This is a genomic window from Microvirga splendida (assembly GCF_016427565.1).
GTDB lineage: Bacteria > Pseudomonadota > Alphaproteobacteria > Rhizobiales > Beijerinckiaceae > Microvirga > Microvirga splendida.
Genome location: NZ_JAELXT010000013.1, coordinates 56,042 through 107,711, shown reverse-complemented (window position 1 = coordinate 107,711; position 51,670 = coordinate 56,042). Strand labels below are relative to the sequence as shown.

Sequence of the window (51,670 nt, the reverse complement as noted above, 5' to 3'; positions counted from 1 at the left end):
CGGTGCCGGTGACGCTCACGTCCAGATCGCCCGCAGCCAGACGACCCATCGCTCCCGTCATCCCGTTCAGAGGGCGCACGACGGCGAATACCACAATGGACCCGAGCAGAGTGATCGCAAGCAGGATGCCGCCGGCAGACGAGGCAATCAGGAGCGTGGAGGTGGAAGCAGCGAGAGCTTCAGCTTCATCACCGGCTTGGACGAGCCCCTTTTCGTTGGCATCGGTACGCTCCTTGAGGAGGTTGCGCACCTTGATGCGAAGATCGCGGCCCTCACCATTCGAGATCTGAAGTGCCGCCGCATCCTGATCCTTCACGGCGAAGGCAACGCTCTTGTCCATTACGGTGAAGTAGCCCGCGACAGTGGCCTTGACTCCCTCATTCATGGCACGACGCTCCGGGGTGCTGGGGAGTGCGATCAGTTCGTCGACGTGTTGCAGAGCCAGAGCCTTGTACTGCCCATAAACCTTTTCGGCGCTCGCCAGCTTATCGACATCGGCGGACGAATAGATGATGAGGTTCTTCTCTTGGATGCTGGCCTCGTTCACCTCCGAGTTGATCTTCAGGATCGTTGCGAGGCGAACAGCCTCGACCTCAGCCAATTCTCTCGTATCGGCTGAGAGGCTGTCCAGGCCGTTCTTCGCGATCGCAACCAACCCGATCGTGATGGCCATAATGATTACTGCAGGAATCGCCAGTTTGACGATCAGCTTAAGATTGTTGAGGAAACGCATTGTCTTTCGGTGGCCTGCCCGCATCACCACGAGAAGCGCGCGCCCCCTGACGCGCAGTATTCAGGCGAGACGAACATTCATCACATAGATGAATGATGTATTAAATTAATATAGAAACGCGATCTGAATATATTCCCTAAGTAGTTATACGTATAAATTCGTTCATGTCTGAACTTTTCTACTCGTCCAGCATTAGGGAAAGTATTCACTCTGCAAGCTCCTGATCGGAGGTGACCGACGCCCTAGCGCTTGCCGAGTGCCTGCGCGACGTCTTGGACGTGGTCGCCCACACGGCGGATCGCCTCAACCACCTGCCGGCGCGGGACGCTCCAGCGGTCGGACCAGTATTGGAGGTCCCACGACTCGTGGATGTTGATGCGGGGACAATCCTGCGGATGTCTCTTGCTGACGACCATGCCGTCCTCCCGGCTGATCTCTCGAGGCTCGTTAATGTACGCAGCAATCTTAAGTCAGATGGAGGCGCGGGGCAGGAAGTCATCCACCCGCAGCAAGAATTCTTTGCGCCGAGACCGCCTATTCGGCGGCTTCGCTCTGCTCCCGCTCTCCCGTGAACTGGAGGCGCGCGAGCCGGGCGTAGAGACCGCCTTCGGCGAGCAGCGCCTCGTGGGTGCCCTCCTCGACGATCCGGCCCTGGTCCATCACCAGGATCCGGTCGGCGGAGCGCACGGTGGCGAGGCGATGGGCGATGACGAGGGTCGTGCGGCCCTCCATCAGGCGGTCGAGAGCCCCTTGAACCTTGCGCTCGCTCTCCGCATCGAGCGCCGAGGTCGCCTCGTCGAGGAGGAGGATCGGCGCGTCCTTCAGGATCGCGCGGGCAATCGCGAGGCGCTGGCGCTGGCCGCCGGAGAGCGTCACGCCGCGCTCGCCGATCACGGTGCCGTAGCCCTGCGGCAGGGCCCGGATGAAGCCGTCGGCGGAGGCGAGTTCGGCCGCGCGGCGCACGTCGTCCTCCGTGGCCTCGGGCTTTCCGTAGCGGATGTTGTCGAGGACGCTGGCGGCGAAAATCGTCGGCTCCTGCGGCACCAGGGCCATGCGAGCGCGCACGCTGAAGGGATCGGCCTCGTGGATGGGCACCCCGTCGACCCAGATCGTGCCGTCCTGCGGATCGTAAAAGCGCAGCAGCAGCTGCAGGATCGTGCTCTTGCCGGCGCCCGACGGGCCCACGATGGCGACCCTTTCGCCGGAGCCCACGGTCAGGCTCAGGCCATGAAGGGCCCGCTGCTCTGAGCGGGTGGGATAGGCGAAATGCACATCCTTGAACGCCACCGTGCCGAGCGGCGGGTTCGGCAGGGGCTTCGGGTTGCGCGGCGCCTCGATGGCCGGCTTGGCGGCGAGGATTTCGCCCAGCCGCTCCGCCGCGCCGGCGGCCTGGGCGAGTTCCCCATAGACCTCCGAGAGCTGGCCGAGGGAGCTTGCGGCAAAGACCGCGTACAGAACGAACTGCGACAGGCGCCCGCCGGTCATGGTGCCGGCCAGCACGTCCTGCGCGCCGTACCAGAGCACGGCCACCACGCTTGCCGAGACCAGGAAGAGGCCCGCGCCCGTGAGAAAGGCCCGCATGGTGGTGGAGAGCCGAGCCGCACCGAAGGCCTCCTCGGCTGCCGCAGCGAAGCGGGACGCGGTGGCGCTTTCCATCCCGAAGGCCTGCATGGTGCGCACGGCCCCGATGGCCTCCGCCGCATAGGCGGACGCGTCGGCCAGGCGATCCTGCGCCGCCCGCGACCGCCGCCGCACGGCGCGGCCCGAGAACACGAGGGGCAGGACGATGACCGGAATGGCGAGCAGCACGAGGGCCGAGAGCTTCGGGCTCGTGATGATCATGAGCACCGTCGCGCCCAGGAACAGGAAGATGTTGCGCAGCGCGATCGAGATGCTGACCCCGAAGGCCGCCTTGACCTGGGTGGTATCGGCGGTGAGCCGCGAGACAATCTCGCCGCTCTTGGTCTGGTCGAAGAAGGCCGGGTCGAGGGAGGTCAGGTGCCGGAACACGGCGGAGCGCACGTCCGCCACCACCCGCTCGCCCAAGGTGATGACGCAGTAATAGCGAAGCGCACTGGCCAGAGCGAGCACGCCGACGACACCGATCAGAAGGACGAAATAGGCATCGATGTAGCCCCTGCCCTCGTCCGAGAAGCCGAAATCGATCACCCGGCGCACGGCGATGGGGACGATAAGCGTCGCCCCAGAGGCCAGAATGAGGGCCGCCAGGGCTGCGGCGATCCTGCCCTTGTAGGCAAGGCCGTAGGGAATGAGCGGTTTCAGAGCGCTGAGCGCGGCCTTGGAGCGGTATTGGGCAGAGGGCAAATCGGCCATGTCAGCCTTCGTTGACGAAATTCGCGGGTCGGATCTGCTTCCATTGGCACGGAATCAGGCCCTTTCTCTTGAGCTGTCTCAATTTTCGGCACCGAACCGAGCCTGTCTTGCCGAAAAGTGCTCCGGGACGGTTTAGCACCTTTGCCCCGGCTTGTTTCAACCACTTAAGTGAGGTATAGGCGCGCATTCATCAATTCAGGCTCGATCTCACATTGCGGGCTGACCAGACTTGGCTGGCCGCGAGAAGGACTATGGCAATGGCGCGCAAAGAAACCGATCACCCCGACTACCACTTCATCAAGGTGGTCATGACCAACGGCACCGAGTACACCACCCGCTCGACCTACGGCAAAGAGGGCGACACCCTCAACCTCGACATCGACCCCAGCACCCACCCGGCCTGGACCGGCGGTTCGCAGCAGCTGCTCGACCGCGGCGGCCGCGTGTCGCGCTTCAACTCGAAGTTCGCCGGCCTGGGCCTCGGCACCAAGAAGTAACCGGGCGCCCCGCGCCGGTTGTTTCAACCCGGAATGCAAAAAGCCCCGCTCAAGCGGGGCTTTTTTGTTTAACTCTGAGCATACAACCAAAGATTTACTCGACTTATGGTTGCACGCGGATATCCTCCTTGTTCCGCTATAACAGGAGGGAAAATTGGCTGTTGTACTAGTTACATATGACCTGAGACAACCAGGTCAAAACTACCAACCAGTTTACGATTACTTGAAAAAATTCACATACTGTAAAGATATGGAGTCTGTTTGGCTGCTAGACACAACTACAAGCCCATCAACCATTCGGGATAATCTTAAGGGCCTAGTAGATAAGAACGACAAATTATTTGTGGCAAAACTCTCGGGTTCCTGGGCCTCTCTAAACTATGGTTGCGGCGACTGGCTCAATAAGCCTGAGAGGAACTGGTAATTACATATAGCTAGCTGCAGCTTCCATAACGGGCGCACTTTAGTAGCTGCGCCCGTGACCCTCTCTACGCAGATGGCACACGAAACCTCAGTTGGCTTTCAGTCCATAATAAGGGATTTCATCACTCCGCCGGCCCGAAAACCCTTTGCAGCATGCCGAGCTGGTCAGCCACAGGGTTGACGGGCGCCTGGCGGGCAGCGGGTCCGGCCTCGGAGATCAGGCGCTCCAGGTGGAGGATCCTGGCGTGGAGGCGGGTTGCAAGCCCCATGAGCTCCCGCAGGCGCTCCGGCAGCGCCTCATATTCTTCGATGCTCGTATTGGTCTCCGACGAGTTCAGCCGGACCCTGTTCTTCTCGTTCTGAGCCTGATCGGGGGAGATCTCCCCTTCGGCCACGGCGCGCTGCAGCAGGAGCCACGAGGCGATCTGCATCAGGCGGGTGGTGAGCCGCATGCTCTCGCTGGCATAGACGAGGCTCGTCTGGCGCTCGAGTTGACGGGATTCCTCCCGGCCAGGGCCGTCCAGGTAGGCGGCCGTCTCCTCGATCAGCTCCATGCCCTCCTGGAACAGGGCCCTGAAGGCATCCGACCCCACGAAGCTCTGCCCGAACCGGACAGGATCGACACCAAGCTGGATCACGTCGGGCTCGTTCACGCGTCTCTCCCAAAAGACATGGTCTCCGCCGGGGCGGAGGGCTGCACCTCATCCATGAGTTATAGGACGGTCCGGGAGGATTTGCCTCGGTAACCTCTTCTTAAGGTTAAGCCGGCGGCGGGACGGCGGCGTGGCCGGCCTGAGCGATGCGCCGGCTCAAGGACCCGGCATCGCCCAAAAAAGTCGAGCCGCTCGTGGCGGCTCTTGAAGTCTAACAGGGAAGCGTCAAACAGAGTGGACGTCTAAGCCACTCGGCATCCAGAGAGAGACCTGGATATCTCCGTTTATTCCACCGAATGGTTAATACACCGTTAAGCGCCTCTAGACTTGGCCGAGCTTGAAGAAGGCGCTTGCGGCAGCCAGGGAGCTCTCCTTCTTGGCCCTCGCCTCCTTGAGGCGGGCAATCTCCCGCTCGAGCATCCCGACACGCTCGTCGAGCTCGTCGATGGAGAGCATCGACAGGTCCTGGCCGATTTCGTGTGCGCTGACGATGCGCCGCGTGTCATCGGCGAAGGGATCGAGGGCCATGGCATTCTCCTCCTCAAGGTTGATCGTGACGTTAATCCTGACTGCATTCCTTGCCAACAGAGCCTATATCCGGGGAGCTTGTTGACCAAAGGAGGGAAAAATGGGGCAGACACCGGACATGATGCGCGCCGTCATCGCGGAAGGCAGCGGCGGACCCGAGGTCCTCAAGGTGGTGCAGCGCCCCGTTCCCCGACCCGGAGACGGGGAAATCCTGGTGCGCGTGAAGGTCGCGGGCATCAACCGCCCCGACGTGATCCAGCGCCAGGGCGGCTATCCGCCGCCCCCCGGGGCGCCGGACATCCTCGGGCTCGAGATCGCCGGCGAGGTGGTGGCCGCCGGCCCCGGCGCAGGGCGCTTCTCCGTCGGCCAAGCCATCATGGCCCTGGTGCCGGGCGGGGGCTATGCGGAATATGCGGTCGCGCACGAGGGCAACGCCCTGCCGGTCCCTCCAGGCTTGTCTCTCGAGGAGGCCGGGGCGATTCCGGAAACCTACTTCACCGTCTGGACCAACGTGTTCGACCGGGGCCGCCTCCAGGCGGGAGAGACCTTCCTGGTCCATGGCGGCACCTCCGGCATCGGCACCACGGCGATCCAGCTCGCCAAGGCCTTCGGCGCCACGGTCATCGCCACGGCAGGAACCCAGGAAAAGTGCGACGCCTGCCTGCGGCTAGGCGCCGACGTGGCGGTCAATTACCGGAGCCAGGACTTCGTGGCGGCCACCAAGGACGCCACCGGCGGCCGGGGCGCTGACCTGATCCTCGACATGGTGGGCGGCGACTACATCCCGCGCAACTACGACGCCGCCGCCCAGGACGGGCGAATCGTGCAGATCGCCTTTCTCCAGAGCCCGAAGGTCGAGGTCGATTTCCGCCGCCTCATGGTCAAGCGGCTGACCCATACGGGTTCGACCCTGCGGCCCCGCTCGCCGGCGGAAAAGGCGGTCATCGCCCGCGCGCTGGAGGACAGGGTCTGGCCACTGCTCGCGGAAGGCCGCTGCCGGCCCGTGATGGATTCGACCTTTGCCTTCGAGGACGTGGTCAAGGCTCATGCCCGGATGGACGGGGGCGAGCACATCGGCAAGATCGTCCTGACCCTTTAAAATTTGCAACATCGCGGCACGATCCCTATAATCACCCCGTTTCCCTCACATCGTGAGACGAGATGCTCCGGTCCGCACCGGTTCGGAGCGCAAGAGAGTTTTGCCGTGCGGCGCCGATGATCCGGCGCCCGGCCTGAAGGAGGTTCGCTTACATGTCCCAGGGACCGCTGATGCCGAAGGCGACAGCCGTTTGGCTCGTCGAGAATACGTCGCTGTCGTTCGATCAGATCGCCGACTTCTGCAAGCTCCACCCGCTCGAGGTGAAGGGCATTGCCGACGGCGAAGTGGCCGCGGGCATCAAGGGTGCCGACCCCATCAGCATGGGCCAGCTGACCCGCGAAGAAATCGAGAAGGCGCAGGGCGACACGAACCACCGCCTGCGCCTCGCCGAGTCGCGCGTGAAGCTCCCGGAGCAGAAGCGGGTCAAGAAGGGGCCGCGCTACACGCCCGTGTCCCGCCGTCACGACCGTCCGAATGCGATCCTCTGGCTCGTGCGCAACCATCCTGAGCTCAAGGACGCGCAGATCATGCGCCTGGTGGGCACCACCAAGACCACGATCCAGCAGGTCCGCGAGCGCACCCACTGGAACTCGGCGAGCCTCACCCCCATGGACCCGGTGACGCTCGGCCTGTGCTCGCAGATCGACCTCGATTTCGAGGTGCAGCGCGCTGCCAAGGACCGTCCGCAGGTGGAAACCCAGGACCATGGCGGCACCCTGATGCCGGCCGAGGTCTCCACGGCCCCCGAGCGGCCCGCCGACCCGTTCGCGGACATGAGCCGCCCGAAGCCGGTCGAGGAAGAGGCCATCGACGTCAACTCGGTCTTCGCCAAGCTCAAGACGCTCAAGCGCGACGACGAGGACGAGGAATAAGTTTCACGCAAAAGGCCCGGATCGCTCCGGGCCTTTTTTGTTTCACGAAGTCCTCCCACCACGTCATCACCGGCCTTGTGCCGGTGATCCCGATTGCATGAAGCGCTAAGCCTCACATCATCGGGATGGCCGGGACAAGCCCGGCCATGACGGAAAGGGCTCAGCCCGCCAGCCCCCTCGCCTTCAGCACGTCCCCGATCTCCTCGAGAATGATCGGATCGTCGATGGTGGCGGGCGTGGTCCAGGAATCGCCGTCGGCGATCTTCTTCATGGTGCCGCGCAGGATCTTGCCCGAGCGGGTCTTGGGCAGACGCGGCACGGTGATGGCGAGCTTGAAGGCGGCCACGGGCCCGATCTTGTCGCGCACGAGGCCGATGAGGTCCTTCTCGATCTCCTCGGGCGTCTTCTGCACGCCGGATTTCAGCACCACGAAGCCGCAGGGCACCTCGCCCTTGAGCGCGTCCTTCACGCCGATGACGGCGCATTCGGCCACCGCCGGATGGGAGGCCAGGACCTCCTCCATGCCGCCGGTCGAGAGGCGATGGCCCGCCACGTTGATGATGTCGTCCGTGCGGCCCATCACCCAGACATAGCCGTCCTCGTCGATGTAGCCGGCATCCGAGGTGTTGTAGTAGCCCGGATAGACGGAGAGGTAAGCCTCTCTGAAGCGGTCCTCCGCCTGCCAGAGGGTCGGAAGCGCCCCCGGCGGCAGCGGCAGCTTCATGACGATGGCCCCCATGGTGCCGGGGGCGACCTGTTTGCCGCCCTCGTCCAGCACCTCCACCGTGTAGCCCGGCAGCGGCACCGTGGGTGAGCCGTGCTTGACCGGAAGCGCGCCTAAGCCCAGCGGGTTGCCGACAACCGGCCAGCCGGTCTCCGTCTGCCACCAATGGTCGATCACCGGGACCTGCAGGATGTCCTCGGCCCATTTCACCGTATCTGGATCCGCCCGCTCGCCGGCGAGGAACAGGGCGCGGAAGGCCGAGAGATCGTATTTTTTAAGGAGCTCCGCGCCGGGATCCTCCTTCTTGATCGCCCGGAAGGCGGTCGGCGCCGTGAACAGGGTCACGACCCCATGATCGGCAATGACCCGCCAATAAGCGCCGGCATCGGGCGTGCCCACGGGCTTGCCCTCGTAGAGGATCGCCGTGCAGCCATGGAGCAGCGGCCCGTAGACGATGTAGGAATGGCCGACCACCCAGCCCACGTCGGAGGCGGCCCAGAACACCTCGCCCGGCTCGACGCCGAAGAAGTTACCCATGGACCATTTGAGCGCCACCATGTAGCCGCCGTTGTCGCGCACGACCCCTTTGGGCTTGCCGGTGGTACCTGAGGTGTAGAGCACGTAGAGCGGATCGGTGGAGGCCACCGGCACGCATTCGGCCTGCTTTCCGGCCCGGCGGGCGTCTGAAACTGCCTTCTGCCAGTCGAGATCGCGGCCCTCGACCAGGGAAGCCTCGCATTGCGGCCGCTGGTAGACGAGGCAGGCATCGGGCTTGGACACGGACAGCGTGATCGCCTCGTCCATGAGCGGCTTGTAGGGGATCGTGCGGGCGCCCTCGATGCCGCAGGAGGCCGACAGGATCGCCTTCGGCTTGGCATCGTCGATGCGGGTGGCAAGCTCCTTGGCGGCAAAGCCGCCGAACACCACCGAGTGGATGGCGCCGATGCGGGCGCAGGCCAGCATGGCAAACGCCGCCTCCGGGATCATCGGCATGTAGATGACGACGCGGTCGCCCTTTTGGACACCCATATCCTGCAGGACGGCCGCGAGCGTCGCCACTTCGTCGCGCAGCTCAGTATAGGAGATGCTGCGCTTGGAATTCGTGACCGGGCTGTCGTAGATGATCGCCGCCTGCTCGCCCCGGGTCGCCGAATGCCGGTCGACGGCGTTGTAGCAGGTGTTGCAGACCGCTCCCGTGAACCACGTGCCGTAGGCGCCGACCGTGGCATCGAAGACTTTGTCGGCGGGCTTGATCCAATCGATCTCCCGCGCGGCCTCCGCCCAGAAGCCCTCGGGATCGGCTTTCCAGCGGGCATAGACCTCATGGTAGCGGCTTTGGGTCGATGACATGGCGGTTCCCCGTTGCGTTCACGGCATGAGACTTGAAGCGGCTGCTGTGGTAGCAGGCGGTTGCGTCGTGGTCAGCGGAGACTTTCGGCGATCCGACTTTCGGCGAGTTCCCGTGTGATTACCGATCCTCTCTTCTATGCCGCGGCCGTTCCGGCCGTGACGCTTCTGGGCCTCGCCAAGGGCGGCTTCTCGGGCCTCGGGATGCTCTCCCTGCCGCTCATGGCGCTGGTGGTCTCGCCCGTGCAGGCAGCGGCCATCACCCTGCCGATCCTGATCGTGCAGGACGTGGTCTCGGTCTGGGCCTACCGCTACACCTGGGACCGGCGCAACGTCGCCATTCTGGTCGCGGGCGCCATCTCGGGCATCCTCACCGGCTACCTCCTGGCCGCCCAGGTATCGGACGCAGCGATCAAGCTCGCCGTCGGGTTGATCTCCATCGCCTTCGCCATCCGACGGCTGGTGCTGGAGCGCGGAGGACGGGAGCCGAAGGCGACGCCCGCCGACGTACCGCGCGGGATCTTCTGGGGTTGGGTCACGGGCTTCACGAGCATGATCGCCCATGCGGGCGGCCCGCCCTTCCAGATCTACGTGATGCCCCAGCGCCTGCCGCGCGACGTCTTCGTCGGCACGGGCGCGGTCCTGTTCGCGCTGATCAACTGGATTAAGGTGCCGCCCTATCTGGCGCTGGGCCAATTCACGGCCGAGAACATGGCAACGGCCGGAGCCTTGTTTCCCGTGGCAATCGCCTCCACCTGGGCCGGGGTGCTGCTCGTTCGGCGCGTGTCCGGCCAGCTCTTCTATACGGCGGTCTATGTGCTGCTGGTGTTCGTGGGGGGCAAGCTCGTCTATGACGGCGCCCAGGCACTGCTGTAGAGCCGACAAGCAAAAGCCGCCGCTCCTTGGGTGAAGCGACGGCTTCTTGAGGGTGGAAAATCGAGGAAACGCGCGGCTAGTGCACCGCCGATTCGGAGCTTCTCAGTCGTGAAATCTCGTCCTTGAGCTGAAGCTTCCTTCGTTTGAGTTCTGCCAATCTCATATCATCTGCCGATGGTCTGTTCAGGGTATCCTGGATTTCGCGCTCGAGAGCCCGATGCTTACGCTCCAGTTCCGACAGGTGATTCTGCAGTGGCATGTCAGTTCCTCCTATTGTGTTGACTGACACGAACAGTGTGGCATCCAGAGTGTGGCGAGTCGAAGGCAAAATTTGCAGAATCGAGAGTAGAAGATGCCTCGACGATCTTGCTCTCCACAGGCCCTAAGAGCATACTTCCGCCCCTCTTGGCCCGGCATCCTCAGGCGGCTTGGCATCTTAGGTATTTTGAATGACCGAATTGGCTGAACTGGAAGCGGAATTGGCCCGCCTCAAGCAGGAACACCGCGATCTCGACATGGCGATCGACGCCCTGGAGAGCATGGTCGCCGGCGACCAGCTCCAGGTGCAGCGCCTGAAAAAGCGCAAGCTCTCCCTCAAGGACCAGATCATCCGGCTGGAAGATCAGCTCACCCCCGACATCATCGCCTGAGAATTCCAATCTTTAGGCCTGCATCGCCCTTGCCTGCCGGGGGTGCCTTCGCTATTCGGGCAGGATACCGAAGGCCCTAAAGCATCGGACCCAAAAGTGGATTTGCACTTTTGGGTCCGATGCTTCCTCTATAATCGAGAGCATCGTGTGGACCGGAAAACCGGGTCCACTTTTCCGCACGATGCTCTAGCCGGAGCCACGCCATGGCGGGAACCCCCATTGCCATCATCATGGGCAGCCAGTCCGACTGGTCCACCATGCGCCATGCCGCCGAAACCCTCGAGGCGCTGGGCCTTGCCTACGACGCCCGCATCGTTTCCGCCCACCGCACCCCGGACCGGCTCTATGCCTTCGCCAAGACCGCCAAGGCCGACGGCTTTCAGGTGATCATCGCGGGCGCCGGCGGCGCGGCGCACCTTCCCGGTATGACCGCCGCCATGACCCCCCTGCCCGTCTTCGGCGTTCCGGTGGAATCTAAGGCCCTGTCCGGCCAGGACAGCCTGCTCTCCATCGTCCAGATGCCGGCTGGCATCCCGGTGGGGACGCTCGCCATCGGCCGGGCCGGCGCCGTCAACGCGGCGCTCCTCGCCGCGGCCGTGCTGGCCCTCCACGATCCTGCCCTCGCCGAACGCCTCGACACATGGCGCAAGCGCCAGAGCGACAGCGTGGCCGAGCGGCCCTCCGATGAAAGCTGATACGCCCATGATCCGCCCCGGCTGCACCCTCGGCATCCTCGGCGGCGGCCAGCTCGGTCGCATGATCGCCATGGCGGCAGCCCAGCTGGGCCTGAAAACCCATATCTATGCCCCGGACGACAACAGCCCCGCCTTCGAGGTGGCGGCCGAGTGCACCATCGCCCCTTACGAGGACGAGGCGAGCCTGGTGCGCTTCGCCAAGGCCGTGGACGTGGTGACGTACGAATTCGAGAACGTGCCGAGCGAGACCGCCGCGATCTTGAGCGCCCACACCCTGCTCGCTCCCAACGCCCAGGCCCTGGCCGTGTCGCAGGACAGGTTCCTGGAGAAAAGCTTCATCGCGGGGCTCGGCATCGACGTCGCTCCCTTCGCGACCTTCTCGGACGAGGCCGAACTCGCCGAGGCGCTGGAGCGCATCGGCCGGCCCGCCGTGCTCAAGACCCGGCGCTTCGGCTATGACGGGAAGGGCCAGGTGATGATCAGGCCCGACACCGACCCAGCTGCCGCCTGGACGGAGATCGGCCGTGCCTCCTCCATTGTCGAGGGCTTCGTGCCCTTCGAGCGGGAGGTCTCGGTCGTTGCGGCCCGCACCGCCTCCGGGGCCTTTGCGGCCTACGATCTGTGCGCCAACGAGCACCGCCACCACATCCTGGACACCACCCGGGTCCCGGCCGGCGTCTCGCGGCACACGGAGGAGCAGGCCGTCCACATCGCCCGCGCCATTGCGGACGCCCTGGACTACGTGGGCGTGCTCGCCGTCGAGATGTTCCTGGTCACGGAAGGCGGGCGCGAGCGCCTCGTGGTGAACGAGATCGCCCCGCGGGTGCACAATTCCGGCCACTGGACCTCAGGCGGCGCTGTAACGTCGCAGTTCGAGCAGCATGTGCGCGCCGTCTGCGGATGGCCGCTCGGCAGCACCGCCCGTCTCGGACGGGTGGAGATGAAGAACCTGATCGGGCACGATGCCGATGCCTGGGAGGAGATCCTGGCCGAGCCGGGCGCGCATCTGCACCTTTACGGCAAGACGGAAGCCCGGGCCGGCCGCAAGATGGGGCATGTAACGCGGGTATTTCCGGAGCGGGACTGAACCTTTTTCAGACCCGGGCGTTGTTTCTCTGGCTTGGCGCTTTTATTAGACGGCAACCCTGGACAGGCAAGGCTTCTTCTGATACTGACGCCGGCCAGATAGAGGTGCGCCTGACGCGCCTCCTTTGTTTTTTATCACAATCGAAACGGTTCAAATACGAGGAATTCGCGTGCAGGTTCTTGTCCGGGATAACAACGTCGATCAGGCGCTCCGCGCTCTCAAGAAGAAGATGCAGCGTGAGGGTATCTTCCGCGAGATGAAGCTTCGCGGTCATTACGAGAAGCCGTCTGAGAAGAAGGCCCGCGAGAAGGCTGAGGCCGTTCGCCGCGCCCGCAAGCTGATCCGCAAGCGCATGCAGCGCGAAGGCCTTCTGCCTTCGAAGCCCCGCCCGACCCGCTAAGCTTTTCAGGCCCTTTAGGGCTTGGCCTATCGGTTGTGAACCAGCGCCCGTCGCGCAAGCGGGGCGCTGTTTGCATGTCTGGACCTCCCCTGCTGCGACGCGATGCTCTGGCTGAAGGGCAAATTCTCCTTCGGGATGCCTTTCTGATGCCTTGTTTCACGGCTGTTAAGGTTTTCCCGCCAGAGTGCCGCCTCCCGGTACTGAGTTAAGAAGCTGGAGACGAACGTGTTCGCCCCATCGATCCGCCGTTTTGCCCCCTTGAGCCTGACCCTTGTTGCCCTCGGCCTCTCCGCCTGCGGCACGACGAGCAGCGGCCCTGCCCAGCGCATCGCCGTGGTGGAAGAGGACACGCAGGGCACGAGCACCGTCAACATCGCCTCCCTGTCGGATGTGATCCAGCGCAACCCCAACGACCCGAGCGCCTACAACACCCGCGGCGCGGCCTATGCCCGCGTGGGCAACTACAGCAGCGCCATGGCCGACTTCACCAAGGCGGTGCAGCTCGATCCGAACTACGCGCCGGCCTATACCAACCGGGCGCTGGCCCTGCGCCAGACGAACCGCAACGACCAGGCGCTCGCCGACTTCAGCCGCGCCATCCAGGCCGATCCGAATTACGGCCCGGCCTATATCGGCCGCGCCAACCTCTACCGGGCCCAGAACCAGTTCCAGGAAGCCCTCAGCGACCTGAACATGGCCACCCGCCTCCTGCCCGAATCGGCCGAGGCCCTGCATTCCCGCGGCCTGCTCTACCAGCGCCAGGGCATGCACCAGCAGGCGATCCTCGACTTCGACGCCACCATCGACCGCAATCCCTTCGTCGGTGCGCCCTATGCCGCCCGCGGCCAGAGCCTTGTGGCGACGAACCAGTACGACAAGGCCATCGAGGACTTCAACGCCGCCCTCAACGTCGATTCCAAGGACGCTAATTCCTGGGCGTGGCGCGGCGTGGCCATGGAGCGCAAGGGCGACCGGAGCCAGGCCCTCGAGAGCTACTCGCGGGCGCTCACCATCGACAACAGCAACAGCGTCGCCCGCCAGGGTTCCTCCCGCCTGCAGGGCGGCGTCGCCGGCCTGTTCCGCTCTTAAAAGGCTTCCGGAGAGCGTGGCGGCATGAACCCCGCCCCTCCCCTTCGGACGATCTCCGACATCGAACGGCTTCTCGAAGCGCATGCAGCCTCGCATGCGCTTCTTTTGCATGTGGAGAGCCTGGAGCTTCCCGATGCCTGGATCGGCGCCGGCTTCATCCGCAACAGCGTCTGGGACGTGCTGCATGGGCGACCCATCGACGTGGCGCGGCTCGCCGATGTGGATGTGCTGTTCTTCGATTCCCGCGACACCCGCAAGGAGCCGGAAGCCGCCATCGAGTTCAGGCTCCGCAGCCTTGCCCCGGATATCCCCTGGTCGGTGAAGAACCAGGCACGCATGCACCTGCGCAACGGCGATGCGCCTTACCGCGGCACCGCCGACGCCGTGGCCCATTGGGCGGAGACCGCCACGGCGGTGGCAGCGCGATCGACGGGAGGGCGGGTGGAGGTGATGGCGCCCTACGGTGTCGACGACCTTCTGAACCTGATCGTGCGGCCGGCACCTTTCTTCGGGCACAAGATGGACATCTATCGCGAGCGGGTCACGGCGAAGGACTGGCCAGCCCGCTGGCCGGACTTGAGAATGCTGATGACGTGGGAGGAGGCCTATCCGACGCCTCACAGTTCCTTTGACAGGATCGATACGTAAGGCTCGAAACCAAAGGCGCGGTAGGTGCGCTCGGCCCGTTCGTTCGCCACGAGAGCGCCGATCACGAGGCGCTTGTGTCCGGCTTCCCGGGTCAGGCGCTCGGCCTCGTCGAGCAGCGTCTGGCCGATGCCGCGCCCACGCCAGTCGTGGTGCACGATCAGGTCCGTCACGGTGCCATGGTTGCGCACATCGTCGATCACGTAAGCCGCATCCTGATCGAGGGAGAAGCCCATCGCGGCGATGACGACTCCTTCCGCCTCCGCCAGAACGATGCGGCCGTTGCGGCGCGACAGACGCTGCATCAGCTCGTCGTAATATTCCTCGGCCGCCCGGTAATCGCGCCGCCGGTCGCCGACGAGATCGGCCTCGAACACGTTGAGCTGGTGGATCAGCTCGACCACGATGTCGCGGTCGGCAGGGAGGGCAGTGCGAAGGGTGATGGAGGACATGGAAGAACCGAACGGCGAATGAGAGGCATCAGCGTGGCCGACGGCACCAGGCTCATGGCGCAGTCCGCTCAGGCACTTCTGTCCTTTTGCGCTTTCAACCGCAAGTCCCGCCCTTTCGGCAACATTCTCTTGCGAACCGACAAGCTCCCAGCGTTTCTCGGCGTCACTGATTCCAGCCAGTCCGGTTGCTGAACGTCTCGTAGCTCACACTCGTCTCGAAGCCGCGGCATTCCTCGCCCGTCTTCAGCTCGAAGGCCGCATAGGCGAGGCTCAGAAGGGACTCGAACTCAAGGTCCTGAGGGAACTTCGCTGGATCGGACAGAACCATCTCGTAAAGCCCTCGGCCATTGGCAACCACGACGCAGCGGGCATAGAGAAAGGCGTCGGCCGAGAAGAACTCGTCATCATTGATATAGGCGTCGGTCCCGATACTCTGCGCGTGGGCTCTCGTATCGAGGGCATGGAGCTTCCGGCTCAGGATGTCCTCGAAAGCTTGGATCTCCGCAATTGACCTCTTCGATAGAGCTTCCGCAGCCGGCTGTAAGACTGCGTCGTCATCGCCCGCCTCCTCCCAGTCGAGAAGATGGATGATGCTCCAGAACTCCTGCTCGTTCACTTGTGCCCCCGTCGGCCGTGCATTGTGTCTTCGGGGAGGGTTAGCAGACGGAGATACAAGGTATCAATAACCGTACGAGGAGAACCCGGATTTCCGCTCCAGATTATGCTCCAGAAGGTGAGCACAAAGGGGGAGGATAATGCCCGGCACGGAGGCCGGGCATTGAACGCTTCTCCGATCGGACGATCAGAGGTTCTTGAGGATCTCGTCGACGACTTTCTTGGCGTCGCCGAAGAGCATCATGGTGTTGTCACGGAAGAACAGCTCGTTCTCCACGCCCGCATAGCCGGAACCCATGCCGCGCTTGATGAACAGCACCGTCTTGGCGCGCTCCACGTCGAGGATCGGCATGCCGAAGATCGGCGAGGCCGGGTCGGTCTTGGCGGCCGGGTTGGTCACGTCATTGGCGCCGATCACGAAGGCCACGTCGGCCTGGGCGAACTCGCCGTTGATGTCCTCGAGCTCGAACACCTCGTCGTAGGGAACGCTGGCTTCCGCCAGCAGCACGTTCATGTGGCCGGGCATGCGGCCTGCCACCGGGTGGATGGCGTACTTCACCTCGACACCCTCGGCCTTCAGCTCATCGGCCATTTCGCGGAGCGCATGCTGCGCCTGGGCCACCGCCATGCCGTAGCCCGGCACGATGATGACCTTGGAGGCGTTCTTCATGATGAAGGCCGCGTCGTCAGCCGACCCCTGCTTCACGGGCCGGGTCTCCACCGCGCCGCCGGCCGCTGCCGCGGTTTCGCCGCCGAAGCCGCCGAGAATCACGGAGATGAAGGAGCGGTTCATGCCCTTGCACATGATGTAGGACAGGATCGCGCCCGAGGAGCCCACCAGCGCGCCGGTGATGATGAGCGCGAGATTGCCGAGCGTGAAGCCGATGCCGGCTGCAGCCCAGCCCGAATAGGAGTTGAGCATCGACACCACCACCGGCATGTCGGCGCCGCCGATGGGGATGATCAGGGTGACGCCGAGCACGAAGGCGACCAGCACGATCAGCCAGAAGGCCGCGTGGCTCTCCGTGCCGATGAAGGCCACGAGCAGCGCCAGCAGCAGAAGGGCCAGACCGATATTGATGAGGTGCCGGCTCGGCAGCAGGATCGGCTTGCCGGACATGCGACCATCAAGCTTCAAAAACGCGATCACGGAGCCCGTGAAGGTGATGGCCCCGATGGCGACGCCGAGCGCCATCTCGAACAGCGAACCGCCATGGATGGTGCCGACCGTACCGATGCCGAAGGCCTGCGGCGCATAGAGCGCGCCCGCCGCCACCAGCACCGCCGCCAGACCCACCAGAGAGTGGAAGGCGGCCACGAGTTGGGGCATGGCCGTCATCGGCACGCGCCGGGCGATCACCGCGCCGATGCCGCCGCCGATGGCGAGACCGAGGATCACCAGCGCCCAGCCGCCGAACCCGCTTGGCGGCGACACGAACAGGGTGGTGAGGATGGCGATCCCCATGCCCACCATGCCGTAGAGGTTGCCCTGCCGGGAGGTGGTGGGATGGGACAGGCCCCGCAGGGCCAGGATGAACAGGACGCCCGAGACGAGGTAGAGGATCGAGGCTAGATTGGCCGACATCGCCTCACCCCTTCTTGCGGTACATGGCGAGCATGCGCTGGGTCACCAGGAAGCCGCCGAAGATGTTGATGGCCGCCAGGACGAGGCCGATGAAGCCGAGCGCCCGGGACCAGATCGGCCCTTCGCCGAGGGCAGGCGCCACGTCGACGCCCACCGCCAGGACGGCGCCCACCACGATCACGGACGAGATGGCATTGGTGACCGACATCAGCGGCGTGTGCAGGGCCGGCGTCACCTGCCAGACCACGTAGTAGCCGACGAAGATCGCGAGCACGAAGATGGCCAGCCGGAACACCGTGGGGTCCACGGCCCCGTAGGTGACGGCCGCGGCGGCGTGGCCTGCCGTGTCGGCCAGCTGGTCGGCGATGGACTGGGCCGACTCGGCGGCACGGCGGGCGACCTCGGCCGCCACTCGGGCCTGCTCGACAGCCTGTTCGGGCGTAAGCGTTGCCATGGTGTCCTCTCCTTGGACGGTTTAGGCGGTCGGCTGGAAGGCGGTGTGAACGATGGCGCCATCGCGGGTCAGGCAGGTGGCCTTGACCAGCTCGTCGTCCCACTTCACGGCCAGTTCCTTGGTATCCTTGTTCACCAGCGTCTCGACGAAGGCGTAGAGGTTCTTCGCGTAGAGGCTGGAGGCCGTGGCGGCGAGACGTCCGGGCACGTTGTTGTGGCCCACGATCTTCACGCCGTTATGCTCCACCACCTGCCCGGCCTGGGCCATTTCGACGTTGCCGCCGCGCTCCACCGCCAGATCGATGATGACCGAGCCGGGCTTCATGGATTCGACCATGGCGCGGGTGATGAGCTTGGGGGCCGGGCGGCCGGGGATCAGGGCCGTGGTGACGACGATGTCCTGCTTGGCGATGTGGGAGGCGACCAGTTCGGCCTGCTTGGCCCGGTACTCCGCCGACATTTCCTTGGCGTAGCCGCCGGCGGTCTCGGCCTGCTTGAACTCCTCGTCCTCCACGGCGATGAACTTGGCGCCCAGGCTTTCCACCTGCTCCTTGGCGGCGGGGCGCACGTCCGTGGCGGTCACCACCGCACCGAGGCGGCGGGCCGTGGCGACGGCCTGGAGGCCGGCGACGCCCGCGCCCATGATGAAGATGCGCGCGGCCGGCACGGTGCCGGCGGCCGTCATCATCATCGGGATGGCCCGGCCGTATTCGGCCGAGGCATCGATGACCGCGCGGTAGCCGGCGAGGTTGGCCTGGGAGGAGAGCACGTCCATCACCTGCGCGCGAGTGATGCGGGGCATCAGCTCCATGGCGAAGGCGGCGACATTAGCATCGGCGAGAGCCTTGAGAGCAGCTTCCTGGCCGTAGGGGTCCATGATGGCGATGACGAGGGCGCCCGGCTTGGCGCCGGACAGCTCGCCCTCGGCCGGGCGGCGGACCTTCAGGATGACGTCGGCATCCTTGAGAGCGTCGGAGGCGTTCGCCGCCACCGAGGCGCCTGCGGCCTCGAACTCGGCGTCCGGAATGCCGGCCTTGGCGCCGGCGCCGGCCTGGACGGTCACGTCCGCGCCGAAAGCTTTGTATTTCTTGACCGTCTCAGGGGTGGCGGAAACACGGGTCTCCGCTCCATCGGTTTCGGAGAGAACGGCGATCCGCATTGTGGCCCCCCTGCGATTTGGTCAATGGCTTGAAATCAAGCTCTTTCTATTTCTCGAAGACAGCTCCCGCGGCTCAGTAGAAGATGAGCGCCAGGAGGAGAAGAACGCCCACGGCTGCGGGAGCCCGCACACCGATGGAGGGGGCCACGGCCCCGAGCCCGCCCGCGGCGAGGGAGAGGACGACGCCGAAGATCGCCGTCAGCCAGGCGTGCTTGATGCCGCCGACGGCCAAGGCCAGCATGAAGCAGATCACGACGGCGGTGCTGATTTCAGCGAACTGGATGAACCCGTTGTAGGTCGCCTCATGGGCGCGGCCGTCCATATCCGGACTGTAGCCCCCATGCGGCGCATGTTTTGTATCGGCCATGATTCAAAGCCCTGTTTGAGCGTCACGTGTTAATTGCTGCGTTTAACGCATGCGGTGAGGAGCCGCAATCTTCCGAATGGCTCCCGGCGAAAACTTTATCAATGTTTCGTGGAATTATTTGATCCCCAGGAACTCGCGCCACTGGGGCAGACACACCGTTTCATAATCGTACTTCGCAACGGCGATTCGGCGGGCCTCCGCGGCCATGGCGGCGGACTTCTCCTTCTCGGCCAGGGTCTCGCGCACCCGCTCGGCCAGGGCCTTCTCGTCGAAGAAGGAAAAGAGCCGACCGTTGACCCCGTCCTGGATGATCTCGCGCACCGGTTCCGTGTCGGAGGCCACGATCCGGCACTCCAGGGCCATGGATTCGATGGAGGACCAGGACAGGACGAACGGATAGGTCATGTAGACATGGGCCGAGGAGACCTGGAGCACCTTCACGAATTGGTCGTAGGGCAAGTTTCCGACGAAATGGACCCGGGACCAGTCCACCGGCCGCTCGATCCGGGACTTGAACACGTCGAACCAGGACTGCCCGCCCGGTGCGGAGCCGGAATAGCTGGTGCCCTTGCCGCCGATGATCACCACCCGCAGCTCCGGGTTGATGTCGAGCAGGTAGGGCAGGCTCTTGAAGACCACATGGGCGCCCCGCATCGGCTCGATGTTGCGGGTGACATAGGTCACGACGGGGGTGTTGCGGGTCAGCGGCGGCCCGTCCTGGCCGAGCCTGATCCGGACGTTCCGGTCGGGGACGAGGCGCTTGGTGTCGATGCCGTCATGGATGATGGCGAGCCGGTCGCGCAGGTATTCCGGGAAGGTGTCGCGCTGGTAGCGTGTGGGCGCCACCGCGGCATCGGCGGCATCCAGGGCGCCGAGCTGCATGGAATTCTTCAGGCGCAGGCGCCAGATCACCTCCTCGTTGGTGACCGGGAACTCGGGATCGAAGTCGAGGTCCTGGCCCTTGGCGTGGTAATAATATTCGAAATAGGCGACGTGCTTGGCCTTCGGCCAGATGTCCTTGAGAAACAGGTTCTCGCCCCAGCCCGTATTGACCACCACCACGTCCGGCTCGAAGCCCTGCTCAGCCAGCGCCTTGGCCCGGTAAGCGACGCCGTAGGCCCTGCGCAGGCGCGGGATGACCGGGGAATAACGGTTCTGATAGGGCGCATCCTCGGGTCCCGGCACCGCATCGTAGGAGAAGTATTTCACCCCGGGAATGGAGCATTGCTTGACCATTCCGAGGCCCACGACCTCGTGCCCCTCGGCGGCGAAGGACCCGGCCAGCCGCAGGAACTGGCCCGGAAAGTTCTGGTGAACGAAAGCGATCTTCATCGGCTGCCCCTAACGCATCGTAAGCCTCTAAGGCCGGATCACGAAAGATGCAACCTCATTACACAGGACGTGGTAAACCGGAAGCTGCCAGAACTTCCCCCTGCCTCTGCTCCAGGCTCTCCAGGGAGAACCGCGCGATCTCGTTCTCGAAGAGGTGGTGGTAGTTCAGCTCGGCCTTAAGGTGCAGGAAGACGGCTCCCAAGCCCACCGCAGCCCGGTCCATGAACACGAACTCGCGCGGGACCGTGACCGGGCCCTTCTCCTTCAGGGCCTTGTGCACTTCGAAGGCCTGCCGGCGGCCGTATTCCCCGGGCTTGACCCCGTCGGCCACGGTGCGGATCCGGTCGTCGAGGAGCGGCGCGTAGATGAAGCGGGCCCAGATGTTGAGGATGTCGATGAGCTCGTTCGACAGGCTCTTGAAGCCCCAGGTCTCGTAGGCATGGACGATCCGGGCCCGGTCGTCGGTCTGCAGACCTCGGTAGAGATCGACCACCCCGCCGACGAAGCGCGGGTGGAAGATGCGGACGCAGCCGTAATCGAGAAGGTTGATGCCCCTCGCCTCCCCGTCCTCGGAGAAGACTGTGTAATTGCCGAGATGCGGATCGCCATGGATGACGGCCGCATGGCTGAACGGGTGCCACCAGGCCTTGAACATGGCCACCGCCAGGCGGTTGCGGATCTCGACCGGCGCCTCGGTGAAGCCCAGGATCTTCTCGCCCTCCAGCCATTGGAGGGACAAGAGGCGCTTGGTGGACAGCTCCGGATGGACCTGCGGCACCCTCACTTCGCCTATGTCGGACAGGGTCTGGGCATAGAGCGCCGCGTGCTTGGCCTCGCGCTCGTAATCGAGCTCCTCGCGCACCCGTTCGCCGATCTCCTTGGCAATCTCGCGGGTGTCGATGGCCGGGTCCATGCGGCGATGGACGGCGAAAACCCATTCGAGCTGCTGCAGATCCGCCTCCACGGCAGATTGCATGTCCGGATACTGGAGCTTGCAGGCGAGCGCCTCGCCGTCCTTCGTGGTCGCCCGGTGAACCTGGCCTAGGGAGGCGGCGGCCGAGGGGGTCAGCTCGAAGGAGCCGAACCGTCCCTGCCATTGCGGCCCCAGCTCCGCCTGCATGCGCCTTTTCACGAAGGCCGCTCCCATGGGCGGCGCCTCGCTCTGGAGCTTCTGCAGCTCGGCGGCATATTCCGGCGGGATGAGGTCGGGGATGGTGGCGAGAAGCTGCGCCACCTTCATGATCGGGCCTTTCAGGCCGCCCAGCGCCTGGGCCAGCACCGCCGCGTTGGAGGCATCGCGGTCATCGCCCCTGAACAGGCGCGATCCCGCCATGCGGGCCGCCACGCCGCCCATGTTGGCTCCGACGCGGGCATAACGGGCAGCACGCGCGGAGAAGCGGTTCGCTTCGCGGTCGGACTCGGACATATGACGAGATCTCTTGCTTTGAACTGGAGAGCTTTAGATATGTCGTGCAACGGCGAACGCCAGACCGCTGCGGCTTCAGGCCCTCTGACTGCCGGCAGCTGCGAAAAGCGGCATGGGCTCACTCAGCCCCTTGAGGGAGTGGGCGCCTCGATCCTCCAGGTGCAGGTTGGAACCGGCGACGAGATCGCGCACCGTTCGGGACACCAGGACTTCGCTGCCATCCGCCAGCGCGGCGATGCGGGATGCGATATGAACCGCGATGCCGCCGATATCGTGACCCTTCATCTCGATCTCGCCCGTATGGACTCCGCAGCGGACCTGCAGCCCTAGCGAACCCAGACCTGCGATGATGGCCCCCGCACACCGCACAGCGCGCGCGGGACCGTCGAAAGTTGCCAGAAACCCGTCACCGAGCGTCTTGACCTCCCGTCCCTTGAAACGAATGATCTCGTTGCGGACGATCCGGTCATGCTGGTCCAGGAGCGCATGCCAGCTGCGGTCACCCAGCTTCTCCGCCTTGCTGGTCGAATCGATGATGTCCGTGAACAGAACCGTGGCCAGCACCCGGTCGGGCTCGCTGTCGCCGTGCGTGCCGGTGAGAAACTCCTCGATCTCGTCGGCCACCGGGTCGGCATCGTTGGCCCACAGGAGATGGTCGGTGCCAGGAAATTCCACATACCTCGCATCGGGGATGTTGGCTGCGAGATAGCGGCCGCCCTCGACATTCACCCGCGTATCGCCTGCCCTGTGCAGGACCAGGGTCGGAACGCGGATCGTCCGGAGAATGTGGCGCACGTCGATCTGGCTGTTCATACGCATGAGTGCGATGACTGAGGACGGGCTGGCGCCAAGACGCTCGAATCGCGCCCACCATTGGCGGAAGCGTTCGTCCGCAACTCTCGTCGGCGCGAAGGCGGCAAGACTCTCGCCTTGCCCCCAGGACCGGTCGATCTTCTCCAAGAATCCTTCGAAACGCTCGTGGGGCAGAACCCAGGTATGAAAGTCGGCATAGGTGCCATAGAGAATCAGCGCCTGGGTCCGCTCCGGATAGGTCGCAGCGAAGAGCATGCTCATGGCACCTCCCTCGGAAATGCCGAAAAGGGCAGCCTTCGTGCTGCCCACTGCGTCCATCACCGCGCGCACGTCATCCATGCGCTCTTCGAGGGATGGCAGATTTCCGAGACGGTCCGACAGGCCAGTTCCCCGCTTGTCGAACAGAATCAGGCGGCTGAATGCGCCGAGCCGGGACAGGAAGCGAGCCATGTTCGGCTCATCCCAATAAAGGTCCAGGTTCGAGATGAAGCCCGGCACGAAGACCAGGTCCAGCGGCCCCTGACCAATGACCTGATAGGCAATCCGAAGTTCACCGCTCCTGGCGTAATGCGTGTCGACCGACATGGCCCGGCTCCCGAACAGGCATCCCGTCGCAAGCGCGGTAGCCGGTGGCGTTCAGGCGAGAAAGTCCAGCCTCATAGTGCCAGCACAATGACGCGCGGCCAAGCAGAGCGGCCCTAGGTGCCCCCCTGCTCCATGGCCTCAAGCTCGCCGATCAGCCGCTCGATCATCGACAGGCCGATCTGCCAGAAGGACGGATCGCTCGCATCGAGGCCGAAGGGCGCGAGGAGCTCCGAATAATGCTTGGTGCCGCCGGCCGAGAGGAGCGCAAAGTAGCGGTCGACGAAGCCCTCGTTGGAGCGCTCGTAGACGCCGTAGAGCGAGTTCACCAGGCAGTCGCCGAAGGCATAGGCATAGACGTAGAACGGCGAGTGGATGAAGTGCGGGATGTAGGTCCAGTAGCTCTCATAGCCCGGGCCGAGGCGGATCGCCGGGCCCAGGGACTCGTCCTGCACCGACATCCAGAGCTCGCAGAGCTTGTCGGCCGTCAGCTCGCCGTTGCGGCGCTCCAGATGGACCTTGCGCTCGAAGGAGTAGAACGCGATCTGGCGCACGACCGTGTTGATCATGTCCTCGACCTTGGCCGCCAGCATCGCCTTGCGCTGCACCGGATTGGTGGTCTGGTCGAGGAGGCGGCGGAAGGTGAGCATCTCGCCGAAGACGGAGGCCGTCTCGGCCAGCGTCAGGGGCGTGGGCGCCATGAGCGCGCCGTTGGGGCTGGCCATGACCTGATGCACCCCGTGACCAAGCTCGTGGGCCAGCGTCATCACGTCCCGCGGCTTGCCCTGGTAGTTCAGGAGCACATAGGGGTGGGCGGACGGCACCGTCGGATGGGCGAAGGCGCCGGGCGCCTTGCCGGGGCGGGTGGGCGCATCGATCCAGCCCTCGTCGAAGAAACGGCGGGCGATGTCGGCCATGCGGGGCGAGAAGGCGGAGTAGGCGGAGAGCACCGTGTCTCGGGCCTCGTTCCAGGAGATGGTGCGCTGCTCGACCTTCGGCAGAGGCGCGTTGCGGTCCCAATGGTCCAGCTTGTCCTTGCCGAACCACCGGGCCTTGAGGGCATAATAGCGGTGGGACAGGCGCGGATAGCCCTCGCGCACGGCGGACACCATGGCCTCCACCACCTCGCGCTCGACCCGGTTCGCCAGGTGGCGGGAATCGGCCACGTCCTCGAAGCCGCGCCAGCGGTCGGAGATCTCCTTGTCCTTGGCGAGCGTGTTGGTGATGAGCGTGAAGGTGCGAAGATTGGCCTTGAAGGTCTTGGCCAGCGCATCGGAGGCGTCCTTGCGCACGCTCTCGTCCGCGTCCTGCAGCTTGTTGAGCGTCGGCTCGATGGGAAGCTCCTCGCCACGCACATTGAAGCGTAAGGACGCCATGGTCTCGTCGAACAGGCGGTTCCAGGCGGAGCGGCCGGTGACGGACTTCTCATGGAACAGCTGCTCGATCCGGTCGTCGAGTTGGAACGGCTTGTCCTTGCGCAGGTCCTCGATCCAGGGCCTGTAATGCTTGAGCGGCTCCTCGCTCATGGCCCTGTCGAGGACCTCGTCCTCGATCCGATTGAGCTCGAGCCCGAAGAACAGCAGCTCGGTCGAGGCGGCGGTCAGGCGCTCCTGCATGTCGCCGTAGAACTTGGCCCGAACCGGATCGGTGGTGTCGCCGGAATAGACGAGGCCCGCATAGGACATGAGGCGGCCGAGCAGGTCCTCCAGGGCCTCGTAGCGCTTGACCACCTCGTCCAGTTTCTCCGAGGCGCGCTCGCCCCGCGCCATGTCATCGAGCTTGCCGCGGTAAGCCGCGGCGAAGGCCTTGCACTCGGCCTCGGCCCTGGAGAGATCGCCCTTGAGCTCCGCGCTGTCCATGCCGGGATAGAGGTGGGACAGGTTCCATTCGGGCAGCATGCCGAGTTCGGTCTGAGCCGCGCCGGAGGACGAGGGGTGATGCAGGGGGGAAGCGTTCTGAAGGGTCACGGGCGAAGGCCTGTCCGGAAAGCGAGGGTCGGAGATACTGCACACATATTGGCCGCCGGCCTATCGGGATCAACCCGGCTCGCCTTTTACCATTGGTTAACGATGCCGACGAAATGCGGACATGGCCCTGCCGGGACGCGCCGGCGATTCGCTTCGCAACCCTTTCATTATCAACATCATGTGCCCGTCAGCCCGCGCCTGGACGGGCATCGAGCGGGGCGGCTCTTTACAGAAAATTGAAAGAACTTGGCTTAGCGATGAAGCCGCATGGCGTTTTGCGCGTTAAGCGTAACAGACGTGTGCCCGCACACTGACGAAATTTATTGGATGGGGGATTGCTCAGATCCTCCACATTCATTGCGACGAGGAGCATGGTCATGCGTGGATTGCGCAAGACAGCCGTTTGGCTCGGTCTGATCGGATCGGTTTCTCTCCTTCCCCTCTCCGCTTCGGCGGAAGACACCAACCCTCAGGCGGATCGCTCCGAAGCGATCATAGCGGAGAGCCCGGCGCAGCCGTCCTTCCACGATGTGGCGACCCAGGGCGCTCCCGATTCGCAGGACATGGAACCGAAGGACTTGGCCTCCCAGGCGATCCCGCTTGCAGAACCGGCACCCGTGTTCATCGAAGCTGCGGATCTGAAGCCTGCTCCCGTCATCGACGTTCCCCTGAAAATCCCTCTGCCCGACACCGCTCCCGTGACGGCCCTCATGCAGGCGGACATTGTCCGCATGGCGGTGGAAGGCCTGTTCGCCGACGATGCCGCCATGCGCGAACTGCGCGTGAGCGCCAAGGACCGCGAGGAACTGGCCGCCTATTACGCGCAGGCCGAGCGCCCGCTGATCTGGTCGCAGGGCGGCGCATGGACTCCGGCGGCACAGGCCGCGATGGAACGCCTGAAGGCTGCCGACGAGGACGGCCTCGATCCTGCCGACTACGTTCTTCACGATGCGGGCCTGCGCAAGGATGCCCCTTCTGCCCAGTGGGTCAGGGCCGATGTGAAGCTCTCCCTTTCCGTGATCCGCTATGCCCGCGATGCCCGCGGCGCCCGCATCGATCTCCCGCGCCTCTCGTCTCTCGTGACGCCGACCCTCGCGATCCCGGATATCGATGACGTGCTGGGCACGGTCTCGTCGGCGAAGGAAGCCGGCGCGGCGCTCGCCGCCTACAACCCGCCGCATGCGGGCTACAAGGCCCTGAGGGAGCGGCTGGCGCAATTGCGTGAGAGTCATCCTTCGCAGCCCAGCGTGCGCCTGCCCAAGGGGCCGATCCTGCGGGTGGGCATGAAGGACCCGCGCGTGCCCCTGATCCGCGCACGGTTCAACCTTGCGGACGACAGCGACAACCGGACGGTCTACGACCGCCGCGTGGCCTCCGCGGTCGCGACCTTCCAGAAGGAACGGGGCCTGCCGGACACGGGCGTGCTGAACGCCCAGACAGTGGCGGCGCTCTCCGGCCCATCCCTCGCACAACGCGAATCCGAGATCATCGCCAACATGGAGCGCTGGCGCTGGCTGCCGGCGGATCTGGGCGAACGGCACATCGCCGTGAACGTGCCCGAATACCGCCTGCGTCTGAAGGAAGGCCGCAAGGTGGTTCACGAAACCCGCGTGATCGTCGGCAAGGAGCAGTCGCAGACGCCGATCTTTTCCGAATCCATGAAATACCTGGTGGTGAACCCCTCCTGGACGATCCCGCCGTCGATCATGAAGAAGGAGATCCTGCCGGCGCTCGCAAGCGATCCAGGCTATGCGGCGCGCAAGGGCTACAAGGTCATCCGCAAGGGAAACCGCATCACGGTGCAGCAGCCGCCGGGCGCGCGCAATGCCCTGGGCTACGTGAAGTTCATGTTCCCCAACCAGCATGCGGTCTATCTGCACGACACGCCGAACCGCAACCTGTTCTCCGCCAGCAAGCGCGCCTTCAGCCATGGCTGCGTGCGGGTCGACAAGCCCTTCGAGCTTGCAGAGGAGATTATGGGCCAGGACGGCAAATGGACCGAGCAGAAGTTGCGTGGACTGATCGGCAAGGGAGAGCGCTATGTGCATCTCGCGGATCCCCTGCCCGTGCATCTGACCTACTTTACCCTCGCGGTCGATGAGAAGGGAGACCTGAAGCGCTTCGAGGACATATACGGCCTCGACCGCAAGGTCCGCGCCGCCCTGAACCTGTCAGAATAATCCCCGCTTCCCGCCGCCTTTTCAGCCGGTTTCTTTCGCTCATTTAACGGGAATGTAACCGTCTTAGGCAAAGATCCTTTCACTATAAGGATCGCTGCATCCACGGATGCGGCCCGGTAAAGACGAGTAGCACAGTGAGAGTAATGCGTACCGACCGCCTGGCGCATCGCGTCGGCATTGGTCTTGCGGCCTTTCTGGCCGTCATGGTGGGCGGGATGCGCGGCACGCAGGATGCCGTCGCCAACGGCGATACCCGTACACTGACTTTTTACCATAACAACACCAAGGAAAGCCTCACCGTCACCTTCCGTCGCAACGGGCAGTACGACCAGGGAGCGCTGCAGCAGCTCAACTGGTTCCTGCGCGACTGGCGCCGTGCCGAGTCGACCCGCATGGACCCGCGCCTGTTCGACACGGTGTGGGAGGTCTATCGCGAGGCCGGATCCGATGCGCCCGTCCACGTGAACTCGGCCTACCGCTCGCCGCAGACCAACTCGATGCTCCGGCGGCGCTCCAGCGCGGTGGCCAAGAACAGCCAGCACATGCAGGGCAAGGCGCTGGACTTCTACCTTCCCGATGTGCCCGCCTCCCGCGTCCGGGCCATCGGCATGCGGCTCCAGAACGGCGGCGTCGGCTATTATCCCAATGCCTACACGCCCTTCATCCACCTCGATGTGGGCAGCGTGCGCGCCTGGCCGCGCATGACCCGCTCGCAGCTCGCCAGCATCTTCCCCGACGGGAAGACCGTGCACGTTCCCGCCGACGGCAGGCCCCTGCCCGGTTACGAGCTCGCCCGTGCCGAAGTGCTGGCCAAGGGCGGCACGGTGGCGGGCTACACGGCTTACGCGGATGCGGAAGAGGCCATCGCCAACCAGCCGCGCCGCAAGAGCTTCTGGGCCACCCTGTTCGGCGGCGGAGACGACGAGGACGAGGATGCGGAGGAAATCCGTGTCGCGTCGCGTCCGGGTCGGGCGCTCATCGCCTCCCGCCAGCAGCCGTCGCCGCAGGACAATTACGCAAGCGACTCCAACTCGTCGGTCTACGCGGCCCTGCAATCCTACGAGAGCCCGGCATCGGCACGCCGCGCGCCGGTGGCGATCCAGCCGCGGCCCGAGCCGCCTGCGCCCGCAGTTGTGGCGTCCATGGCTCCCGCCCTCCGTGAGGACCTGACGCCGCCTGCCCCGCCCCCGCTGCCGCCGACCCGGATCACCGGCGCGCCGAGCACGGTCCAGATCGCCTCCGGCCCGACCCTGGCCTGGCAGCAGGGCCCGGGCGCCTCGGAGATGTCCATTGCCAAAGGAGCCTTCGCGCCGATGCCGCCCCGACGGCCCGACGTGGATGATACGGGCATCGAAGCGCTCGCCGGCACCGTCGCCCTGGCCTATGCCCCGCTCCCGCCGGCGCGGCCCGGATCGCTGGCGGCCACGAACCCGATCCCGGTTCTCGCCGACCTGCGCGGCACGACCGACGTCGTCAGCATCTCATCGGCTCCCCTGCCTCCGCGCCGCCCGGACCTGCGCCCGGTCGTGGTGGCCTCCGCCGCTCCCGTCGACATTCCGGTCACAACCACCGGCTCCACGCCCAGGGACCCGAAGGTGAAGCCTGCAGCGCCGGAAGCCAAAGCCGTTCCGGCCCCTGCAAGGCCCCAGGCTGCCGCGAAGCCCCCTGCTACGGCCCTGAGCGCCCTGATGTCGGCGCAGCCAAGCCTGCACATGGGCTTCTCCAACAAGCCCGTTGGAGATCTGGCGACGAACCGCTTCACGGGACCAGCCGTCAAACCGCTGAAAACGGTGCAGTAAAAAAGGGCCCCTCGGGGCCCTTTCGTTTCAGTCCTCGTGCCTGCGGCTGTAGCCGTTGCGGGCCGGCGAGGCCCACCCGGCCGGCGGCGCCTTGGGCCTGTAGACTTCCACCAGCAGCGGATGGCAGACGGCCATGTCGCTCGAATGCTCCGAACTGCAATCGCCTCCCGGGCAAGCGGAGAGCGCCCCCAGGAGATCGATCTCGGCGAAGAACTCGAGATAGTCGCCCGGCCGCACCGGGCTCGCCTTCATGAAATACTGCCCCGTGTCGCGGGTGAAGCCCGTGCACATGAAGACGTTGAGCACGTCGTGCACGGCGGGCTCCACCTCCTCCTTCGGCCGGCTCGAGCGATCCGACAATGCGCGGGTCAGGTTCGAGTGGCAGCAATGGTGGTACTCATGGCCTGAGAGGAGCTTGTGGGTGTAGGGGTCGCAGCGCGTGCCGATCACGTCATGCACGGAGCCGCCGAATTCGTCGAAGCCGTACCAGTCCAGGGTGTCGTGAGTGATCGTCGCCATGGGGCGTAAGTAAGGCAGGCACGACCAGAGCTGGTCGCCGGTGGAGACATGCGTGCCGTGCAGCGCCCGCGTCTTGCCCGAGAAAAAGCGCTCGCCGATGTCGCCGGCCGACCAGAGATTGAGATCGCCCACCTGCGGCCCCTCGATGCTGACGATGCGAAAGAACGAGCCCGCCGGCACCCGGAAGCAACGCGCTTCGCGGGGCGGCACCACGACCTCGTCCACTTTCTCCCAGCCTTCGCGGGCCGCCTGATAGGCGGCAAGATCGGGCCGCGGTAGGGTATCGACGGGATAGCAGATGACCGGCGCAATCCTTCGGCGCGCCTCCGCGTCCTGGGGTTCCGTCACCTGGTGTGCCGCGCGCTGCATGCATCTCTCCCGCAATCGAATCTCTTAAAATCTATAGAGAACCGGCTCGCCGGGAGCGAGAGCGCGGGCTGCATGGCAGACCATCCCAGGCGAGAAAAGGCGTTGACGGCAGCCCTATCCCTTGAGCCGCACGGCATTTCATATTCTATGGCCCTGAGACCAAGGACCGGACGATGACTGAACCGAATGCCCTGCGCCCGCTGGTGGCCTATCCGAGCCGCACCTCTGCCGACATCCGCTATTCGGATCTCGACCGGCAAGGGCACGTGAACAATGCGGTCTTCGCGACCTTCTCGGAAGTCGGCCGGGTCGCCTTCATGTACGATCCGGCGAGGCCGCTCGCCTCCGAGGGCCGGAGCTTCGTCATCGCCCGGCTGCAGATCGATTTCCGGGCCGAGCTCTTCTGGCCCGGCCACGTCGAGATCGGCACGGGAGTCCTGAGGGCCGGGCGCAGCTCGTTCACCCTGGCGCAGGGCATCTTCAGCAAGGGGCAGCTCGTGGCGACCGCGGAGGGAACCATCGTCATGGTGGACAAGGAAACGCGCCGCTCGACCGCGCTGCCGCCGGCAACGGTCGATGTCCTGCAAAGCCTGATGCTGGCGGATGCCTCCCAGGAATGACAAAGGCCCCGCAGTTTACGCTGCGAGGCCTTTGATAAACTCCGGCGGATGAGCCTTAGACCATCCCGAGCGCCTGCATGTAGAGCTCGAGGATCGCCTCCTCTTCCTGGCGCTCGGCGTAGTCGCGCTTGCGCAGGGAGATGATCTTGCGCAGGACCTTGGTGTCGAAGCCGTTGCCCTTGGCCTCGGCGTAGACGTCCTTGATGTCTCCCGCGATGCCGGCCTTTTCCTCCTCGAGGCGCTCGATGCGCTCGATGAAGGCCTTCAGCTGGTCGGCGGCGACGGATTCGGTGTTGAAAGCTGCGTCATCCATGAATGAAGCCCCTGATTGATGGCGTTGGTGCCAGTGTTATGGTCATTTGGTTGAAGCCGTTTTAATGCCCCGGCTTCGATTTCTCAAAATCCGCGATCTGCGACGGGCTGGCAGCACCCTGGTGGCGCTGCTTCCACTCCTCGTAAGGCATCCCGTAGACATGGGTCCGGCTCTCCTCCTTGGAGAGGGCCACGCCCCGCTCGTCGGCAGCGTCCTTCAGCCAATTGGACAGGCAGTTGCGGCAGAAGCCCGCCAGATTCATCAGGTCGATGTTCTGAACGTCGGTGCGCTCGCGCAGATGCTCGACCAGCCTGCGGAAGGCCGCGGCCTCCAGCTCCGTGCGGGTTTTCTCGTCGATGTGCTTCATAGGCTCGATCCTCCGTGCTGGCGCAGGCGGTCCCGGGTGCGGGTGCCGAAGATCCGGGGCTCCCGGAGTTCCGGCCGGCTCGCCAGAGGCCCGATAAGCCGGGCGAAGCGCTCGGCCCATGCCTCGGCTCCTTCGTCGGAGGCGATCAGGTCCTGCCGGATCTCGATGAGCGCATTGGCAAGCCCCCGGATCGTGGCGTGACGGTCGATCGTGTCGCCGGCCAGCGCCCCATCATAGGGCTCGTTGTCGCCGACGACGAGTCCGGCCTCGGCCTGCAGCCCGTCCAGGAGCGGCCTGGCGAAGCGGTCATCCGCATCCCAGAGGATGCCCACATGCCAGGGCCGCGGCCAGCCGCGCCAGACCGGCGTGAAGCTGTGGACCGTCACGATGACCGGCGGATGGCCGGCCGCCATGGCCCGGTGGATCGCATCCGCGATGGCGTGGTCGTAGGGGTCGTAGAACCGGGCGATGCGCCGCTGCACCTCCGCCTCGTCCACACGGGCATTGCCCGGCACCACCGCGCCGTCGGACAGCCGCATGACCAAGGTCGGGTCGTCACGCCCCCGGTTCGGATCGATGATCAGCCGGGAGAACTGGGTGAGAATCGCCGGCGCGTTCAGGCGTTGGGCCAAAGAGCGGGTCACGGCCGCGGCGCCGATGTCATAGGCGATGTGGCGCTGGAACTCGGCTTCCGGCAGGCCGAGATCGCCCAAGTCGGCCGGCACCGCATTGGAGGCGTGGTCGCACAGGATCAGGATGCCCGATTCGACCGAGCCTGCAATGGTCTCGACGGGATGGGGCTCTGAAGAAGGCTCATCGAGCCTGAGTGCGGCAGAGGAGGCAGGCATGGCGGGCGATGGATTTCAAAAACGATGGATTGAACGGCGGACGAAAAGCCTTACCCTGCCCCTCCAACCCTGACAACGCGACCATCCGCGCAACACACTTTCACGTTCCACATGTCCCCGACATCCACCGCGGCCCGCCTCGAGCCGGGCTTCGCCTCCGCTTTTGCCGCCCTCTGCCTGGGCGCCGTGGCCATGGGCATCTCGCCGATCTTCGTGCGCTTCGCCTCCGCCGACATGGGCGGGGTTCCGGCCGATGTGGGCCCCTTCGCCAGCGCCTTCTGGCGCGTGTCGCTCTGCCTGCCCCTGCTCTATGCCTGGATGCGAATCGAGGAGAGGCACGCACCGGCCGACGCGCCGAGAATCCGTTTTTCCAGGGCCAGCATCCTGGGCGGCATCGTCTTTGCGGGCGATCTCTTCTTCTGGCACCTGGCGATTCTGAAGACCACCGTGGCGAACGCCACCTTCTTTGCCACCATGGCGCCGCTCTTCGTGGTGCTGACCGTGTGGCTCGTGCTCCGGCAGCGGGTGGCGCGGAGCACCTTCCTGGGCCTGGCCCTGTGCCTCTTGGGCGGAGCCGCCCTGATCGGCCAGAGCCTCCAGGCGGACCCCACCCGGATCGAAGGCGACCTCTACGGGATCGCCACGGCCTTCTTCTTCGGCATGTATTTCCTGGCGGCCAGCCGCGCGCGCAAGACGGCGGGCGCCGCGCGGGTCACGTTCGAGGCAGGGCTCATCACCTCGGCCATCCTGCTCGTCATCGCGGTTCTCTTCGACACGCGGGTGATCCCGCAGACCGGGCAAGGCATCGCGGCGCTGCTGGCCATGTCCTATGTCAGCCATGCGGGCGGCCAGGGCCTCCTCGCCGTTGCGCTAGGGCGTCTGCCGGCAACCTTCTCGTCCCTGGTGATCTTCCTGGAGGCCATCGCGGCGGCTTTATTCGGCTGGGCGGTGCTCGGCGAGGAACTGACGCTGATCCAGGCCTTGGGCGGCGCACTGATCCTCTTCGGCATCTGGGTCGCACGCCCGAAGCCGGCAGCACAGGCTGACGCCCCCTTCGAACGGAGAGGAACGGCGGCCTGAGAATCGTCGCGCTGTGTCACGCAGGCCATGCGGGCGGCAAATTCGAAAACGCCGCTGCTCGAAGGTCTTGCTCCTGGGACACTTCTGGCCGACAACGATTCGCCAAAGTTCTCACATCATCGTGCGATTTCATTCCTTTCGATTCGATCATACCGTATCCATGAAGGCCGCTTTTTTCACATCGTCCCCTCGCTGGCGGCGAAGCCTCGCACTCGCAACATTCGCTTTGAGCGGTTGCTTTCTGGCGGCCTCCCCCGCGAAGGCCGATCTGCGCCTGTGCAACATGACCTCGAGCCGGGTCGGCATTGCGCTCGGCTACCGGGACGCTCAGGGCTGGGTCACGGAAGGATGGTGGAACCTCACCGCCCGTGGCTGCGAGACCCTGCTGAAGGGCCAGCTCGCCGGTCGCTTCTATTACGTCTACGCCATCGACTACGACCGCGGCGGCGAATGGAGCGGGCGCTCCTTCATGTGCACGCGGGAGCGCGAGTTCACGATTCGCGGCACGGAGGATTGCCTCGCCAGAGGCTTCGATCGCAGCGGCTTCTTCGAAGTCGACACCGGAGAACAGAAGAGCTGGACCATTCAGCTCACCGAAACGAACCGCCCAGGGGGGCAGCCATAATGAGACGCTCACGACGCACGAAGATCCTAGCAACCTTGGGGCCGGCCTCCGAGAATCCGGAGATGATCGCCAAGCTGTTCGAGGCCGGCGCCGACGTGTTCCGCCTCAACATGAGCCACCTGCCCCGCGAGAAGCTGAAGGAGCGGGTCGCGATGATCCGCGCCGTCGAGGCCAAGTTCGGGCGCCCCATCGCCATCCTGGCGGACCTGCAGGGCCCCAAGCTGCGCGTCGGCGCCTTCGAAGGCGACGGGGCCATGCTGGTGCCGGGCCAGTCCTTCACGCTCGATGCGGATACGACTCCCGGAACGGCCAGCCGCGTGCACATGCCGCATCCGGAAATCCTCTCCTCGCTGGAGCCCGGCCACACGGTTCTCATCGACGACGGCAAGCTGCGGCTGCGGGTGAAGAGCGTGAAGCAGGGTGCCGCCACCACGTCGGTGGAGGTTGCCGGCAAGATCTCCAACCGCAAGGGCGTCAGCCTGCCCGACACAACGATCCCGGTCGCCGCGATGACCGAGAAGGACCGCTCGGACCTCGAAGCGGCCCTCGATGCGGGTGTGGACTGGATCGCCCTGTCCTTCGTGCAGCGCCCCGAGGACGTGGCGGAGGTGAAGAAGGTGGCGCGCGGCCGCGCCCTCGTCATGGCCAAGCTCGAGAAGCCCCAGGCCATCACCCGCCTCGACGAGATCATGGAGATCTCCGACGCCGTGATGGTCGCCCGCGGCGATCTCGGCGTCGAGATGCCGCTGGAAAAGGTGCCGGGCATCCAGAAGCGCATCGTTCGCACGGCGCGCCGCTACGGCAAGCCCGTGGTGGTGGCGACCCAGATGCTGGAATCCATGATCACCTCCCCGGTGCCGACCCGCGCCGAGGTCTCCGATGTGGCCACCGCCGTCTATGACGGGGCCGACGCGGTGATGCTCTCGGCGGAAAGCGCCTCGGGCGAGTACCCGATCGATGCGGTGTCGACCATGAGCCGCATCGCGGAGGAAGTGGAGCAGGACCAGAACTACTGGTCGATCGTGCGCACCCTCAATGCCGAGCCGGAAGCCACGGGATCGGACGCCATCGCGGCGGCCTCGCACCAGATCGCCGATACGCTCAACCTGAAGACCGTGGCGGCCTGGACCTTCTCGGGCTCTACCGCATTCCGCATCGCCCGCGAGCGGCCGAACTCGACGGTGATTGCGCTGACGCCCAGCATCGACACCGCCCGTCGTCTCGCCCTCGTGTGGGGCGTTCACCCGATCCGCACGAAAGACGCGAACGACATCGACGACATGGCGTTCCGCGCCTGCAAGTTCGCCGTGCGCGAAGGCTTCTCGACAGTCGGCGACCGGGTGATCATCGTGGCCGGCATGCCCTTCGGCACCCCGGGCGCCACCAACATGGTGCGCATCGCCTTCGTCAGTCAGGGGCACGCCGCTCAGGCTTGATCCATCTCTGCCCTGGCCGGCGCAACGCGTTCGGCCAGGGCCTCGATGGCGGCGAGCACCGTCTCCTTGTCGGCATATTGCGGCATGTGGCCGATGCCGGGCATCATGATCAGCTGCGCGCCCGGCACCTCACGCACGAAGGCGCGGCTGTGCAGGTCGGTCCAGACGATCTCGTCGCTGTCGCCGGCGATCACCAACGCCGGGACGCAGATGTCGCGGTAGCGCACGCACTGGCGCTGCACCGCGTGGTACATGACCGCGAAGTCCTGCATGTTGGCCTCGTAGGCTCTTGGGCGAAAGGCGAGCGGGATGAAACCCTTCGTCACGATGCCCGGCGGAGGCGGCTGGGGCCGGAAGGTCTTGCGCTTCATCCAGGGCCGCAGCACGAGCAGGACCGGCACCGCGAGGGTGCGGAACATCAGCCAGCCGAACCATGAATCGATGATGCGCCGGTACCAGCCGATATAGCCCCCGGGCCAGGGCGACGTGATGCCGGAGAGCACGACGATCGCGCCCGTCACATCGGCGTGGTCGAGGGCGAAATGCGGCATGATGGTTCCGGACCAGGAATGCCCCACGATGACGGCATTGCGGACGTCGAGCTGGCGCAGGGCCCCGGCGATCAGCGCCGCCTGGCGCGCGGGCTCGGCCTCGCCCAGGCCCTGTCGGCGGCTGGTCCAGCCGTGGCCCGGACGGTCGACGGCGATCACCCGGTAGCGTTGCGAGAGCGCCGCCCCCATTCCGAGCATCGACTCGACGAGGTTCGAGGAGGCGCCGTGCAGGAGCACGATGGTGCCGCGAGGCGCGGCGCTCGCGGGCCCCTCCTCCCGATAGTGGAGCCGGCAGCCCTCGACCTCGACGAAGCGGCCCGTCGGCGGGAAGCGCCTCTCAATGCTCCAGGCGTAGAGGTAGGTGAACAGGGCCCCCGAGAGCAGGACGAGAATCGGCACGCCGACGAGGGAAAGGAGCAGGGTCATCCCCGCAACCTGGGATCAGAGATCCTGCCCGTCAACCTCGGGGGTCAGCTTCGTCACGATGGTTTTGACGTCATCCATCTGCGGATTGATCTCAAGCACCTTCCGGTAGGCGAGAAGCGCCCGCGCCTTGTCGTCGGAGGCCATCAGGATGTGGCCGAGGCCCGTCCAGGCATTGAAGTGGCGGGGCTCGATCGTGAGGGCGCGATGGAGATCGGCCATGGCGCCCACCGGGTCGTCGAGCTGGTAGAACACGGTCGCGCGCTTGTACCAGGCCTCCGCCCAGTTGGGCTGGAGCGTCAGGACCCGGTCGATCAGCTCGATGGCGAGAGGGAAGTCCTTTTTCCCGAAGGCCTGAGCGGCCCGGCTCAGGAGGAGATCGGCGGTGTCGGAGCCGGAACGGGAGAAGCGCCGCTCGATCAGGGATGCGATGCCCTCCGCCTCCCGCTCGCTCTGGGCCTTGCCGAGGCGCTCGAACAATTCGTCGAGGCTGGAGGGGCGGGGCGGTTTGGGCCGGGCCGGCTGGGTCTGATCCTTCGGGCCACTCTGCGGACGCGCAGGCTCCTGCGCACCGAGGGGGTGGGACAGGAGGCTCAGCGATAGGATCAGGGCAGACGCGAAAAAGCGCATGCCGGGAATTTTAGGGTCCCGGCATGCGCGGTCAATTCAGATTCTCGTGTGCGGCATCGCCGCACCCGCTAACTCAGCCCTGGCGGGCCTTGTAGCGCTTCTGGGTCTTGTTGATGATGTAGACCCGGCCCTTGCGACGAACCAGCTGGTTGTCGCGGTGACGGCCGCGGATCGACTTCAACGAGTTACGGATCTTCATATCCGGTCTCCTGCGGCCCCTCGGGAAGGCCGGAAAAAAGAAAAATGGTGGGCGCGGCTGGGATCGAACCAGCGACCCCTACGATGTCAACGTAGTGCTCTCCCGCTGAGCTACGCGCCCGGGAAACGGTGATGTTTTACGTCCCGTCTCGGCTGTGGGGGCGATATACCCACAAGCAGGCGCGGGCGCAAGCCTTCGGCCGGGCCTTTTTTAGGCCGCCATCATTTTATCGACTTCGCTCACCAGATCGCGCAGGTGGAACGGCTTCGACAGCACCTTCGCATCGCGAGGGGCCTGGGAATCCGGGTTGAGCGCGACCGCGGCGAAGCCGGTGATGAACATCACCTTGATCTCCGGATCGAGCTCGGTGGCCTTGCGGGCCAGCTCGATGCCGTCCATCTCCGGCATGACGATGTCCGTCAGGAGGAGCTCGAACGGTTCCTCACGCAGCCGGTTATAGGCGGAAAGGCCGTTGTCGAACGAGGCGACGTCGTAGCCTGCGTTCTCCAGCGCCTTCACGAGGAAGCGGCGCATGTCGTTGTCGTCTTCGGCGAGAAGGATCTTCATCGGTTGCCAGCCCCGAATCATGGCGAATGGGTTCAGACCTTCATGCCGGACCGGGAGTAAACAAGCCGTGAAAGAAGGCCGCATTCCCGATACGATATTGTCATGGACAGGCGACGGCGCTGCCTTACACTAACCCGATGACCGGCTTTTCCTCCACCATAGTCAAGTTCATTTCCTGATGCGGCCAGCCATTGTCGATGAGTTCGATCCTCCCTTCACCGTCACCGAACCTGCCATGCAGACGATTCCCTTCGTCTTCAACGTGCCGCATGCAGGCGCCGTCTACCCGGCCGCCTTCCTGGCGGCGTCCCGGCTCGACGCCATTGCGCTGAGGCGCTCCGAGGACGCTTTCGTCGACGAGCTGTTCGCCTCCGTCATGAGGCTCGGTGCGCCCCTGATGACGGCGCATTTTCCCCGGGCCTTCCTCGACCTGAACCGGGAGCCCTACGAACTCGATTCCCGCATGTTCGATGGGCGTCTGCCCTCCTTCGCCAATACCCGCTCCATGCGGGTGGCCGGGGGCCTGGGGACCATCCCGCGCATCGTGGCCGACGGCCAGGAGATCTACCGCACGCGCCTGCCCGTGGACGAGGCCCTTCACCGGATCGAGTGGCTCTACAAGCCCTACCACCGCACCCTGCGGCAGCTGGTGCGCCGCACGTCCCAGCTTTTCGGCCATGCCGTCCTGATCGACTGCCATTCCATGCCCTCCTCCAGCGTCAGCCGCGAGGATGGGGTGAAGGCCGACATCGTCCTGGGAGACCGTTACGGGACGAGCTGCGCGACCCTGCTGATCGACTTGGCGGAGGCCGCCTTGCGGGGCCGCGGCTACACGGTGGTGCGCAACAAGCCCTATGCGGGCGGCTTCATCACCGAGCATTACGGCGAGCCCGCCCTCGGGCGCCACGCCCTGCAGATCGAGATCAACCGCGCCCTCTACATGGACGAGCGCAGCATGGCGAGGAAGCCGGCCTTCCCGGTGCTCGCCGACGACCTGACCCAGGCCTTCGCCCAGGTGATCGCGGATATCGAGGGTGAACTGACGACCCGGCCCATCGCGGCGGAGTAACCTCGACGCCTTGGGACCAACAGCGGGCAAAGAAAAAGGCCACTGTTGCCAGCGGCCCGAAGTTTAGGGAGGAAACGCCCAAGAAGGGCATACGATACGGCGACGCCATCGCCATATCGCAGTGCAATAATTACGCCGCAGCGCACAAAATGCAACAAGAATTTCGATTTTAGCTATGACTATGTTGCATATCTGCTCGGATGCGGATCGATGGCTCTGGCATAGAAGACAAGGCTGAGCAGGAGCACGGCCGCCAGGGTAGCGAAGACCAGTCGGTAGCCCTCTGGGCTGTAAAGGCCCTGATCCGAGCGCCCTACGAGATCGATCAGCACGCCTGTCACGCTCTGGGACAGGAATGCCCCGCCCATGGTGCCGATATTCATCAGGGTGATGCCCCGGCCGGTCAGGGCAGACGGGAACAGCGACTTTCCATGGCTGGTCAGGATCGGCGTGTAGGCGATGAAGAGGCCGAACGGCACGAACCAGAGCGTGGCCCAGGGCTGTGGCAGGGGCACCAGCACGAGGATCGCGAGAAGCAGGACCGTGGCCGTGCCGCCGATGAGAACCGGCTTCCTGTAGCTGCCCCAGAAGCGGTCCATCGCCCCCCATAGCAGCATGCCGCAGATCTGCGCCGTGGCCCCGAGGAGCAGGACGTTCCCGCGTGTGGTGAGGTCGGCCCCATGCACGTCCGAGAGCCAGGGTCCGCCCCACAGGCCGATGACCGAGACGAAGCAGCCGTAGGTCGCCAGGTGCATGAAGAAGACCGGCCAGAAGGAGGGCACCCTCAGGGCTGCGGCGACGCCCCGGAGCGCGGCGCCCCAGGTCTCCTTCGGCTTGTCCATGTCCGCATCCCGCGGCACCAGGACCACGATGACGAGTGCGATCACGATCGTCAGCACGGCAACCGCCAGGAACGAGGCTCGCCAACCGAAAGCGGCGGCCGATGCGGCCAGGGGCGCGGTCGCCGCCAGGGTGCCGATATTGGCGAGCCCCATCTGGAGGCTGGTGAGCGCGGCGAAGCGCTCCGGCGGGAAGCGCCGTGCATAGATCACGAGCGGGGCCATGAAGAAGGTGGAGCAGCCGAGCCCCATCAGCGCCCGGGCGGCGATGAGGAGGGAGGCGGAAGGAGCGAGCGCGAAAAGCACGGTGCCGAGAACCGTCAGCACGGCTGTCGCCAGCATGATGCGCTTCGGGCCATAGCGGTCCATCAGGATGCCGACCGGGATCTGGACGGCGGCGAAGGAGAAGAAGAAGGCGCTGGAGAGCAGCCCCGTCTGGGTGGCGGAAAGATCGAGTTCCCGGGCCAGATCGTTGGCGATCACCCCGATGGAGTTGCGCAGGAACTGGCTGACCGCATAGATCGAAACCAGCGCCGCGATGAGGAACAGGGCCGTCTCGGAGCGGGTCGAGCCAGGCTTGGGCGCGGAATCCATGCGATCTTGATCCTTATTCGCCGCCGCTCTCTTGCCGCGCGACAGACGCTTGATAAAAGCTCACCGCAAGCGGGCCAAGGCCGCCCGCATGATTTTTTCAGGGGATTGGGACGCCATGGGGCTCATCGACTTCACGCATTTCGTCAACGAGCTCGCAACCCAGTCAGGCCAGGCGATCCTTCCCTTCTTCCGCACCGCCATCGCGACGGAAGACAAGTCCCGCGGCGGCGCCTTCGATCCGGTCACGGAAGCCGACCGGGCGGGCGAGGCGACCATGCGCCACCTCATCAAGCGCAGCTTTCCCACCCACGGAATCATCGGCGAGGAATTCGGCGCCGAGCAGCCGGAGGCCGATTACGTCTGGGTTCTCGACCCCATCGACGGCACCCGGGCCTTCATCGCGGGCCTCCCCACCTGGGGCACCCTCATCGGCCTGACCTACAGGAAGCAGCCGGTCTTCGGCATGATGCACCAGCCCTTCACGGGCGAACGCTTCTTCGGCGACACCGGCGGCGCGACCTACCGGGGTCCGGGCGGCGAGCGCAATCTCAAGGTCCGCCCCTGCGCCTCGTTGAAGGATGCTGTCATCTCCACCACGAGCCCGCGGCTCTTCGCCGGGGACGAGCTGCGCGCCTATGACCGGGTGGAGAGCGTCGCCCGCCTCGCCCGCTACGGCTGCGACTGCTACGCCTATTGCATGCTGGCGGCAGGCCACATCGACCTCGTGGTCGAGTCGGGGCTAAAGCCTTACGACATCGCGGCCCTGATCCCCATCGTCCAGGGTGCCGGCGGCATCGTCACCGCCTGGGACGGCGGCTCCGCTGCCGACGGCGGGCGCATCGTCGCTGCCGGCGACCGCCGGGTCCACGCCGCCGCCATCGAGCTGCTCAGCCGCTAGGCCGACTTCCGCAAGGTCCCGCTGCGCAGGCGAGACCGGATCAGGCGTGCCGGGGATGAAGGCGTCGAAGGCGGCCCAGAACTGCTCCCGGATCACATCCCGCTCCATGAGGATCTCGTGCCGGGCGCCCGGGATGACGATGACGCGGCCTGCCTTGAGCCGGGAGGCGAAACGCTCGGTGGCCGGCGTCGCGCAGACGGGATCGGCTCCCGCCGCCACGATCAGCGTGGGCAGGCGGATCCTGATGGCGTAGCGCGGATCGGCGAAGCGCTTCATGAAGCGGAAGGCGCCGTCGATCCAGGCGACCGTCGGCGCCCCGATGGCGCCCGCCCCGAGGGCGTGGGCCGCCTCCGCATTGCGGGCATAGCGGACGGGATCGCCGGTAAGCCGGTTGCCCTTGAACGGCATGGTGGAGATGGAGGTCTCCCCGCCGCCCGGCACGAACATTTTGCCCATTCCGAGCAGCCGCAGGAGCCGGGCGAAGAAGGCCGACATGCCGGTGCGCTTGATGATGCACAGCGCGATCATCGGCGTGGTGGTGACGAGGCGGCGGAAGGGTAGCCAGCTCTCATAGGCCGCGTTCAGGGCGATGGCTCCGCCCATGGAATGGGCGAGGCCGAAATGCGGCTCCGGCATGTGCGGCACGAGGATCTGGTCGCGGATCGCTTCGAGGTCGTGGCGGAAGTCGGAAAAGCGCCGGACGTGGCCCTTGCGCGGGTTGCTCACCTGCCGGCCCGAAAGCCCCTGGCCGCGCCAGTCGAAGGCCACGACGGCAAAGCCGCGGTCGAGCAACTCGCCCACCACCTCGAAATACTTCTCGATGAACTCCGCCCTGCCCTGCAGGATGCAGATTGTGCCCCGGGGCTCCTCGGTCTCGGGCATCCAGGTGGCGGCCCGCAGCGCGATGCCGTCGCGGGCGGTCACGCTGACCAGCGTCGGCTCGCCGGGCACGGGATTGTCGGGGGTGGTGATGAATTCCAAAGTGGGGTCCAACTCGGGGTTCCAACTCGAAAGCGTGACCTCTTTATAGGGCATCTCGGGCTTAAGGAACGGCCCTCTTGAAAGCAACCGTATCCGCTCCCACATCGAGAGCGTGCCGGCCATGACGGCGGCACGCAACCCGGATCCAGCCTTGTGACGGTGGATCCTCAATGACTGCATGTCGCTTCAAGCGGAGGATATGCCATGCGACAATTCGATCTTGCTCCCTTGTACCGCAACACGGTCGGCTTCGACCGTCTCTTCTCGATGCTCGACCAGATGGTCGGGGTCGATGCGGCCCCAAGCTACCCGCCTTACAACATCGAGCGCACCGGCGAGAATGCCTATCGCATCTCGATTGCCGTGGCTGGCTTCACCGATAGCGACCTGACGGTCGAGGTGAAGGAAAACACCCTCTCCGTGCGCGGCGAGCGCAAGCCTTCGGAAGAGCGCAAAGTCGACGTTCTGCACCAGGGCATCGCTGCCCGCAGCTTCGACCGGCGCTTCCAGCTGGCCGATGGCGTTCAGGTGGTGGGTGCAGCCCTCGAGAACGGCCTGCTCCATCTCGACCTCGTGCGCGAGACGCCTGAGGCGAAGAAGCCGAAGCTCATCCCGATTTCCACGAACGGCCGTCAGACGATCGAGGCAAAGGCTGCCTAAGGTCCTGACCTGAGCCCAAACGAAGAGCGCCCCGGTACATGCCGGGGCGCTTTTTTATGTCTAGTCCTGGTCCTTGGTAAAATCCCGCTGGGGCTGGAGGGCTGCCCCATGGGTCAAGGGTCTCTTGCAACGACCATTCGCGCGTGAATGCGGCAGGGTTAGGGCAATCACTCCGCGGCTTGGCGCGATACCCCGGAAGAGGCAATCTCCAGAAGCTTGCGCACATCCTCTTCTTTTGTGGCCCAGGAGGCGACGAGACGGATCAGAGCCTCGTTCTCTCCAACCCGCTCGGCTTCGGGCAGGCTCAGCTCGGTCCAGGGGCTGTAGAGAATGCCGGCTGCCTTCAATGCCTGGTCCAGGGCCTGTGGGATGATCGGGAACACCTCGTTGGCTTCGGTCGGCCAGGCAAGGCGCACCCCGGGCACCTGAAGAAGCCCGTCGGACAAGAGCTTGGCCATGCGGTTGGCGTGGCGGGCATTGGCGAGCCAGTGATCCTCCGCAAAATAGCCCTCGAACTGGGCCGCGATGAGCCGGCCCTTGGAGATGATCTGCCCGGCGCGCTTGGACCGGTAGTCCAGCGCCTCCGCCAAATCCTTCTTGAAGACAACAATGGCTTCGGCCATGAGGCCGCCGTTCTTGGTGGCGCCGAAGGAGAGGATGTCGACACCCTGCTTCCAGGTCATCTCGGCCGGGGTGCAGCCGAGGGCCACGAGGGCATTGGCGAAGCGTGCGCCGTCCATATGGAAGGACAGTCCATGCTCGCGGCAGACCTGACCCAGGGCCGCCAGCTCGTCGAGGCTGTAGACGAGGCCGCCCTCGCTCACCTGCGAGATCGAGAGCGCCTTCGGCGGCATCTGCTTCACGGCCTTAGGCAAGCTCTTCACATAGGCCGCGACATCCTCGGCCCTCAGCTTGGCGCCCACGCCCGGCAGACCGGCGAGCTTGGCGCCATGCATGAAGAATTCCGGCGCGCCGCATTCGTCGTCGATGATGTGCGCTTCCCGGTGGCAGACGCAGAGCCCATAAGGCGGCACCGCCGAGGAGAGGGCGAGCGCATTGGCCGCCGTCCCCGTCGTCGCGAAGAAGACGGACACCTCACGCTCGAAGATCTCGCTGAAGCGCGCCCTGACGCGCCTGGAGATCTCGTCGTTGCCATAAGCCGCCATGGCGCCGGCATTGGCCTGCACGATGGCCTGGAGGACGGGAGCGCTGGCTCCCACGATGTTGTCGCTGGCGAAGTTCATGGATGCTCTCCTAGAACATCGAGCCCGGGAGGGAAATGCCTTTTCAGGCATGGCCCGGATGCTCCCGTGGCGGAACGGGTGCAGGCGCCTCATCGTCCCTGGCAACAAGTCAAGAACATTGACCCATCGGAGGAGACTTGCGCCGAGATAGGCCAAAAGCTGTTTTTGTTACACCCTGAGTCGCCGACTTGTAACTTTTGTCTAAAATTTTTCTAAACCCACTTGTGCCCTGCAACAAACTCTGGCAGTTTGCCCTCATTAGGACAGCCATGCTGTCCCTTTTGGGGTGCCCGCACCCTTCTCTTTGACGCCCTGGGGTTTTCTTGATGCTTCGCACCACGCGAACGAAACGAGATACCACGAAAGCCGCCCGCAAAACGTGGGCGGGACGGGCGACTCTGGGCTGAACTCAAGCCCAAAGGATGCCCGCGAGGAGCGGGCTCCCCTGCCGGACCCACCCTCGAAACCTGAAGAAGCGGCGGGCATCCGGACGATCCGATCATCCGGCAGGCCCAAAAGCCGCCTCAAAGAATCTTAAAGACCGCGTTCGGATGTGAGGATCTGCCATGAGCGACGTGCCGACCAAGAGCCTGGAAGCCCAAGTGCCAAGCCGCACGGCGACGACGGACACGGTCAAAGTCGTGCGCGATCCGGGCCTGCCCGCGGCCCAAGGCCTCTACCATCCCTCGAACGAGCAGGATTCCTGCGGCGTCGGCTTCATCGCCGACATGAAGAACCGCAAGTCGCACGAGATCGTCGAGCAGGGTCTCGCCATCCTGCACAACCTCGACCACCGTGGCGCCGTGGGTGCCGACCCGAAGATGGGCGACGGCTGCGGTATCCTGGTTCAGATCCCGCACAAGTTCTTCGCGGCCGAATGCGCCAAGGTCGGCATCTGGCTGCCGGAGGCAGGCCAGTACGGCGCCGGCCACCTGTTTATGCCGCGCGATCCGGAGGGCTTCAAGCTGGTCGAGGAGATCGTCACCAAGGCGATCACCGACGAGGGCCTGCAGGTTCTTGGCTGGCGTGACGTGCCGGTGGATTCCAGCGACCTCGGCGAGAGCGTGAAGGCCACCGAGCCCCTGCACCGCCAGATCTTCGTCGGCAAGGGCAAGGGGATGGACGATGCCGAGACCTTCGAGCGCCGCCTGTTCATCGCCCGCAAGGTCATCTCCAACGCCGTCTACGACATGAAGGACGAGCGCACGAAGGGGTATTACCCGGTCAGTCTGTCCTCGCGCACCATCGTCTACAAGGGCATGGTGCTCGTCACGCAGCTGCGCGACTACTACCTCGACCTGCAGGACCCGCGCTTCGAGAGCGCCATCGCCCTCGTACACCAGCGCTTCGCCACCAACACCTTCCCGACCTGGCAGCTCGCACACCCGTACCGCATGGTCGCCCATAACGGCGAGATCAACACGCTGCGCGGCAACGTGAACTGGATGGCGGCGCGCCAAGCCTCGGTCGATTCGGAGCTCTTCGGCAACGACATCTCGAAGCTGTGGCCGATCTCCTACGAGGGTCAGTCTGACACCGCCTGCTTCGACAACGCCCTCGAATTCCTGGTGCGTGGCGGCTATTCCCTGTCACACGCCATGATGATGCTGATCCCAGAAGCCTGGGCCGGTAACCCGCTCATGAACGACGACCGGCGCGCTTTCTACGAGTATCACGCCGCCCTCATGGAGCCGTGGGACGGCCCGGCGGCCGTGTGCTTCACCGACGGCAAGCAGATCGGCGCGACCCTCGACCGCAACGGCCTTCGCCCGGCCCGCTACCTCGTCACCGACGACGGCCTCGTGGTGCTCGCCTCCGAGATGGGCGTGCTGCCGATACCGGAGGAGAAGATCGTCGAGAAGTGGCGCCTGCAGCCGGGCAAGATGCTCCTCATCGACCTCGAGGAGGGCCGCATCGTCTCCGACGACGAGATCAAGCAGCAGCTCTCGAACGCGCACCCCTATAAGGACTGGCTGAAGCGCACGCAGATCGTGCTGGAGGACCTCAAGCCCGTGCAGGCGCGCGAGTCGCGCACCGACGTGTCGCTCCTCGATCGCCAGCAGGCCTTCGGCTACACGGCGGAAGACCTGAAGCTCCTCATGCAGCCCATGGCCGTGACCGGCCAGGAGGCGGTAGGCTCCATGGGTTCGGACACGCCGATTTCCGCGCTCTCCGACAAGGCGAAGCTGCTCTATACCTATTTCAAGCAGAACTTCGCCCAGGTGACGAATCCGCCGATCGATCCGATCCGCGAGGAGCTCGTCATGAGCCTCGTGTCGTTCATCGGGCCGCGTCCGAACATCCTCGACCTCGAGGGCACCTCGCGCCGCAAGCGCCTAGAAGTGCGCCAGCCGATCCTCACCAACGAGGACCTGGAGAAGATCCGCTGCATCGGCCATTTCGAGGACCGCTTCGACACCAAGACCCTCGACATCACCTATGATGCGGAGCTCGGTGCCGCGGCCCTCGACGGAGCCGTCGACCGCCTCTGCGACCGCGCGGAAGCGGCGGTGCATGGCGGCTACAACATCATCATCCTGTCCGACCGCATGGTCGGCCCCGACCGCATCCCGATCCCGGCGCTGCTCGCCACGGCGGCGGTGCACAATTATCTCATCCGCAAGGGCCTGCGCACCTCGGTCGGTCTCGTGGTCGAAAGCGGCGAGCCGCGCGAGATCCATCACTTCGCGTGCCTTGCCGGCTATGGCGCCGAAGCCATCAATCCCTATCTCGCCTTCGAGTCGATTGCGGCCATGCACGAGGCCGGCGAACTGCCGCAGGAGGTGGACGCGGATGAGGCGGTCAAGCGCTACATCAAGTCCATCGGCAAGGGCCTGCTCAAGGTGATGTCCAAGATGGGCATCTCCACCTATCAGTCCTATTGCGGCGCGCAGATCTTCGACGCAATCGGCCTCAAGTCCGACTTCGTGGCGCGCGATTTCTTCGGCACGGCCACCACCATCGAAGGCATCGGCATGGACGAGGTGGCGGAGGAGAACGTCCGCCGCCACCGCGACGCCTTCGGCGACGCCCCGATCTACCGCAATGCGCTCGATGTCGGTGGCGAATACGCCTACCGGACGCGCGGCGAGGTGCATGCGTGGAACCCGGACACGGTCGCCACGCTCCAGCACGCCGTGCGCCTCAACGCGCAGGAGCGCTACCGCGAGTTCGCGCGCCTCGTGAACGAGCAGGACAACGAGCTGAAAACCATCCGCGGCCTCTTCCGCATCAAGTCGGCGGAGGAAGCAGGCCGTGCGCCCGTGCCGCTGAGCGAAGTCGAGCCTGCGCAGGAGATCGTGAAGCGCTTCTCCACCGGCGCCATGTCCTTCGGGTCGATATCGAAGGAGGCGCACGAGACCCTGGCGCTCGCCATGAATGCCATCGGCGGCAAGTCCAACACCGGCGAGGGCGGCGAGGAGCCGGAGCGCTTCCGTCCGCTGCCGAACGGCCTGTCGAAGCGCTCGGCGATCAAGCAGGTGGCCTCCGGCCGCTTCGGCGTGACGACGGAATATCTCGTCAATGCCGACATGATGCAGATCAAGGTCGCGCAGGGCGCGAAGCCCGGCGAGGGCGGACAGCTGCCCGGCCACAAGGTCGATGCCAAGATCGCCCGCGTGCGCCACTCGACGCCGGGCGTCGGCCTCATCTCCCCGCCGCCGCACCACGACATCTATTCCATCGAGGATCTGGCGCAGCTGATCTTCGACCTGAAGAACGTGAACCCCTCGGCCGACGTGTCGGTGAAGCTCGTGGCGGAAGTGGGCGTCGGCACCGTGGCGGCAGGCGTCGCGAAGGCGCGCGCCGATCACATCACGATCTCGGGCTTCGAGGGCGGCACGGGTGCCTCTCCCCTCACCTCGCTCAAGCATGCGGGCTCGCCCTGGGAGATCGGCCTCGCCGAAACCCAGCAGACCCTGGTGCTTAACCGCCTGCGCGGCCGCGTGGCGCTGCAGGCCGATGGCGGCCTGCGCACGGGCCGTGACGTGGTGATTGCGGCGCTGCTCGGCGCCGATGAATACGGCTTCTCGACCGCGCCGCTGATTGCGGCCGGCTGCATCATGATGCGCAAGTGCCATCTCAACACCTGCCCGGTGGGCGTCGCCACGCAGGACCCGGTGCTGCGCAAGCGCTTCAAGGGCGTGCCGGAGCATGTCATCAACTACTTCTTCTTCGTCGCCGAGGAAGTGCGCGAGCTGATGGCCGAGATGGGCTTTACCACCATCGACGAGTTGATCGGCCAGTCCGATCTGCTCGACAAGAATGCAGCCATCGACCACTGGAAGGCGAAGGGTCTCGACTTCACGAAGCTCTTCCACAAGCCCGAAGTGCCCGCGAATGTCGCGATCCGCCATGAGGAGCGTCAGGTTCACCCGATCACGGAGGTGCTCGACCGCTCGTTCATCGCGCAGGCCGGTGCGGCTCTGGAGAGCGGCGAGGCTGTGACCATCGAGTCGACGGTGAAAAGCTCCGACCGGACGGTGGGCGCCATGCTCTCCGGCGAGGTCGCCAAGCGCTACGGCCATGAGGGCCTGCCCGACGACACGATCACCGTGAAGCTCAAGGGCACCGCAGGCCAGAGCTTCGGCGCGTGGCTGGCCGCCGGCGTGACGCTGAACCTCGAGGGCGAGGCCAACGACTATGTCGGCAAGGGCCTGTCGGGCGGCAAGATCATCATCAGCCCCTCGACCCGCTCCAAGGCGCTGCCTGAGAACTCCATCGTGGTCGGCAACACGGTGATGTACGGCGCGATTGCCGGTGAGGCCTATTTCCGCGGCGTGGCGGGCGAGCGGTTCGCCGTGCGCAACTCGGGCGCCATCGCGGTGGTCGAGGGCACGGGCGATCACGGCTGCGAATACATGACCGGCGGCCTCGTGGTGGTGCTCGGCCAGACCGGCCGCAACTTCGCGGCGGGCATGTCCGGCGGCATCGCCTATGTGCTCGACGAGGACGGCACGTTCACCAAGCGCTGCAACCTGTCCATGGTCGATCTCGAACCCGTCGAGGAGGAGGAGGACCTGATGCGCCGCCTCCACCATCACGGCGGCGACCTGGAGACCAAGGGCCGCATCGACATCATGGCCAACATGTCCGGCCCCGATGAAGAGCGCCTGATGCAGCTGATCACCAATCACCACACCTACACGGGTTCGACGCGCGCCAAGGAGATCCTCGACAACTGGACGACCTACCGCACCAAGTTCGTGAAGGTCATGCCGGTCGAGTATCGCCGCGCGCTCCAGGAGATGGATCGTCTCCGGAACCTGCAGGCGGCGGAATAAGGATTGTAAGGGGCAAACCCATGGGCAAGGTCACAGGCTTTCTCGAATACGACCGGCAGGAGCAGAAGTATCAGCTCGCCGGCGAGCGCGTGCGCCACTTCCGCGAGTTCACGCTGCCGCTCGACAACAGCGATCTGAAGAAACAGGCGGGGCGCTGCATGGATTGCGGCATCCCCTTCTGCCACGGGCCGACGGGCTGCCCGGTGCACAACCAGATCCCGGACTGGAACGATCTCGTCTGGCAGGACGATTGGGAGGAGGCTGCGCGCAACCTCCACACCACCAACAACTTCCCCGAATTCACGGGCCGCATCTGCCCGGCGCCGTGCGAGGAAGCCTGCACGCTTAACCTCGAGAACCAGCCGGTCACCATCAAGACCATCGAGCAGGCCATCGCCGACAAGGCCTGGGAGATGGGCTTCGTGAAGCCGGAGCCGGCGGAGATCCAGACCGGCAAGCGCGTGGCCGTGATCGGCTCCGGCCCTGCCGGCATGGCGGCAGCTCAGCAGCTCGCCCGCGCGGGCCATGACGTGCATGTGTTCGAGCGCCAGGCGAAGCCCGGCGGCCTGCTGCGCTACGGCATCCCGGACTTCAAGATGGAGAAGTACCACATCGACCGCCGCGTGAAGCAGATGGAAGCCGAGGGCGTTACCTTCCATTGCGGCGTCAACATCGGCGTCGACCGCAGCTTCGCCTCGCTCCACAACGAGTTCGACGCGGTTCTGTTCGCCGGCGGCGCGGAGGATCCGCGCAACCCGAACCTGCCCGGTCAGGACCTCGCCGGCGTGCACTACGCCATGCCGTATCTCACGCAGTCCAACCAACGCGTCAACGGCGAGGATGTGACCGCCGAGCCGATCCTCGCGGGCGGCAAGCACGTGGTGGTGATCGGCGGCGGCGACACGGCGTCCGACTGCGTCGGCACCGCGTTCCGCCAGGGCGCTCTCTCCGTGACGCAGCTCGACATTCGGCCCAAGCCGCCGGAGCGCGAGGACAAGCTCACCGTGTGGCCCTACTGGCCGACGAAGATGCGCACCTCCTCCAGTCAGGCGGAAGGCGCGGAGCGCGAGTTCCAGGCGGCAACGCTGGGCATCGAAGGCAAGAAGGGCCGCGTCATCGGTGTTCAATGCGCCCGCGTCGACGAAAAGCGCCAGCCGATCCCAGGCAGCGAGTTCATCCTCAAGGCCGACCTCGTGTTCATCGCCATCGGCTTTGCCGGATCGGTGAAGGAGGGACTGCTCGAGCAGTCCGGCGTCGCCATGGACCGGCGCGGCAACGTGGTGGCCGACGACCGGAGCTACAGGACATCCAACGAGAAGATCTTCGTCGCCGGCGACATGCGCCGCGGACAGTCGCTTGTCGTGTGGGCGATCCGGGAGGGCCGTCAGGCGGCACGCTCCATCGACACCTTCCTGATGGGCTCCAGCACCCTCCCGGTGTAAGCCCGCGATCGTTCGTTCGCGAAACGAGAAGTGGCGGCTCACGTGGGTGAGCCGCCACTTTGATGTTCCTGAACGCGCCTTATGGATTCGGCCAGCGGAAATCGTCCGCCCGACCGGGGCGTGAGTTGGGGGCGGCTCCGACCCGCAGGGCGCGCTGAACCGAGTAGGCATGGTCACCCGTCAGTTTCGGCGGGGCCGAGACCAGCGCTCCGCCCGGTGCCACCTCCTGGCGGGTCAGCGGCAGAACCGGGCCAACCAGCGGCTTCTGCGGCAGGGCCACAGGAGTGGCGGCATCCGGCGGGGATGGCAAGGCCACCTCGACCGTGGGTCCGGCAGACCCATCGGCCGGTGCGATTTGCGTGGGAGCGGCTGCCGTGACCGCTCCTCCGAGTCCGAGGACCCGCTTGATTTCCGTATCGGCGAAGAAGGCCACTTTCCGCGCGCCGGCCCGGGTGAAGAACACGCCTTCGTTGGTGCGTAGCTTGGTGGGATCACCATCCACGTCCGGGCCGACAGCAGTGTAGCGGTTGTCCTCGTCCACGAAGCCCGGCCAGATATCCACATAGACGCCGCCGTTGCGCTGCACGCTTTCCTTGTAGATCTCGTTCATGGCAACGAGATCGTCGGAAATCTTGCTGTTCTTCATGGGCGGCAGGCCGATCCAGACGAAGGGGACCTTGCGTTCCTTCAGAACGCCCGTGATCGCGTCGACCCGCTGACGGTAGAGTTCCC

49 protein-coding genes, 1 tRNA gene and 1 pseudogene (1 of these 51 only partly in view) are annotated in these 51,670 nt (G+C 65.2%); 21 read left to right on the top strand and 30 right to left on the bottom strand.

The window, feature by feature from the left end; genetic code table 11:
- The 3 genes from JAO75_RS14055 to JAO75_RS14045 form a co-directional block, all read right to left on the bottom strand.
- Positions 1 to 733, bottom strand: a 733-nt coding sequence (locus JAO75_RS14055; protein WP_199049767.1) for an MCP four helix bundle domain-containing protein, incomplete at its 3' end; no start/stop codon positions are given.
- Between the two features lie 242 nt (positions 734 to 975).
- Entirely contained in the window at positions 976 to 1,149 is a 174-nt protein-coding gene (locus JAO75_RS14050) for a DUF3606 domain-containing protein (RefSeq protein WP_199049766.1), read from the bottom strand.
- A gap of 118 nt (positions 1,150 to 1,267) precedes the next feature.
- The gene (locus JAO75_RS14045) at positions 1,268 to 3,067 is read right to left on the bottom strand and encodes an ABC transporter transmembrane domain-containing protein (RefSeq protein ID WP_199049765.1); all 1,800 of its coding nucleotides are present in this window, start codon (positions 3,065 to 3,067) and stop codon (positions 1,268 to 1,270) included.
- A 257-nt stretch (positions 3,068 to 3,324) separates the two neighbouring features.
- Between JAO75_RS14045 and rpmE the strand changes: the two genes are divergently transcribed.
- The gene (gene rpmE / locus JAO75_RS14040) at positions 3,325 to 3,564 is read left to right on the top strand and encodes a 50S ribosomal protein L31 (RefSeq protein WP_199049764.1); all 240 of its coding nucleotides are present in this window, start codon (positions 3,325 to 3,327) and stop codon (positions 3,562 to 3,564) included.
- Positions 3,565 to 4,109: 545 nt separating this feature from the next.
- On the opposite strand, the gene rcdA is transcribed toward rpmE, so the two are convergent.
- Positions 4,110 to 4,640, bottom strand: coding sequence for a protease adaptor protein RcdA (gene rcdA / locus JAO75_RS14035; protein ID WP_199049763.1), 531 nt, complete (start codon positions 4,638 to 4,640; stop codon positions 4,110 to 4,112).
- Between the two features lie 321 nt (positions 4,641 to 4,961).
- Entirely contained in the window at positions 4,962 to 5,168 is a 207-nt protein-coding gene (locus JAO75_RS14030; protein WP_199049762.1) for a DUF1192 domain-containing protein, read from the bottom strand.
- A gap of 100 nt (positions 5,169 to 5,268) precedes the next feature.
- On the opposite strand from JAO75_RS14030, the gene JAO75_RS14025 reads away from it, so the two are divergent.
- Both JAO75_RS14025 and JAO75_RS14020 read left to right on the top strand, forming a co-directional pair.
- On the top strand, positions 5,269 to 6,267 hold the full coding sequence (locus JAO75_RS14025) for an NAD(P)H-quinone oxidoreductase (protein ID WP_199049761.1): 999 nt from the start codon (positions 5,269 to 5,271) through the stop codon (positions 6,265 to 6,267).
- A 152-nt stretch (positions 6,268 to 6,419) separates the two neighbouring features.
- Positions 6,420 to 7,139, top strand: a complete 720-nt coding sequence (locus JAO75_RS14020; RefSeq protein WP_199049760.1) for a DUF1013 domain-containing protein — start codon at positions 6,420 to 6,422, stop codon at positions 7,137 to 7,139.
- Positions 7,140 to 7,299: 160 nt separating this feature from the next.
- On the opposite strand, the gene JAO75_RS14015 is transcribed toward JAO75_RS14020, so the two are convergent.
- Positions 7,300 to 9,213, bottom strand: a complete 1,914-nt coding sequence (locus tag JAO75_RS14015; RefSeq protein WP_199049759.1) for a propionyl-CoA synthetase — start codon at positions 9,211 to 9,213, stop codon at positions 7,300 to 7,302.
- A 114-nt stretch (positions 9,214 to 9,327) separates the two neighbouring features.
- Between JAO75_RS14015 and JAO75_RS14010 the strand changes: the two genes are divergently transcribed.
- The gene (locus tag JAO75_RS14010; RefSeq protein ID WP_199049758.1) at positions 9,328 to 10,086 is read left to right on the top strand and encodes a TSUP family transporter; all 759 of its coding nucleotides are present in this window, start codon (positions 9,328 to 9,330) and stop codon (positions 10,084 to 10,086) included.
- A gap of 76 nt (positions 10,087 to 10,162) precedes the next feature.
- Here the strand turns inward: JAO75_RS14010 and JAO75_RS14005 are convergent, their stop codons facing one another.
- Positions 10,163 to 10,345: a YdcH family protein gene (locus JAO75_RS14005; RefSeq protein ID WP_036354997.1), complete on the bottom strand. Its 183-nt coding sequence runs from the start codon at positions 10,343 to 10,345 to the stop codon at positions 10,163 to 10,165.
- A 190-nt stretch (positions 10,346 to 10,535) separates the two neighbouring features.
- Here JAO75_RS14005 and JAO75_RS14000 point away from each other — a divergent pair, with 190 nt between their 5' ends.
- The 6 genes from JAO75_RS14000 to JAO75_RS13975 all read left to right on the top strand — a co-directional run bounded on the left by JAO75_RS14000 (position 10,536) and on the right by JAO75_RS13975 (position 14,655).
- A complete protein-coding gene (locus tag JAO75_RS14000) occupies positions 10,536 to 10,736 on the top strand; it encodes a YdcH family protein (RefSeq protein WP_036355000.1) in 201 nt (66 codons plus the stop codon).
- A 203-nt stretch (positions 10,737 to 10,939) separates the two neighbouring features.
- Positions 10,940 to 11,431 (top strand): 5-(carboxyamino)imidazole ribonucleotide mutase, encoded by a 492-nt coding sequence (purE, locus tag JAO75_RS13995; protein WP_199049757.1) that lies wholly within the window; start codon positions 10,940 to 10,942, stop codon positions 11,429 to 11,431.
- The gene (locus JAO75_RS13990) at positions 11,421 to 12,518 is read left to right on the top strand and encodes a 5-(carboxyamino)imidazole ribonucleotide synthase (protein ID WP_199049756.1); all 1,098 of its coding nucleotides are present in this window, start codon (positions 11,421 to 11,423) and stop codon (positions 12,516 to 12,518) included. Before purE ends, JAO75_RS13990 begins: the two co-directional genes overlap by 11 nt.
- 169 nt (positions 12,519 to 12,687) lie before the next feature.
- The gene (gene rpsU / locus JAO75_RS24870) at positions 12,688 to 12,918 is read left to right on the top strand and encodes a 30S ribosomal protein S21 (protein ID WP_009763401.1); all 231 of its coding nucleotides are present in this window, start codon (positions 12,688 to 12,690) and stop codon (positions 12,916 to 12,918) included.
- Between the two features lie 225 nt (positions 12,919 to 13,143).
- Positions 13,144 to 14,007, top strand: coding sequence for a tetratricopeptide repeat protein (locus tag JAO75_RS13980; protein WP_199049755.1), 864 nt, complete (start codon positions 13,144 to 13,146; stop codon positions 14,005 to 14,007).
- 24 nt (positions 14,008 to 14,031) lie between these two features.
- Complete coding sequence (locus tag JAO75_RS13975; RefSeq protein WP_199049754.1) at positions 14,032 to 14,655, top strand: nucleotidyltransferase family protein; 624 nt, start codon at positions 14,032 to 14,034, stop codon at positions 14,653 to 14,655.
- On the opposite strand, the gene JAO75_RS13970 is transcribed toward JAO75_RS13975, so the two are convergent.
- The 10 genes from JAO75_RS13970 to JAO75_RS13925 form a co-directional block, all read right to left on the bottom strand.
- Positions 14,625 to 15,104 (bottom strand): GNAT family N-acetyltransferase, encoded by a 480-nt coding sequence (locus JAO75_RS13970; protein WP_199049753.1) that lies wholly within the window; start codon positions 15,102 to 15,104, stop codon positions 14,625 to 14,627. The two genes, JAO75_RS13975 and JAO75_RS13970, sit on opposite strands and share 31 nt — an antisense overlap.
- Before the next feature lie 163 nt (positions 15,105 to 15,267).
- Entirely contained in the window at positions 15,268 to 15,720 is a 453-nt protein-coding gene (locus tag JAO75_RS13965; protein WP_199049752.1) for a DUF4240 domain-containing protein, read from the bottom strand.
- A 186-nt stretch (positions 15,721 to 15,906) separates the two neighbouring features.
- Positions 15,907 to 17,304: an NAD(P)(+) transhydrogenase (Re/Si-specific) subunit beta gene (locus JAO75_RS13960; protein ID WP_199049751.1), complete on the bottom strand. Its 1,398-nt coding sequence runs from the start codon at positions 17,302 to 17,304 to the stop codon at positions 15,907 to 15,909.
- Positions 17,305 to 17,308: 4 nt separating this feature from the next.
- A complete protein-coding gene (locus JAO75_RS13955) occupies positions 17,309 to 17,758 on the bottom strand; it encodes a proton-translocating transhydrogenase family protein (protein WP_199049750.1) in 450 nt (149 codons plus the stop codon).
- Positions 17,759 to 17,779: 21 nt separating this feature from the next.
- Positions 17,780 to 18,916, bottom strand: a complete 1,137-nt coding sequence (locus tag JAO75_RS13950) for a Re/Si-specific NAD(P)(+) transhydrogenase subunit alpha (protein ID WP_199049749.1) — start codon at positions 18,914 to 18,916, stop codon at positions 17,780 to 17,782.
- 73 nt (positions 18,917 to 18,989) lie between these two features.
- Positions 18,990 to 19,283 (bottom strand): aa3-type cytochrome c oxidase subunit IV, encoded by a 294-nt coding sequence (locus JAO75_RS13945; protein WP_199049748.1) that lies wholly within the window; start codon positions 19,281 to 19,283, stop codon positions 18,990 to 18,992.
- Between the two features lie 114 nt (positions 19,284 to 19,397).
- Positions 19,398 to 20,615 (bottom strand): glycosyltransferase, encoded by a 1,218-nt coding sequence (locus JAO75_RS13940; protein ID WP_199049747.1) that lies wholly within the window; start codon positions 20,613 to 20,615, stop codon positions 19,398 to 19,400.
- A gap of 58 nt (positions 20,616 to 20,673) precedes the next feature.
- Positions 20,674 to 22,041, bottom strand: a complete 1,368-nt coding sequence (locus JAO75_RS13935) for an ABC1 kinase family protein (protein WP_199049746.1) — start codon at positions 22,039 to 22,041, stop codon at positions 20,674 to 20,676.
- A gap of 75 nt (positions 22,042 to 22,116) precedes the next feature.
- Positions 22,117 to 23,439 (bottom strand): adenylate/guanylate cyclase domain-containing protein, encoded by a 1,323-nt coding sequence (locus tag JAO75_RS13930; RefSeq protein ID WP_199049745.1) that lies wholly within the window; start codon positions 23,437 to 23,439, stop codon positions 22,117 to 22,119.
- Positions 23,440 to 23,552: 113 nt separating this feature from the next.
- A complete protein-coding gene (locus JAO75_RS13925) occupies positions 23,553 to 25,334 on the bottom strand; it encodes a M3 family oligoendopeptidase (protein WP_210340270.1) in 1,782 nt (593 codons plus the stop codon).
- 446 nt (positions 25,335 to 25,780) lie between these two features.
- Here JAO75_RS13925 and JAO75_RS13920 point away from each other — a divergent pair, with 446 nt between their 5' ends.
- Positions 25,781 to 27,583, top strand: a complete 1,803-nt coding sequence (locus tag JAO75_RS13920; protein WP_199049743.1) for a L,D-transpeptidase family protein — start codon at positions 25,781 to 25,783, stop codon at positions 27,581 to 27,583.
- Positions 27,584 to 27,726: 143 nt separating this feature from the next.
- A complete protein-coding gene (locus tag JAO75_RS13915; RefSeq protein WP_199049742.1) occupies positions 27,727 to 29,382 on the top strand; it encodes a peptidoglycan L,D-endopeptidase MepK in 1,656 nt (551 codons plus the stop codon).
- A gap of 27 nt (positions 29,383 to 29,409) precedes the next feature.
- Here the strand turns inward: JAO75_RS13915 and JAO75_RS13910 are convergent, their stop codons facing one another.
- Complete coding sequence (locus JAO75_RS13910; RefSeq protein ID WP_199049741.1) at positions 29,410 to 30,270, bottom strand: urea carboxylase-associated family protein; 861 nt, start codon at positions 30,268 to 30,270, stop codon at positions 29,410 to 29,412.
- Positions 30,271 to 30,443: 173 nt separating this feature from the next.
- On the opposite strand from JAO75_RS13910, the gene JAO75_RS13905 reads away from it, so the two are divergent.
- Positions 30,444 to 30,890, top strand: coding sequence for an acyl-CoA thioesterase (locus JAO75_RS13905; protein WP_199049740.1), 447 nt, complete (start codon positions 30,444 to 30,446; stop codon positions 30,888 to 30,890).
- Between the two features lie 55 nt (positions 30,891 to 30,945).
- On the opposite strand, the gene JAO75_RS13900 is transcribed toward JAO75_RS13905, so the two are convergent.
- The 3 genes from JAO75_RS13900 to JAO75_RS13890 all read right to left on the bottom strand — a co-directional run bounded on the left by JAO75_RS13900 (position 30,946) and on the right by JAO75_RS13890 (position 32,418).
- A complete protein-coding gene (locus JAO75_RS13900; protein WP_036361868.1) occupies positions 30,946 to 31,203 on the bottom strand; it encodes a DUF2312 domain-containing protein in 258 nt (85 codons plus the stop codon).
- Positions 31,204 to 31,264: 61 nt separating this feature from the next.
- The gene (locus tag JAO75_RS13895) at positions 31,265 to 31,570 is read right to left on the bottom strand and encodes a DUF1244 domain-containing protein (RefSeq protein WP_199049739.1); all 306 of its coding nucleotides are present in this window, start codon (positions 31,568 to 31,570) and stop codon (positions 31,265 to 31,267) included.
- Complete coding sequence (locus tag JAO75_RS13890) at positions 31,567 to 32,418, bottom strand: N-formylglutamate amidohydrolase (RefSeq protein WP_199049738.1); 852 nt, start codon at positions 32,416 to 32,418, stop codon at positions 31,567 to 31,569. Before JAO75_RS13890 ends, JAO75_RS13895 begins: the two co-directional genes overlap by 4 nt.
- A 111-nt stretch (positions 32,419 to 32,529) precedes the next feature.
- On the opposite strand from JAO75_RS13890, the gene JAO75_RS13885 reads away from it, so the two are divergent.
- The 3 genes from JAO75_RS13885 (at position 32,530) to pyk (ending at position 35,559) form a co-directional block, all read left to right on the top strand.
- Positions 32,530 to 33,498, top strand: a complete 969-nt coding sequence (locus tag JAO75_RS13885; protein ID WP_199049737.1) for a DMT family transporter — start codon at positions 32,530 to 32,532, stop codon at positions 33,496 to 33,498.
- 160 nt (positions 33,499 to 33,658) lie between these two features.
- Positions 33,659 to 34,123: a DUF1036 domain-containing protein gene (locus JAO75_RS13880; RefSeq protein ID WP_199049736.1), complete on the top strand. Its 465-nt coding sequence runs from the start codon at positions 33,659 to 33,661 to the stop codon at positions 34,121 to 34,123.
- On the top strand, positions 34,123 to 35,559 hold the full coding sequence (gene pyk, locus JAO75_RS13875; RefSeq protein WP_199049735.1) for a pyruvate kinase: 1,437 nt from the start codon (positions 34,123 to 34,125) through the stop codon (positions 35,557 to 35,559). Before JAO75_RS13880 ends, pyk begins: the two co-directional genes overlap by 1 nt.
- Here pyk and JAO75_RS13870 read toward each other — a convergent pair.
- From JAO75_RS13870 to cpdR, 5 genes are all read right to left on the bottom strand, one after another.
- A complete protein-coding gene (locus JAO75_RS13870) occupies positions 35,550 to 36,536 on the bottom strand; it encodes an alpha/beta fold hydrolase (RefSeq protein ID WP_199049734.1) in 987 nt (328 codons plus the stop codon). The two genes, pyk and JAO75_RS13870, sit on opposite strands and share 10 nt — an antisense overlap.
- Before the next feature lie 15 nt (positions 36,537 to 36,551).
- On the bottom strand, positions 36,552 to 37,163 hold the full coding sequence (locus tag JAO75_RS13865; RefSeq protein WP_199049733.1) for a tetratricopeptide repeat protein: 612 nt from the start codon (positions 37,161 to 37,163) through the stop codon (positions 36,552 to 36,554).
- A 73-nt stretch (positions 37,164 to 37,236) separates the two neighbouring features.
- Positions 37,237 to 37,362: a type B 50S ribosomal protein L36 gene (ykgO, locus tag JAO75_RS13860; RefSeq protein WP_009763379.1), complete on the bottom strand. Its 126-nt coding sequence runs from the start codon at positions 37,360 to 37,362 to the stop codon at positions 37,237 to 37,239.
- 45 nt (positions 37,363 to 37,407) lie between these two features.
- A tRNA-Val gene (locus JAO75_RS13855) sits at positions 37,408 to 37,482 on the bottom strand.
- A 90-nt stretch (positions 37,483 to 37,572) separates the two neighbouring features.
- A complete protein-coding gene (gene cpdR, locus JAO75_RS13850) occupies positions 37,573 to 37,929 on the bottom strand; it encodes a cell cycle two-component system response regulator CpdR (RefSeq protein WP_036361886.1) in 357 nt (118 codons plus the stop codon).
- Between the two features lie 178 nt (positions 37,930 to 38,107).
- On the opposite strand from cpdR, the gene JAO75_RS13845 reads away from it, so the two are divergent.
- The gene (locus JAO75_RS13845) at positions 38,108 to 38,998 is read left to right on the top strand and encodes an N-formylglutamate amidohydrolase (RefSeq protein ID WP_199049732.1); all 891 of its coding nucleotides are present in this window, start codon (positions 38,108 to 38,110) and stop codon (positions 38,996 to 38,998) included.
- Positions 38,999 to 39,177: 179 nt separating this feature from the next.
- Here JAO75_RS13845 and JAO75_RS13840 read toward each other — a convergent pair whose 3' ends face one another.
- Entirely contained in the window at positions 39,178 to 40,431 is a 1,254-nt protein-coding gene (locus JAO75_RS13840; RefSeq protein WP_199049731.1) for an MFS transporter, read from the bottom strand.
- 115 nt (positions 40,432 to 40,546) lie between these two features.
- Here JAO75_RS13840 and hisN point away from each other — a divergent pair, with 115 nt between their 5' ends.
- Positions 40,547 to 41,329, top strand: coding sequence for a histidinol-phosphatase (gene hisN, locus JAO75_RS24865; RefSeq protein ID WP_246742502.1), 783 nt, complete (start codon positions 40,547 to 40,549; stop codon positions 41,327 to 41,329).
- Positions 41,330 to 41,377: 48 nt separating this feature from the next.
- Here hisN and JAO75_RS13835 read toward each other — a convergent pair.
- Positions 41,378 to 42,322: pseudogene (locus JAO75_RS13835) on the bottom strand (alpha/beta fold hydrolase); the annotation flags it as partial.
- A gap of 192 nt (positions 42,323 to 42,514) precedes the next feature.
- Between JAO75_RS13835 and JAO75_RS13830 the strand changes: the two are divergent.
- Positions 42,515 to 42,970 (top strand): Hsp20 family protein, encoded by a 456-nt coding sequence (locus tag JAO75_RS13830; protein WP_199049730.1) that lies wholly within the window; start codon positions 42,515 to 42,517, stop codon positions 42,968 to 42,970.
- A 167-nt stretch (positions 42,971 to 43,137) separates the two neighbouring features.
- On the opposite strand, the gene JAO75_RS13825 is transcribed toward JAO75_RS13830, so the two are convergent.
- On the bottom strand, positions 43,138 to 44,214 hold the full coding sequence (locus JAO75_RS13825) for a threonine aldolase family protein (protein WP_199049729.1): 1,077 nt from the start codon (positions 44,212 to 44,214) through the stop codon (positions 43,138 to 43,140).
- Positions 44,215 to 44,780: 566 nt separating this feature from the next.
- Between JAO75_RS13825 and gltB the strand changes: the two genes are divergently transcribed.
- Positions 44,781 to 49,496, top strand: coding sequence for a glutamate synthase large subunit (gene gltB, locus JAO75_RS13820; RefSeq protein WP_246742500.1), 4,716 nt, complete (start codon positions 44,781 to 44,783; stop codon positions 49,494 to 49,496).
- A gap of 20 nt (positions 49,497 to 49,516) precedes the next feature.
- Entirely contained in the window at positions 49,517 to 50,938 is a 1,422-nt protein-coding gene (locus JAO75_RS13815) for a glutamate synthase subunit beta (protein WP_199049728.1), read from the top strand.
- A 79-nt stretch (positions 50,939 to 51,017) separates the two neighbouring features.
- Here JAO75_RS13815 and JAO75_RS13810 read toward each other — a convergent pair whose 3' ends face one another.
- Positions 51,018 to 51,670: the 3' portion of an SGNH/GDSL hydrolase family protein gene (locus tag JAO75_RS13810; protein WP_199049727.1), read on the bottom strand. Its footprint extends 556 nt past the window's final position; only the last 653 of its 1,209 coding nucleotides appear in the window; its start codon lies beyond the right edge, outside the window; its stop codon occupies positions 51,018 to 51,020.

What these genes read in the sequence shown, in the direction of transcription:
- JAO75_RS14050 (WP_199049766.1), bottom strand. Translation starts at nt 1,149, where the DNA reads ATGGTCGTCAGCAAGAGACATCCGCAGGATTGTCCCCGCATCAACATC.
- JAO75_RS14045 (WP_199049765.1), bottom strand. Translation starts at nt 3,067, where the DNA reads ATGGCCGATTTGCCCTCTGCCCAATACCGCTCCAAGGCCGCGCTCAGC.
- rpmE (WP_199049764.1), top strand. Translation starts at nt 3,325, where the DNA reads ATGGCGCGCAAAGAAACCGATCACCCCGACTACCACTTCATCAAGGTG.
- JAO75_RS14030 (WP_199049762.1), bottom strand. Translation starts at nt 5,168, where the DNA reads ATGGCCCTCGATCCCTTCGCCGATGACACGCGGCGCATCGTCAGCGCA.
- JAO75_RS14025 (WP_199049761.1), top strand. Translation starts at nt 5,269, where the DNA reads ATGGGGCAGACACCGGACATGATGCGCGCCGTCATCGCGGAAGGCAGC.
- JAO75_RS14020 (WP_199049760.1), top strand. Translation starts at nt 6,420, where the DNA reads ATGTCCCAGGGACCGCTGATGCCGAAGGCGACAGCCGTTTGGCTCGTC.
- JAO75_RS14015 (WP_199049759.1), bottom strand. Translation starts at nt 9,213, where the DNA reads ATGTCATCGACCCAAAGCCGCTACCATGAGGTCTATGCCCGCTGGAAA.
- JAO75_RS14005 (WP_036354997.1), bottom strand. Translation starts at nt 10,345, where the DNA reads ATGCCACTGCAGAATCACCTGTCGGAACTGGAGCGTAAGCATCGGGCT.
- JAO75_RS14000 (WP_036355000.1), top strand. Translation starts at nt 10,536, where the DNA reads ATGACCGAATTGGCTGAACTGGAAGCGGAATTGGCCCGCCTCAAGCAG.
- purE (WP_199049757.1), top strand. Translation starts at nt 10,940, where the DNA reads ATGGCGGGAACCCCCATTGCCATCATCATGGGCAGCCAGTCCGACTGG.
- JAO75_RS13990 (WP_199049756.1), top strand. Translation starts at nt 11,421, where the DNA reads ATGAAAGCTGATACGCCCATGATCCGCCCCGGCTGCACCCTCGGCATC.
- JAO75_RS13975 (WP_199049754.1), top strand. Translation starts at nt 14,032, where the DNA reads ATGAACCCCGCCCCTCCCCTTCGGACGATCTCCGACATCGAACGGCTT.
- JAO75_RS13970 (WP_199049753.1), bottom strand. Translation starts at nt 15,104, where the DNA reads ATGTCCTCCATCACCCTTCGCACTGCCCTCCCTGCCGACCGCGACATC.
- JAO75_RS13960 (WP_199049751.1), bottom strand. Translation starts at nt 17,304, where the DNA reads ATGTCGGCCAATCTAGCCTCGATCCTCTACCTCGTCTCGGGCGTCCTG.
- JAO75_RS13955 (WP_199049750.1), bottom strand. Translation starts at nt 17,758, where the DNA reads ATGGCAACGCTTACGCCCGAACAGGCTGTCGAGCAGGCCCGAGTGGCG.
- JAO75_RS13950 (WP_199049749.1), bottom strand. Translation starts at nt 18,916, where the DNA reads ATGCGGATCGCCGTTCTCTCCGAAACCGATGGAGCGGAGACCCGTGTT.
- JAO75_RS13945 (WP_199049748.1), bottom strand. Translation starts at nt 19,283, where the DNA reads ATGGCCGATACAAAACATGCGCCGCATGGGGGCTACAGTCCGGATATG.
- JAO75_RS13940 (WP_199049747.1), bottom strand. Translation starts at nt 20,615, where the DNA reads ATGAAGATCGCTTTCGTTCACCAGAACTTTCCGGGCCAGTTCCTGCGG.
- JAO75_RS13935 (WP_199049746.1), bottom strand. Translation starts at nt 22,041, where the DNA reads ATGTCCGAGTCCGACCGCGAAGCGAACCGCTTCTCCGCGCGTGCTGCC.
- JAO75_RS13930 (WP_199049745.1), bottom strand. Translation starts at nt 23,439, where the DNA reads ATGTCGGTCGACACGCATTACGCCAGGAGCGGTGAACTTCGGATTGCC.
- JAO75_RS13925 (WP_210340270.1), bottom strand. Translation starts at nt 25,334, where the DNA reads ATGCTGCCCGAATGGAACCTGTCCCACCTCTATCCCGGCATGGACAGC.
- JAO75_RS13920 (WP_199049743.1), top strand. Translation starts at nt 25,781, where the DNA reads ATGCGTGGATTGCGCAAGACAGCCGTTTGGCTCGGTCTGATCGGATCG.
- JAO75_RS13915 (WP_199049742.1), top strand. Translation starts at nt 27,727, where the DNA reads ATGCGTACCGACCGCCTGGCGCATCGCGTCGGCATTGGTCTTGCGGCC.
- JAO75_RS13910 (WP_199049741.1), bottom strand. Translation starts at nt 30,270, where the DNA reads ATGCAGCGCGCGGCACACCAGGTGACGGAACCCCAGGACGCGGAGGCG.
- JAO75_RS13905 (WP_199049740.1), top strand. Translation starts at nt 30,444, where the DNA reads ATGACTGAACCGAATGCCCTGCGCCCGCTGGTGGCCTATCCGAGCCGC.
- JAO75_RS13900 (WP_036361868.1), bottom strand. Translation starts at nt 31,203, where the DNA reads ATGGATGACGCAGCTTTCAACACCGAATCCGTCGCCGCCGACCAGCTG.
- JAO75_RS13895 (WP_199049739.1), bottom strand. Translation starts at nt 31,570, where the DNA reads ATGAAGCACATCGACGAGAAAACCCGCACGGAGCTGGAGGCCGCGGCC.
- JAO75_RS13890 (WP_199049738.1), bottom strand. Translation starts at nt 32,418, where the DNA reads ATGCCTGCCTCCTCTGCCGCACTCAGGCTCGATGAGCCTTCTTCAGAG.
- JAO75_RS13885 (WP_199049737.1), top strand. Translation starts at nt 32,530, where the DNA reads ATGTCCCCGACATCCACCGCGGCCCGCCTCGAGCCGGGCTTCGCCTCC.
- JAO75_RS13880 (WP_199049736.1), top strand. Translation starts at nt 33,659, where the DNA reads ATGAAGGCCGCTTTTTTCACATCGTCCCCTCGCTGGCGGCGAAGCCTC.
- pyk (WP_199049735.1), top strand. Translation starts at nt 34,123, where the DNA reads ATGAGACGCTCACGACGCACGAAGATCCTAGCAACCTTGGGGCCGGCC.
- JAO75_RS13870 (WP_199049734.1), bottom strand. Translation starts at nt 36,536, where the DNA reads ATGACCCTGCTCCTTTCCCTCGTCGGCGTGCCGATTCTCGTCCTGCTC.
- JAO75_RS13865 (WP_199049733.1), bottom strand. Translation starts at nt 37,163, where the DNA reads ATGCGCTTTTTCGCGTCTGCCCTGATCCTATCGCTGAGCCTCCTGTCC.
- ykgO (WP_009763379.1), bottom strand. Translation starts at nt 37,362, where the DNA reads ATGAAGATCCGTAACTCGTTGAAGTCGATCCGCGGCCGTCACCGCGAC.
- cpdR (WP_036361886.1), bottom strand. Translation starts at nt 37,929, where the DNA reads ATGAAGATCCTTCTCGCCGAAGACGACAACGACATGCGCCGCTTCCTC.
- JAO75_RS13845 (WP_199049732.1), top strand. Translation starts at nt 38,108, where the DNA reads ATGCGGCCAGCCATTGTCGATGAGTTCGATCCTCCCTTCACCGTCACC.
- JAO75_RS13840 (WP_199049731.1), bottom strand. Translation starts at nt 40,431, where the DNA reads ATGGATTCCGCGCCCAAGCCTGGCTCGACCCGCTCCGAGACGGCCCTG.
- hisN (WP_246742502.1), top strand. Translation starts at nt 40,547, where the DNA reads ATGGGGCTCATCGACTTCACGCATTTCGTCAACGAGCTCGCAACCCAG.
- JAO75_RS13830 (WP_199049730.1), top strand. Translation starts at nt 42,515, where the DNA reads ATGCGACAATTCGATCTTGCTCCCTTGTACCGCAACACGGTCGGCTTC.
- JAO75_RS13825 (WP_199049729.1), bottom strand. Translation starts at nt 44,214, where the DNA reads ATGAACTTCGCCAGCGACAACATCGTGGGAGCCAGCGCTCCCGTCCTC.
- gltB (WP_246742500.1), top strand. Translation starts at nt 44,781, where the DNA reads ATGAGCGACGTGCCGACCAAGAGCCTGGAAGCCCAAGTGCCAAGCCGC.
- JAO75_RS13815 (WP_199049728.1), top strand. Translation starts at nt 49,517, where the DNA reads ATGGGCAAGGTCACAGGCTTTCTCGAATACGACCGGCAGGAGCAGAAG.